This window comes from Paenibacillus sp. GCM10027630 (genome assembly GCF_042676305.1).
Classification (GTDB): Bacteria; Bacillota; Bacilli; order Paenibacillales; family NBRC-103111; genus Paenibacillus_S.
The window spans coordinates 285839-338978 of sequence record NZ_JBHTGY010000001.1; the positions used below are offsets into that span (position 1 = coordinate 285839).

General features: G+C 44.6%; 47 protein-coding genes (1 of these 47 only partly in view). 23 read left to right on the plus strand and 24 right to left on the minus strand.

Features of this window, described 5'->3' with window-relative positions; genetic code table 11:
• On the minus strand, positions 1-1200 hold the 5' portion of the coding sequence (locus tag ACFQ0C_RS01240; RefSeq protein WP_379363171.1) for an S-layer homology domain-containing protein. 2013 nt of this gene lie to the left of the window's left edge; 1200 of the gene's 3213 nt are visible here — the first part of the coding sequence; its start codon is at positions 1198-1200; its stop codon lies off the left edge, out of view.
• A 724-nt stretch (positions 1201-1924) separates the two neighbouring features.
• On the opposite strand from ACFQ0C_RS01240, the gene ACFQ0C_RS01245 reads away from it, so the two are divergent.
• A complete protein-coding gene (locus ACFQ0C_RS01245; protein WP_379363173.1) occupies positions 1925-3679 on the plus strand; it encodes an ABC transporter ATP-binding protein in 1755 nt (584 codons plus the stop codon).
• The gene (locus ACFQ0C_RS01250) at positions 3663-5486 is read left to right on the plus strand and encodes an ABC transporter ATP-binding protein (RefSeq protein ID WP_379363175.1); all 1824 of its coding nucleotides are present in this window, start codon (positions 3663-3665) and stop codon (positions 5484-5486) included. The genes ACFQ0C_RS01245 and ACFQ0C_RS01250 overlap by 17 nt, the downstream gene beginning before the upstream one ends.
• A gap of 132 nt (positions 5487-5618) precedes the next feature.
• Here ACFQ0C_RS01250 and ACFQ0C_RS01255 read toward each other — a convergent pair whose 3' ends face one another.
• Together ACFQ0C_RS01255 and ACFQ0C_RS01260 are read right to left on the minus strand one after the other, a co-directional pair.
• The gene (locus ACFQ0C_RS01255) at positions 5619-6368 is read right to left on the minus strand and encodes an MBL fold metallo-hydrolase (RefSeq protein WP_379363177.1); all 750 of its coding nucleotides are present in this window, start codon (positions 6366-6368) and stop codon (positions 5619-5621) included.
• A 307-nt stretch (positions 6369-6675) separates the two neighbouring features.
• Positions 6676-7260 (minus strand): biotin transporter BioY, encoded by a 585-nt coding sequence (locus tag ACFQ0C_RS01260; protein WP_379363179.1) that lies wholly within the window; start codon positions 7258-7260, stop codon positions 6676-6678.
• Between the two features lie 98 nt (positions 7261-7358).
• Between ACFQ0C_RS01260 and ACFQ0C_RS01265 the strand changes: the two genes are divergently transcribed.
• The 5 genes from ACFQ0C_RS01265 to ACFQ0C_RS01285 all read left to right on the plus strand — a co-directional run bounded on the left by ACFQ0C_RS01265 (position 7359) and on the right by ACFQ0C_RS01285 (position 12821).
• Positions 7359-8186: an ATP-binding cassette domain-containing protein gene (locus ACFQ0C_RS01265; RefSeq protein ID WP_379363181.1), complete on the plus strand. Its 828-nt coding sequence runs from the start codon at positions 7359-7361 to the stop codon at positions 8184-8186.
• A complete protein-coding gene (locus tag ACFQ0C_RS01270) occupies positions 8183-9997 on the plus strand; it encodes an ATP-binding cassette domain-containing protein (RefSeq protein WP_379363183.1) in 1815 nt (604 codons plus the stop codon). Before ACFQ0C_RS01265 ends, ACFQ0C_RS01270 begins: the two co-directional genes overlap by 4 nt.
• 110 nt (positions 9998-10107) lie before the next feature.
• Positions 10108-11205 carry a citrate synthase gene (locus ACFQ0C_RS01275; RefSeq protein ID WP_379363185.1) on the plus strand — a complete coding sequence of 366 codons (1098 nt, stop codon included), beginning with the start codon at positions 10108-10110 and terminating at the stop codon, positions 11203-11205.
• Between the two features lie 418 nt (positions 11206-11623).
• Positions 11624-12172, plus strand: coding sequence for an RNA polymerase sigma factor (locus ACFQ0C_RS01280; RefSeq protein WP_379363187.1), 549 nt, complete (start codon positions 11624-11626; stop codon positions 12170-12172).
• A gap of 4 nt (positions 12173-12176) precedes the next feature.
• Positions 12177-12821 carry a hypothetical protein gene (locus ACFQ0C_RS01285; protein ID WP_379363189.1) on the plus strand — a complete coding sequence of 215 codons (645 nt, stop codon included), beginning with the start codon at positions 12177-12179 and terminating at the stop codon, positions 12819-12821.
• 60 nt (positions 12822-12881) lie between these two features.
• Here the strand turns inward: ACFQ0C_RS01285 and ACFQ0C_RS01290 are convergent, their stop codons facing one another.
• Positions 12882-14627: a sensor histidine kinase gene (locus ACFQ0C_RS01290; RefSeq protein WP_379363191.1), complete on the minus strand. Its 1746-nt coding sequence runs from the start codon at positions 14625-14627 to the stop codon at positions 12882-12884.
• Positions 14624-15421, minus strand: a complete 798-nt coding sequence (locus tag ACFQ0C_RS01295) for a response regulator transcription factor (protein WP_258216609.1) — start codon at positions 15419-15421, stop codon at positions 14624-14626. Before ACFQ0C_RS01295 ends, ACFQ0C_RS01290 begins: the two co-directional genes overlap by 4 nt.
• Before the next feature lie 453 nt (positions 15422-15874).
• Between ACFQ0C_RS01295 and ACFQ0C_RS01300 the strand changes: the two genes are divergently transcribed.
• From ACFQ0C_RS01300 to ACFQ0C_RS01310, 3 genes are all read left to right on the plus strand, one after another.
• Positions 15875-17215, plus strand: a complete 1341-nt coding sequence (locus ACFQ0C_RS01300) for an ABC transporter substrate-binding protein (protein WP_379363193.1) — start codon at positions 15875-15877, stop codon at positions 17213-17215.
• An 89-nt stretch (positions 17216-17304) separates the two neighbouring features.
• On the plus strand, positions 17305-18222 hold the full coding sequence (locus ACFQ0C_RS01305; RefSeq protein ID WP_379363195.1) for a carbohydrate ABC transporter permease: 918 nt from the start codon (positions 17305-17307) through the stop codon (positions 18220-18222).
• Positions 18219-19058 carry a carbohydrate ABC transporter permease gene (locus tag ACFQ0C_RS01310; protein WP_379363197.1) on the plus strand — a complete coding sequence of 280 codons (840 nt, stop codon included), beginning with the start codon at positions 18219-18221 and terminating at the stop codon, positions 19056-19058. Before ACFQ0C_RS01305 ends, ACFQ0C_RS01310 begins: the two co-directional genes overlap by 4 nt.
• Positions 19059-19201: 143 nt before the next feature.
• On the opposite strand, the gene ACFQ0C_RS01315 is transcribed toward ACFQ0C_RS01310, so the two are convergent.
• The 8 genes from ACFQ0C_RS01315 to ACFQ0C_RS01350 form a co-directional block, all read right to left on the minus strand.
• A complete protein-coding gene (locus ACFQ0C_RS01315; RefSeq protein WP_379363199.1) occupies positions 19202-19765 on the minus strand; it encodes a peroxiredoxin in 564 nt (187 codons plus the stop codon).
• A gap of 21 nt (positions 19766-19786) precedes the next feature.
• On the minus strand, positions 19787-20026 hold the full coding sequence (locus ACFQ0C_RS01320) for a glutaredoxin family protein (RefSeq protein ID WP_379363202.1): 240 nt from the start codon (positions 20024-20026) through the stop codon (positions 19787-19789).
• Between the two features lie 135 nt (positions 20027-20161).
• Positions 20162-20941, minus strand: coding sequence for a winged helix-turn-helix domain-containing protein (locus tag ACFQ0C_RS01325; RefSeq protein WP_379363205.1), 780 nt, complete (start codon positions 20939-20941; stop codon positions 20162-20164).
• Positions 20914-21315, minus strand: coding sequence for a Fur family transcriptional regulator (locus tag ACFQ0C_RS01330; protein ID WP_379363207.1), 402 nt, complete (start codon positions 21313-21315; stop codon positions 20914-20916). The genes ACFQ0C_RS01325 and ACFQ0C_RS01330 overlap by 28 nt, the downstream gene beginning before the upstream one ends.
• 996 nt (positions 21316-22311) lie before the next feature.
• Complete coding sequence (locus tag ACFQ0C_RS01335; protein WP_379363209.1) at positions 22312-24741, minus strand: S9 family peptidase; 2430 nt, start codon at positions 24739-24741, stop codon at positions 22312-22314.
• Between the two features lie 60 nt (positions 24742-24801).
• Positions 24802-26061, minus strand: a complete 1260-nt coding sequence (locus ACFQ0C_RS01340) for an MFS transporter (RefSeq protein ID WP_379363211.1) — start codon at positions 26059-26061, stop codon at positions 24802-24804.
• Positions 26062-26141: 80 nt separating this feature from the next.
• Positions 26142-27269, minus strand: coding sequence for an amidohydrolase family protein (locus ACFQ0C_RS01345; protein ID WP_379363213.1), 1128 nt, complete (start codon positions 27267-27269; stop codon positions 26142-26144).
• 69 nt (positions 27270-27338) lie between these two features.
• A complete protein-coding gene (locus ACFQ0C_RS01350; RefSeq protein ID WP_379363215.1) occupies positions 27339-28388 on the minus strand; it encodes a YeiH family protein in 1050 nt (349 codons plus the stop codon).
• A 198-nt stretch (positions 28389-28586) separates the two neighbouring features.
• Between ACFQ0C_RS01350 and ACFQ0C_RS01355 the strand changes: the two genes are divergently transcribed.
• The 4 genes from ACFQ0C_RS01355 to ACFQ0C_RS01370 all read left to right on the plus strand — a co-directional run bounded on the left by ACFQ0C_RS01355 (position 28587) and on the right by ACFQ0C_RS01370 (position 31132).
• Positions 28587-29474, plus strand: a complete 888-nt coding sequence (locus ACFQ0C_RS01355) for a LysR family transcriptional regulator (RefSeq protein WP_379363217.1) — start codon at positions 28587-28589, stop codon at positions 29472-29474.
• A 125-nt stretch (positions 29475-29599) separates the two neighbouring features.
• Positions 29600-30376, plus strand: a complete 777-nt coding sequence (locus ACFQ0C_RS01360) for a COG4280 domain-containing protein (RefSeq protein WP_379363219.1) — start codon at positions 29600-29602, stop codon at positions 30374-30376.
• Positions 30336-30539, plus strand: a complete 204-nt coding sequence (locus ACFQ0C_RS01365; protein ID WP_379363221.1) for a hypothetical protein — start codon at positions 30336-30338, stop codon at positions 30537-30539. The genes ACFQ0C_RS01360 and ACFQ0C_RS01365 overlap by 41 nt, the downstream gene beginning before the upstream one ends.
• Before the next feature lie 98 nt (positions 30540-30637).
• Positions 30638-31132 (plus strand): Chromate resistance protein ChrB, encoded by a 495-nt coding sequence (locus ACFQ0C_RS01370; protein WP_379363223.1) that lies wholly within the window; start codon positions 30638-30640, stop codon positions 31130-31132.
• Positions 31133-31136: 4 nt separating this feature from the next.
• Here the strand turns inward: ACFQ0C_RS01370 and ACFQ0C_RS01375 are convergent, their stop codons facing one another.
• Both ACFQ0C_RS01375 and ACFQ0C_RS01380 read right to left on the minus strand, forming a co-directional pair.
• Complete coding sequence (locus ACFQ0C_RS01375) at positions 31137-31574, minus strand: chromate resistance protein ChrB domain-containing protein (protein WP_258216594.1); 438 nt, start codon at positions 31572-31574, stop codon at positions 31137-31139.
• A gap of 150 nt (positions 31575-31724) precedes the next feature.
• Positions 31725-32183: an SRPBCC family protein gene (locus ACFQ0C_RS01380; RefSeq protein ID WP_379363225.1), complete on the minus strand. Its 459-nt coding sequence runs from the start codon at positions 32181-32183 to the stop codon at positions 31725-31727.
• A gap of 177 nt (positions 32184-32360) precedes the next feature.
• Here ACFQ0C_RS01380 and ACFQ0C_RS01385 point away from each other — a divergent pair, with 177 nt between their 5' ends.
• From ACFQ0C_RS01385 to ACFQ0C_RS01405, 5 genes are all read left to right on the plus strand, one after another.
• On the plus strand, positions 32361-33161 hold the full coding sequence (locus tag ACFQ0C_RS01385) for a DUF6597 domain-containing transcriptional factor (protein WP_379363227.1): 801 nt from the start codon (positions 32361-32363) through the stop codon (positions 33159-33161).
• A 233-nt stretch (positions 33162-33394) separates the two neighbouring features.
• A complete protein-coding gene (locus ACFQ0C_RS01390; protein WP_379363268.1) occupies positions 33395-34936 on the plus strand; it encodes a spore germination protein in 1542 nt (513 codons plus the stop codon).
• Positions 34937-34957: 21 nt separating this feature from the next.
• Entirely contained in the window at positions 34958-36064 is a 1107-nt protein-coding gene (locus tag ACFQ0C_RS01395; protein ID WP_379363229.1) for a GerAB/ArcD/ProY family transporter, read from the plus strand.
• On the plus strand, positions 36061-37257 hold the full coding sequence (locus ACFQ0C_RS01400) for a Ger(x)C family spore germination protein (protein WP_379363231.1): 1197 nt from the start codon (positions 36061-36063) through the stop codon (positions 37255-37257). Before ACFQ0C_RS01395 ends, ACFQ0C_RS01400 begins: the two co-directional genes overlap by 4 nt.
• Positions 37254-37475, plus strand: a complete 222-nt coding sequence (locus ACFQ0C_RS01405) for a hypothetical protein (protein ID WP_379363233.1) — start codon at positions 37254-37256, stop codon at positions 37473-37475. The genes ACFQ0C_RS01400 and ACFQ0C_RS01405 overlap by 4 nt, the downstream gene beginning before the upstream one ends.
• 3 nt (positions 37476-37478) lie before the next feature.
• Here ACFQ0C_RS01405 and ACFQ0C_RS01410 read toward each other — a convergent pair whose 3' ends face one another.
• From ACFQ0C_RS01410 to ACFQ0C_RS01445, 8 genes are all read right to left on the minus strand, one after another.
• The gene (locus tag ACFQ0C_RS01410) at positions 37479-38150 is read right to left on the minus strand and encodes an LbetaH domain-containing protein (RefSeq protein ID WP_379363235.1); all 672 of its coding nucleotides are present in this window, start codon (positions 38148-38150) and stop codon (positions 37479-37481) included.
• 1 nt (position 38151) lies between these two features.
• Positions 38152-39009 carry an NAD-dependent epimerase/dehydratase family protein gene (locus ACFQ0C_RS01415; RefSeq protein ID WP_379363237.1) on the minus strand — a complete coding sequence of 286 codons (858 nt, stop codon included), beginning with the start codon at positions 39007-39009 and terminating at the stop codon, positions 38152-38154.
• Positions 39006-39494: an acyltransferase gene (locus ACFQ0C_RS01420; protein WP_379363239.1), complete on the minus strand. Its 489-nt coding sequence runs from the start codon at positions 39492-39494 to the stop codon at positions 39006-39008. Before ACFQ0C_RS01420 ends, ACFQ0C_RS01415 begins: the two co-directional genes overlap by 4 nt.
• Entirely contained in the window at positions 39494-40036 is a 543-nt protein-coding gene (gene rfbC, locus ACFQ0C_RS01425; RefSeq protein ID WP_379363241.1) for a dTDP-4-dehydrorhamnose 3,5-epimerase, read from the minus strand. Before rfbC ends, ACFQ0C_RS01420 begins: the two co-directional genes overlap by 1 nt.
• Positions 40037-40038: 2 nt before the next feature.
• Positions 40039-41313, minus strand: a complete 1275-nt coding sequence (locus tag ACFQ0C_RS01430; RefSeq protein ID WP_379363270.1) for a class I SAM-dependent methyltransferase — start codon at positions 41311-41313, stop codon at positions 40039-40041.
• A gap of 78 nt (positions 41314-41391) precedes the next feature.
• A complete protein-coding gene (gene rfbG / locus ACFQ0C_RS01435) occupies positions 41392-42513 on the minus strand; it encodes a CDP-glucose 4,6-dehydratase (protein ID WP_379363243.1) in 1122 nt (373 codons plus the stop codon).
• Positions 42507-43274 carry a glucose-1-phosphate cytidylyltransferase gene (gene rfbF, locus ACFQ0C_RS01440; RefSeq protein ID WP_379363245.1) on the minus strand — a complete coding sequence of 256 codons (768 nt, stop codon included), beginning with the start codon at positions 43272-43274 and terminating at the stop codon, positions 42507-42509. Before rfbF ends, rfbG begins: the two co-directional genes overlap by 7 nt.
• Positions 43275-43320: 46 nt before the next feature.
• Positions 43321-45126 (minus strand): glycosyltransferase, encoded by a 1806-nt coding sequence (locus ACFQ0C_RS01445; protein ID WP_379363247.1) that lies wholly within the window; start codon positions 45124-45126, stop codon positions 43321-43323.
• 272 nt (positions 45127-45398) lie between these two features.
• Between ACFQ0C_RS01445 and ACFQ0C_RS01450 the strand changes: the two genes are divergently transcribed.
• The 4 genes from ACFQ0C_RS01450 (at position 45399) to ACFQ0C_RS01465 (ending at position 52167) form a co-directional block, all read left to right on the plus strand.
• Positions 45399-46688: a DUF6385 domain-containing protein gene (locus tag ACFQ0C_RS01450; RefSeq protein WP_379363249.1), complete on the plus strand. Its 1290-nt coding sequence runs from the start codon at positions 45399-45401 to the stop codon at positions 46686-46688.
• 109 nt (positions 46689-46797) lie between these two features.
• On the plus strand, positions 46798-48381 hold the full coding sequence (locus ACFQ0C_RS01455) for a tetratricopeptide repeat protein (protein WP_379363251.1): 1584 nt from the start codon (positions 46798-46800) through the stop codon (positions 48379-48381).
• Entirely contained in the window at positions 48374-50272 is a 1899-nt protein-coding gene (locus ACFQ0C_RS01460; RefSeq protein WP_379363253.1) for a glycosyltransferase, read from the plus strand. The genes ACFQ0C_RS01455 and ACFQ0C_RS01460 overlap by 8 nt, the downstream gene beginning before the upstream one ends.
• 2 nt (positions 50273-50274) lie before the next feature.
• Complete coding sequence (locus ACFQ0C_RS01465; RefSeq protein WP_379363255.1) at positions 50275-52167, plus strand: glycosyltransferase; 1893 nt, start codon at positions 50275-50277, stop codon at positions 52165-52167.
• 24 nt (positions 52168-52191) lie between these two features.
• Here the strand turns inward: ACFQ0C_RS01465 and ACFQ0C_RS01470 are convergent, their stop codons facing one another.
• Complete coding sequence (locus ACFQ0C_RS01470; protein WP_379363257.1) at positions 52192-52719, minus strand: DUF6385 domain-containing protein; 528 nt, start codon at positions 52717-52719, stop codon at positions 52192-52194.
• Positions 52720-53140: the final 421 nt, after the last annotated feature.

Sequence of the window (53140 nt, forward strand, 5' to 3'; positions counted from 1 at the left end):
TTGCTTGTTGCTGTCTTTGTGTAAAACAGTAACGGATACATGGTCATCACGTTTCATATCATTTGGCAAAGTCACATAGAAAGCTTGCTCGCCACCGATAGGCGTTTGAGTACCTTTGCTTGTATAGATGTCAAAATCACTTGCTGCCATCGAAAACTGTTTGCCGTATTGATTTGTTGCTTTGAAATTTATACGGATTTTTTCACCTGGATTATTCGGCAGAGTATCGCTGGTAGTCAGCAAATCGATTTTTTCCATTGTTTCTTTCTTGGTTTCAACTTCGGCTGTAGAGTTCTTTTCGTCCAGGTTTTTCAATCCGCCAAGTGCAACGCTCCATTTTTCATCGTCAAACTTAGCATCCAAAGTCAATACGACTGTTGTTTTATCGTCACTCCAAGTTGTTTTATAACCAGTTACAGCAGAACCGTTTCTTTTCAAATCCAATTTCAATTCAGACGGATCGTTAACTCCACCATTTAATTGAAGTGTGAACTCATTAGCATTCGTAGCTTTGAAAGAATTAATAGCATATAACCCGTTCTCAGGAGCTTTAACATACTGCTGTTTAGCTGCATAAGAAGAAGTTACAAGCAGCTCACGTGAAGCAGAAGTCATTCCGCCAAACATACCGTCAGCACCAACGGCCAGCAATTTTTTCTCAATAGCTAGAGCCACATAACCTTTAGCCCAAGTCGAAACTGTTTTATCTTCCTTACCTGTTGTTGTTTTGGCTTGTGCATCCATTCCAAGACCACGTACCAGGAAGGCCGCCAATTGTTCCTTGGTCACTTCGCCAGCAGGATTATATTGTCCAGGAGCAAATCCGTCTGTAATGCCTGCTTTTACAATAGCTTCAATATAAGGCAATGCGTAACCATTAGCAGGATCTGTTGCCAATACATCGGTGAAGCTCGAAGTTTTTAATGTTGAATCTACATTTAAGCCGAACACCAACGCCGCTACTTTAGCAAATTGAGCTCGGTTCATTTTATCGGTTAAGCCAAAAGTGTTATCAGCAACACCATCAAAGATACCAGCCGAAATCATGGCGTCGAATTGCGCTCTAGTCGCTGCATCCAAATCTTTAAGATCGGTAAAATCTTTGGAAGTTTTGTCAGCTGCATTGGCAGCAAGTGCAACGGATGAGAACATCGAGAATGCCACGGCAAGGGACAATATCATAGATAGGCTTTTTTTCATATAGTTGTATTCCTCCATGTAGTTAGTTTTTTTGTTGTTTCAGCTTGTTTCTGATCAAAATGGACAACACAAAATGCCTCATTCTCCTAATTGTTCGTCAAACGGACAATCAACAAATGCGGCTGCGGCTTTTCTTTTCTTTAATTCATGTGGCTTGCTTGCTACCTAAGTGAGTATACTATGAATCTATCAACCAGTCATCGATAACAATTTCCCAACGCTGCCTTACAGTGGAATTTCAGTAGCAGCCATAGCAAAGCACCTCATTATTCTAATTGTTCATCCTGCAACAATCATTCAAATGCGGCGTCTATTTTGCTTCGTCGGATATTGTGTTCGGCAACTCGTCTTGTTCAGCTTGTGTTGCTCGCTTGCTACGAGAATGAGTATACTATGAATCTATCAGCAAAGTCATCACTAACAAATTTCCAATGCTTCCAACACTGATAATAGCATTAAAAGTTAAGTTACACGGAATCGCCCTGCTCATTTATCACTTCTATATATAGAAGATACGCAAAGTCCAATTTAAGAATCCTTGAAGAATGGGCCTTAAGCGTGAGCATTCGGAAGATAAACACCTATTACACAGCAATACCGGGGATATCAAACGATATCAAAGGGAATACAACTGCTACACCATGCTTAATGCGGGTGAAATAAACAGGCAAGCGAAGTATAATTAGTTTTTGGAAACGATTAAATTTACAGGATGTGGATGCCATTGAAAGCTCAAACACTGCTCAAAGATTACATGAAAGCTCATTGGTTAATGTACATTACGGCAATATCGTTCATGGCGTCAGCCAACATTATTCAATCTTATTACCCCAAAGTACTTGGAAATTTCACCGATCATCTGCAGGCAGCAGGAATTACTCAAGCCATTATAAAGGAGTACAGTCTCATCTTGCTGGCAATCGGACTTGCGTACGGAATATTGTTCGGGGTAGGACAGTATACGGTAATGCGATTAGGCCGCAGGTTTGAATTTCACACAAGAAGAAAGTTATTCAATCACTTCACAACATTGAGCGAGAGCTATTATTCGAAGAATGGCGTCGGCAGGCTGCTGAGCTTTGTAATGAATGATGTAACAGCTGTGCGTGAAGCTATGTCGATGGGCTTAAACCAAACCGTTAACTCCGTCATTCTACTTATCTCAGTCATCATAATGATGGTTATCAGCAATATCCCCCTCTATTTAATTGCAGTCTGCGTTCTTCCTCTTCTGATCATCCCTTTTGCCGTTATCTACTTCGGCCCATCGATTCGAAAACGATCTACCAAGGTTCAAGAATCATTAGCAAAAATGACGGAATCGGCTGAGGAACAGTTCGGTGGAGTCAGGGTGACGAAGAAATTCGCAGTTGAACCGATTATGAGAAGCCGTTTTGGAAAAACAGTCGACCAAATTCTCGAAAATCAGCTTCGTTTAGTAAGAATAACATCGATATTTCAAGCTTTGCTGCCTTTCTTAGGTGCCTTATCTCTCATTATTTCTATTGTATTTGGCGGATACCTGACTATTCATAATGAAATCACACTAGGCAATTTTGTTTCATTAACGCTCTACTTAAGGATGATGGTGAACCCATTGCAGCAAATTGGCAACGTTATCAATGCTATGCAGCGTGCCCGCGCCTCTCTCGATCGTTTGAACAATCTGTTATCTGTACAGCCGGATATTGTCGAGTCCCCGACAGCTAAAGCGTTGAATCTGCAAAATACAGACGTACATATGAAAGGTTTAACGTTTGCATACCCTAATTCAACCCAAGATGCGCTGCACAACATTAATTTGACCATTCAGCATGGCAAAACTTTGGGCATCATCGGAAAAACCGGCAGCGGGAAAACGACACTCGTCAAGCTTCTGCTTAGGATCTATGATCCGCCGCAAGGAACTCTTCAATTTGGAAATGAGGACATTCATAACGCTACATTAGAAAGTTTGCGTAATCAAATTGCTTATGTACCACAGGACGGTTTTCTATTCAGTACAACGATTCGCGACAACATTGCCTTTTACAAACGCGACTCTTCACTTGAGGCTGTTGAATTGGCTGCCAAGCAATCACAGATTTATGATAATATTCTGGAGTTTCCCGATCAGTTCGAAACCAAGCTCGGAGAAAGAGGCTTCACTTTATCAGGCGGACAAAGGCAAAGAAGCAGTCTGGCTCGGGGATTTATAAAAAATGCACCTATTCTCATTATGGATGACAGCGTAAGCGCCGTAGATGCGGTCACAGAAACTAAAATTATTGAAAATCTGCGATTAAGCCGCAAAAATAAAACGACTATTATCATCGCTCATCGAATTAGTGCTATCAAGCATGCAGATATGATTGTCGTGCTGGATGAAGGCAAGATAGTACAGCAAGGGACACACCAGCAGCTGCTGGCAGAGGACGGCATCTATGCTTCCCTATATGCTATTCAAGAGGAGGGGACCCGATATGCCGAAGGACAGTAACAAGACTAAGCAAGAGGAAGAAATCAGCAGCGGCTATCATGTCAGTAAGGAGAATCGGCGGGCTGCCTTTCGTTTTACGCTGGGATATGCCAAACCTCATCGTTCCAAGTTTATTGCGATCTTCTTCTGTACGCTGCTCGCCATTGCCGCGGATCTGCTGCAGCCCTACCTGGTGAAGATTGCCATCGATAACAATCTACTGACGGGCAATAACGACTTCAGCTTCTTGCTGATCTTAGGCGGCATTTATTTAGTATTAGCGATAACCAGCTTCGGCTTCACCTATTTGCAAAATAATTTGCTGCAGTTCACCGGTCAAAGCATCGTCGCGCGTATCCGCAAAGATTTGTTCGGGCATATTACGAAGCTGAATATGTCTTTCTTCGACCGGTTTCATAGCGGCAGCTTAGTCACCCACGTATCCAGCGATACAGAAACATTGAATCAATTTTTCAATCAAGTGTTCCTAAGTCTGATTCGCGACGGTATGACCTTAATCTTTATCGTTATTCTAATGTTTCACCTGGATCCGGTACTGGCGGGCTACAGTATGATAATACTCCCGATTATTGCCTGTATAGCGATAGGCTTTCGCTCCTATATGCGTAAGACGTATCAAATCACCCGCACACGGCTGTCCCGATTGGTTGCATTTGTAGCTGAGAATTTGGCCGGCATGAACTTAACCCAAGCGTTCCACCAGGAAAAGGAACAGGAAAATCAATTTATGGATCGCAATCGAAGCTACTTCAAAGCTAATTTGCGGGAAGTGCGTACCAACGTGTTTTTCAACCGCTCCTTCGATGTTTTGAGCAATCTGTCTGTAGCATTCTTGACGTATATCGGCGGTATGGCGGTGTTTAACCATTCGATTGAATTTGGTGTGCTGTATGCATTTATCACCTATATCCGGCAGTTTTTTCAACCGATTAACAACATCTCCCAGCAATGGAGCACCCTGCAGTCTACTACCGTATCTATGGATCGGCTGTATAAGCTTTTTACAATCGAGCCAGAAATTAAAGATGACAAATCACCTGCACAAATTGATCTATCAGCTGTGAAAGGCCGCATTGATTATAACCATATTCAGTTTGGTTACTCCGATGATAACACCGTCATCTCTGATCTCGACCTTCATATTGAACCCGGTGAAATGATTGGAATTGTCGGAACGACCGGTGCAGGAAAAAGCTCGCTGATGAGCCTGCTCTGCCGGTTCTATGATGTGAGGGAAGGCAGCATCCAGATCGATGGCTCCGATATCCGCAGCATCCCGCAAAGCACTTTGCACCGTATGATCGGTCTTGTCCAGCAGGAGCCGTTTCTGTACTCCGGCACTATTATCGATAATGTCCGGCTTTTCGATGAAAGCATTACAACCGAACAGGTTATCGATGCCTGTACCTTTGTCGGCGCAGATGTGCTCATTTCCAGGCTGAAGGACGGCTATAACACCATGCTGTCGGAACGCGGGAGCGGCTTGTCCGCCGGAGAACGACAGCTAATCTCCTTCGCAAGAATCGTCGTGTTCCAGCCCAAAATTCTTGTTCTGGATGAAGCGACCGCTAACCTGGATTCACAAACCGAGCAGCTCGTGCAATCTGCATTGCAGGTCGTATCAGAAGGCAGAACCACTCTCGTTATCGCCCACCGTCTGTCGACCATCATGCAATCCGACCGCATCATAGTTATGAAGCAGGGACAAATCGTCGAAGCCGGCAGCCACCAGCATCTGTTGGATCTGCATGGCTATTACGAGCAGCTGTACCGCTACTCTCAAGGAAAGCATATACAGGGCGCTTAATCCGGTAAATCGCATCAGTAAGAACCTGGAGGTAACCTCACCGCCAGGTTCTTTACTATGCGCCCCCAGATCACTTGTACATGAAGTGGGAGATAGCCGTTGTAATCACGAACATATACTCTTCACTCGCCCTCACAGATTGGCTAATTCTGCGATACGTCGGTTAGCATTTCCTTTGTAAAGACCGCCATGATAGCAAATTACCGATTCAATATCGTAATCGGTGAGCTTCTTGATCGACAAAGCGGCTAAGTTCAAATCATACGTATTCTGGGGCAGCGATCCATGCAGCTCCCCATCAACTATGACCAAAGCATCCGCTGCGATTAAAGTTTTACTGCTTTTATGATATAGGGAGATATGCCCGGGAGTATGACCAGGTGTGTTAATGACGATTATCCCCCCGTTGTATGGCAATTCCTCTCCATCTTCAATTGTTCTGTCCACGCTCGCCTTTGGCGGATTTTCCAGCACGGCTTTAAAGGCAGTACGCCACTCCTCAGGCACATTAGGAGGTAATGATTGCAACGCCTGAGTAATAGCCTCCGGTGTTATTTTCACCTGCCGTTTATCGCCCTGTATATAAGGCTTCTCCACTTCATTCGCCAGAACCTCAATTTTTTGCGATGACTCTTGCAGAATAGCTGGCAGGCTTCCGATATGATCCAGATCTTGATGGGACATAATGATTTTGTTAAGCTTCTTGAAGGGTACCCCGGCCTTCTCCATCGCCTCTATAATTAATGGCATTTGGCCAGGAAAACCGGTGTCCACCAAAACAGCCGTATCCTCGTCCCAGATCAATGTTGGATGAATAACATCCATCTTCCCCATCACAGTTGCTGAAATCTCTAACATCTCTACTCCGTTGGCGATTTGCATCCTATACCTCCATAATGGTTGAGTTATGTTTATAAACCTTATCATAACTACAAGGGGATTGAATGTCAAAAAATACTTTATTATATCATATTTTTATCTTTTTGTCAATATAAATATTTAAAACTAGCCATTTAATGGCATTCTGACGATATTTCATACTTTTCATAAATTTTATATATGAAAAAAAGTTCACCCCCATTTACATAGGAGTGAACTGGTTTTTACGTCTTTGGGCTGCCAAAGAGTATGTACTTTCGAATTCTTGTTTCACATGCTATATTCGTTATACATACAGACCCAACAACTATTAAGCCGCCTTCGTATCGTTTAATCCTGTAATTCGTGCAATCGGGAACACTTTACGCACCGGGATAACAATCAACGCAGCAACAACCGCTTTAACTGCATCGCCCGGTAAATAAGGATAACATCCTTGAGCCAGAGCCTTTTGCAAGGAATAGTTTGCAACATGGGCAAGCCACGGTACCCCGGAAACATACAGCAGCAAAGAACCAAACAATTCTAAAACAATAAATAAAGATACAAATGCCAAGGGGCCTTGACCTTTAATACGTTTGGCCGCCCACCCGATCAGCAAAGCCGCAAAGGGATAAGCCCAAATAAATCCGCCGGTCGGTCCCAGAATCAAAGCCAGCCCGCCGCTTCCATGCAGCAATGGAATACCTATAGCGGTTAATACAACAACTAATGCCATGCTGAAAAATCCATACAGCGGTCCCAATACAGCGCCGGCCAGCATTACAGCCAGATTTTGCATACTGATAGGAACAGGCGTAAATCCCAAATGGATGTTCAAAAAGCTCGATACGACTAGTAAAGCTGCAAACAAGGCGCTGAACACCATACCACGCAAACTCAATTTCATTTTCATTGCATAATCTCCTTTTATTTGTTAACCTAATTTGTGAGTCCTTAGTTGACAATTGATATTCTAGCATAAACCAATCATATAGAAAAGAGTAAAATTCAATGAATTTTGGAGAACATTTAATTAAGCTTGAACATGTTTCTTTTACCTATGCATCGGCCGAGAAAGCGCCAGCTATATTGCAAGATGTTAACCTGACTATACGCCGAGGAGAATGGGTCGCCATTGCCGGGACCAACGGAAGCGGTAAAAGCACATTGGCTAAGCTGATTGCCAAGCTGACTCCCGCAACATCCGGTGAAGTCAACTTTAACATACCCGAACAGCCTCCAATTCAGCTTGTATTTCAGAATCCCGATACCCAAGTCATTGGTGAGACGGTTTATGAGGATGTATGCTTCGGGATGGAAAATTACGGTATAGCTGAACCTGAGATGCATTTGAGAGCTCAGACAGCGCTCCAAAAAGTTGGCCTTGAGGCTCTGGCCGACAGACCGGTTGCCGAGCTCTCGGGAGGACAGAAGCAGCTGCTTGCTATTGCCTCCTGCCTCTGTATGAATCCCGCTGCCCTCCTGTTCGACGAAGCTACTTCCATGCTGGATCCTCGGTCCCGTCAAAACATAATACAGGTAGCACAGGAGCTTCACCGTGAAGGGAAAACCATTATCTGGATTACTCAATGGATGGATGAGCTCGCTTGGGCTGAACGAGTGGTAGCCTTGGACCAAGGTAAAGTCGCATACAACGGGTCCACTCTGGATTTCTTCTACCAAACAGACGAACATAACCAAAGCTTCTGTGATCGGTTGGGGTTCGCCCCTCCCTATACGGTTCAGGTAGCTCTGTCCTTAGTAAATAAAGGCTTTAAGCTTGACTCTTTGCCGGTAACTCCAGCCGAGCTAGGGAAGATAGTGAGTGTTCACTTATGATAAACGTTGAGCAACTAACTGTGGGCAAGCCGAATAGCAGCAATAAAAATAATCGTTCTGAACCCGGGCCTATTCTTACAAATATCAACTGCCGCTTGCAAAAAGGTACCGTTACACTCATAGCCGGCCAAACCGGCTCCGGAAAGTCAACCTTCTTGAACGCAATCGCTGGATTGATCACGCTTCAAGCAGGCACTATTTCCTATGACGGTAAATCCTTATGGAACGGCCAACGGATGAACAACGCTATTAAATTCAAGATGAGCGTCCTGTTCCAATATCCGGAGCGGCAGCTGTTTGCCGAGAGCATCCTCAAAGAATTCTTATATTCCCTGCGCCCTCTGCGTTTGTCTAAGCAGGAGACTGCCGCAAGAATAAACGAAGCAATGAATCGAATGAAGCTTCCAGAGGAGCTTCTAAGCGAATCCTTCTTTACCTTATCTGATGGGCAGAAACGTAAGGTAGCTATCGCTACAAGCCTAGCAACGAAGCCGGAATGGCTGCTGTTGGATGAACCAACGGCAGGCATCGATCCTTTAAGCATTCCTCATCTGCTGGATGCTATTGATATCCATAAAAGGGTTGACAAGGGTGGTATCGTCCTCGTCAGCCATGACCTTGACACCTTTCTTCCTGTTGCGGATCGTGTGCTCGTGATGCACAAGGGCACCCTGGTCGCTGATGTGACTCCAAAGAAGCTATGCGACAATCCGGGCATCCTGGTTAAAGCGCAGATAGGTCTGCCTACATCAGTTGAGATTGCTAACATTATGCTGGAGCAAGGAATACCATTACCCGGAACGCCAATAACCCCGGATGAGACCGCTGACGCCATCATCCGGCAAATCCGTCAGCGCTCCACAACTTGTGAATCACTGGAGCACAGCTCGACTACAGGCTTGCCTTCAGCCGACCCAGCATACATGGTTTCGAGAGAATCTTCGATAACGGATCCAACAGCTGATACTATTTCAACGCCCGCAGCAAATGTATCACTAAATCCTGAATCGACAGCACCGTCGGCAAAAAGTATTTCATTTACATCCATCCTTTCAACAGCCGTGCAGCAGCTGCATCCTATCACCAAATGGCTATTTTATTTACTACTATCCAGCGGAATCTTAATTCAAGATCAATGGTATGGTATTGGTGCCGCTGCAATTATCACCTGTATTTGTATGTACTTTTCAGGCGCGCCAATCGGTGCTTTACTAAAACCTGTGAAGCCATTCCTGTTTTTTATCCTTATTTCAGCCCTTATTTCCGGGCTTACTCTAACCTTTTATCCGGACTCGATAAAGCTTGCCGCAGTTGACTTTTCAATAATTTCAGCAGCTCAAACTACTAAGCAATTATCCATATTTCTGTTGATCATGGTGCTCGGCATTTTATTCGCTCTTACAACAACCGGATCAAAGATGCAGCGCGGGCTCGAACAGGCTTTTTCTTTTCTGGAGTATTTTCGCATCCCGGTTGCTGCCTTTACCTTCTCCGCCTCTTTGCTCTTGAGATTCGTTCCCATACTATTTGCAGAAATAGAACGAATTTCGCTAATCACTAGAGCCAGAGGCAAAGCGGATGTAAAGCAAGGCTCCATAAGAGTACGTGATGCTCACGTATTCATGATTCCATTGATTCTATCGATGATGAAGCATGCCGAAGATTTGGCTTTTGCCTTGGAAGCGAGAGGGTATCGTGTGAAACGCATCTCGCGTTTATCCTACAATAAAATCCCCTTTCACCTCAGGGATCTGTACACCCTGACAGCAGGCTTCCTATTACTAGCTGTTCTGATCTTTTGTGATTGGTAGAATCTCTAAAATTAGATAATAAATATTTATATAGTATATAAAAACATATAAATTTACTTTATCATAAAATTGGAGTATGCTTAGATCACTAAGATTAAGAGGTGACTACAGTGGCAAAGGTAACAGGTTTGGATGGAATTGTAGCAGCAGAAACGGATATAAGCCTCGTTGACGGGGAAAAAGGACATTTGGTGTACCGGGGATATTGGGCCAAGGAGCTGGCTATCAGTAAGGAGTATGAAGAAGCCGCTTATTTATTGTGGTTCGGTTCTCTACCGAATCAAGAGCAGTTGGAAGCTTTCACTTCGAATCTACAGATGAATCGTGTGCTCCCGGACTTTATCAGAAATTTATTAGACGCACTTCCTGCTTCAATGCCCGTCATGAATGTTTTGCAGACGGCAGTAGCAGCCATGTCAGACGATTCTCCCAGCTGGCCTCCACAGGTTGAGCAGGCTGTCACTTTGACTGCAATGCTCCCTACCTTGATTGCTTACTGGCATAGGAAACAATCTGGGCTTCCCTGTATAGAGCCTGATACGAGCTTAGGGCATACGGCCAACTTTCTATACATGCTGTCAGGAACGCTGCCTAACCCCGCTCATGTTAAGGCATTGAATGCTTATCTCATCTTGGGCATGGAGCATGGGATGAATGCATCCACGTTCGCCTCACGCGTCGTTCTATCGACGCAATCGGACATGGCTTCCGCTGTCAGCGCCGCAATCGGCGCGATGAAAGGCCCGCTTCACGGCGGCGCTCCGTCCGAGGTCATCGCCATGCTCGATGCCATCGGAACGAAGGACAACGCGGAAGCGTGGATACGTCAAGTGCTTGAGCGCGGCGAGAAGCTCATGGGCTTCGGCCATCGCGTATACAAAACCAGGGACCCGCGAGCTGAAGCGCTTCGTCAGGTGACGGAGGCATTGTCCGGCAATGACCCGTGGTTCGATCTAGCGGTTCATACAGAGAAAATCGCTATTAAGCTGCTTGAGGAATATAAACCAGGCCGTAGGCTTTATACGAATGTTGAGTTTTTTGCGGCGTCCATCATGCGGGCTATTGCGCTGCCAACCAGCTTGTTCACGCCTGCCTTTACAGCAGCTCGCATCGTCGGCTGGACTGCGCACATTCTGGAGCAAGCAGAAATCAACCGCATTTTCCGTCCTCAATCCATCTACACAGGACCGATGCCCGAGCAGCTCTAACATCTCATTTAACAAGAAAAACGCCTTGTTGCGTCCAGTAATAAGTCCACGGAAGTGAAGGGGCAATGCGGAAGTAATTGTTCCTCTATCATCTATAAAGCCCAAAAAACAGAGGGATAACGGAAGCGCTAGTTCCGTTACCCCTCTGTTTTTTTGCATAAACGTCCAATTCGGCCAACATAACGGAATTCCCACTTCCGCTATCTCCTTAAATTAGAGCCTGCTGATGGAATAGCGGAACTTTTAGTTCCGTACCAATCCCTCCAGGTGCTCTTCGCAGCGCCCCTTCATCCAAAACCTATTTTTTGATCGTCCTGATACCATCTCTGTTGATGAGGTTTATGTTCTCGAAAAAATTATTGTCTGGATTGGGAACTTTATCGCAAGTGAATGGTCTTATTTTATAGAGGTGATAAAATTGGAGCCGCATTACTTAAATTATTTGGCATCCGGCTACGACAGAAACCAGGTATTGCGCGACCTGATGGTTACTTTCGGGGAGGATGTATGGAATTTCGCCTATTTCCTGACCCAACGTGCCGATGCCGCGGACGATATTTCGCAGGAGGTTTTTTTGTCAGCCTATAACCGGCTCTATTCATTCCGCGGCGAATGCAGTGTGAAAAGCTGGCTTTTGACCATCACAAGAAATAAATCGCTGAATTATTTGAAAAGCTCCTTTATTAGAAAAGTGACTCTTATAGACACTCTTTTTTCATACAAAGATGCCTCTCCTTCAGCTGAAAAAGTAATATTTGACCGATTAGAGTCCCAAGAGCTCTGGATCGCAGTTATGAAATTACCGCGCAAATTCCGCGAAGTCCTAATTCTAGATTATCATTATGGACTGGCAATCAAAGAAATCGCTGAGCTGCTTCAAATTACAGAAGGTACTGTCAAATCCCGTTCATTTCGGGCCAAGAAAAAAGTATCCGTTCTGCTCGAAAATAACAGCAAGGAGGTGTGAACCTATGGATCCAAATAAACCGGATTGGGCGAAGCATATGACTCCCTCTCCTTTTTCGCAATCTCATTTTACTAAAGAACTAACGAATCAGGTCTTAAGAAATGTACAGAATTCGAAGCGTACAAGGCGCTTCCCCATAGCAACAGCCATTATCTCATTGACTTTGGCCGTGCTATTCTTTTTTGGAATATCCCATTTAAACAACTGGCCTCAAACCCAAGCAGCTTCTTTTTTCAAAAAAATGACCAAAGCTCCAATCGATCGAACTGAATATTACGAGCATGGGAAGCTGTTGTTCGCCGTTTACCCTGAACCTGAACTAACCGCGGGCAGCCTGGCTGGGTATATTTTTCATTTTACGGCTCCTTTCGAAGAACTGTATGGAAAGACACTCACCATCCATGCCATTCATATAAAATCAGGACTGAAAGTCACAGTGGTAGCCCCTTTCGAAATTACTAAGCCGAGCAGTGGTTATAAAGGTTTAGAACGGTTTGGGACCAATTTCGCGCTTCCCATAGGCGGTGTATGGCGTTATGTCGTTGAGCTTGATGGAAAGCAGTACGGGGATGTAGTGTTAACCTTGAAAGAACCTTTGCCTTACATCGATAATCGTTTGCTTGAAACCATTGTTGTGGAAGTAAAATGAGATGCCAAAAACCAAGAATCTCGCTTCGAACTAAAGCCGATTCTTGGTTTTTCTAAAGGTCTAACTCATTGGAATCTTCATATATACCGCGGTCCCATACCCTTCCTTGCTTCGAATAACGACACCGTAATCCTCACCGTATGCCAGCTTTAACCGCTTATTCGTATTCCTCATGCCAATATGCTCTGAATATTCCTTTTCGTTGTCAAAGTCGTTCCGTAGCATCTGTAGAGTATCCTTATTCATGCCTAGCCCATTATCAATAATGCCTATATGAAGCTCAGTTCCTACGGCCTTAATTCTTATTTTAATATAGCAGTTCTCTTCCTTCTCCTTAATTCCATGGTAGATGCTGTTCTCTATAAAAGGTTGAAATAACAGCTTCATCACCCGGTAACCGATGATCTTCGGATCATAGTCCCATATAATATCAAACTTATCCTCATACCTGTATTTCTGGATCTCGATATAGCTTTTAAGGTTTTTAATTTCTGTGTTTAATGAAACCAATTCCTCTGGATTGGTCAGCGAATATCTCAGAATCTCCGATAAATTATCAATAATTTTCGTCACCTGGTTCGGCCTGCCAGTCAGTGCGATGGTTTCCCAATTAAGCGTCTCCAGAGTGTTGAATAAGAAGTGGGGATTTATTTGAGCTTGCAAAGCCGTTAGTTGGGCGACTTGTAATTTATAACGCCTTTCGGAAAGCTGTATTTTCAAAAAGCTCTGTTCAATAAAAGTTTTCAGGATGTTCTGAATAATATACCCATACTCATCCTTAACCCGGTCGGGAAGCGCTGGAAGCGGACTTCCGTTTTCGGCTGAATCGATGATATGAATAATATTCGATATTTGTTTGTACCTGATTTTAGTGAAATAAAAGGCAAGCACAAATCCAAGCACAAAAGAGATAAGCAGCAGCAGCACCGTTATTTGGATAATAGTGAAGGGCACCTGATACAATGCCCGTTGCGGTACAATGGAAATATATTTCCAACCATATCTGGCTGAACTAAGCTGTGTAACAATATAAGCCTCGTTTGCAGCATTGACCGTATAAAAGGCTTGCTCGGACTTGTTGATACTCTCCAGCTTTAAATCCTTCAAGTAGTCCGGCTGCTTGTCGCTGAAAATTATTTGATTATTTTCATTCACTACAAGAATGCTTTGTTCGGGAAACGTAGATAACGACTTCAAAATATTTTCAATATAAGCCGGTAAAATATTAAGCACAATCACTCCATCAATAGAGTTAATTCTTTGGTAAATCGTAACGATTTTAGTCGGGGTCTGCTCAAAAGCAAATGGTTTAACCGTCCTGGGTTCAATCCAAAGCTTTACATTCTCATCTTGCTTAATAAATCGATCGAACCATTCTTTATCATAATAGTTATTGAGCTCAGAAAGCCCTTCCTTGGAAGAAATGAACCGTCCCGTATCGTTAGGCAAATAAATGTAAAAGGAATCGATATACGGTCTGGCGTTGGCGGGGGCACTCAGGAAGCTTTTCAGAATTCCGTAAGAGATCAGCTCCTCATGGGATAATGCATTGTTTTTCATAATGGAGCTTAGGGCTTCTATAATCTTAAAATCGTTGCCATACACAAGGCTCATCGGATCCGTTTCACTTAGAATCAGCTCAATATTTTCCTTCGTCTGCTTGAGTAAATTAACCGAGCTTTTATTGATATCCTCCTTAATATAATTCTGGGTGATGAGGATAGAGAGCGTTCCAAGTATAATAAGCGGAATAAGCAGCGGAAGAAAAAACATGGAAAGATGCTTAATAAAAAACTTCGTTTTCATTCGCTTACCGGTGGTGAATCACGAAATTCCCTGGGGCTTTTGCCGTAGTAGAGCTTAAATGCCCTGGAAAAATTTTTGGCGTTATCATAACCGATGAAGCTTCCAATTTCGTATGTTTTATAGGTAATATCTTTTAGCATCTCGGCTGCTTTCTCCATCTTTACGGATATGACATAGTCCGAAAAGTTTTGGCCCGACCACTTTTTGAAATACTTACTCAAATAATACAAGTTCATATGAAACAACCCTGCCACTTCCTCCAGGGTCACATCCTTATAATGCTCCAGAACGTAGGATTTGATCGCGGCAATCTTCTTCTCGTGATAACCCAGTTCCTCCGTGTTTTCCTCCGCCACTTCTTCTACCAAAGGCGCAGCCGTCACAGCCTGGCCTTGTAGCAGCGCTTCTCTCGACTGCTCGTCATCCAACTCATCCTTGATCCTTGAGAAAATTTCCAGCAGCTCCTCATATTTGGTGGGCTTGATAATATAGCTTTTCACACCGTAGACCAAAGCCTTTTGCGCATAATCAAATTCCTTATAGCCGGTTAAAAACACAATCTTCGTTTTACTTTTTCTGCTGTGCAGCTCTTGGGCAAGCTCGACTCCGGTCATGACCGGCATTTTAATATCGCTAAGAACTACATCCACATCATGCTTTAAAATATAATCTAGAGCTTGCCGCCCATTCTTGGCCTCTGCAACTATCTCGAATCCTATCTCATTCCATGGAAAGTAATTGCATATACCGTTTCTTATTTTAGTCTCATCGTCAACTACTATCAGTTTGTACATCGTTACCCTCCCTCTTGCGGTATAACAAAATCATTTTATTCGAAGCCTATTCGATGTAGATACATTCGTGTTTTTATGGTGGATTTTGTTGCAATAGCAGAAAGCTGAAACTTCGTTTCAGACTTTTCTTTCTGATATTATAACAAAATCATTTTATTCGAAGTCTATTCGTGTAGATACATTCGTGTTATTATGGTCGATTTTGTTGCAATAGCAGGAAGCTGTCAGCTTTCTGCTATTATAGAGTATCGCGAAATCGCATACAACCTAATGACAAATAATGAAATCAAATGACAAATTAGACCCCCTTCACACTTTGAACAAGCGGTTTATTTCAGACAAATAATCAAACCTTTTATCAAATCAGATGGATTTTATGGTCCAAGTTTCATTGATATAATAAACCTGCAAATGCTTACAACTTGTAAATTCGAACAAAAAGGGGATACGAATATGAATCATATGAATAAGCAGAAGAAGCTATGGAGCTCGGCCATTGTCATATCTTTACTGTCAGCAAGCATGGTCGGATGCAGCAGCGGCTCAACGCCAGCTCAAGGCGACAGCGCTAAAAATTCCGATCCTGCCAAACCAGTTACCCTGAGATTCGCATGGTGGGGAAGCGATTCACGTCACAAAGCTACTCTTGATGTCATCAATCTATACAAGCAAAAAAATCCTAACGTAACTATCGAAGCTGAATATAGCGGATTCGATGGCTACGAACAGAAAATAAAAACGCAGCTTGCTGGTGGTACAGCACCCGATATCCTCCAATTGGATCAACCATGGCTTGCAGAATTAACTAACGGAAACGAGCTTTTACTTGATTTAGGCACTCAGAAGAACTTGGATTTGAGCAAATTTGATGCTACTTACTTAAAAAACTTCTCCACCTATAATAACAAAATCGTCGGCTTGCCAATGGGAACCAACGGACGCACCATAGTATTCAACAAAACTTTGGCAGAAAAGCTGGGCATTCCCTATAATCAGGCTTGGACTTGGGACAACCTGCTGGAGGAAGGAACGAAGCTTCATGCAAAGGACAGTAAAATGTTCCTGATGAACTCAGACTTGGGCGTCATTCAGATTATGCTCGCATCCATGCTGAGACAAAAAACCAATGCACCTATGGTCAAGGATGATAATACCCTTACTTTTACAAAAGAGCAGGCCACTGAAGCTTTTGACTGGATTCAGAAAGCGTTCAAGGCTGGCGTTTTCCAGCCACTGGGTGAAAGCCAATTATTTGCCGGCAAAACCGATCAAAACCCAAAATGGATTAATCAAGAGCTTGTCGCTATAGAAGGCTGGAGCAGTGAAGTAATTAAATTCAAGGACACGCTGCCAAAAGGTACTGAGATCGAGTCGGTATTGCCTGCAGCCTATAAGGATTCCAAAACCGGCGCTGCTGTTATCCGTCCTTCTATGGTTGTCTCTGTTAATAAAAGATCAGAGAATCAAGATGCTGCAACTAAGTTTGTAAACTGGTTATTGACGGATATCGAAGCAGCCAAAATACTGGGCGATGTAAGAGCTGTACCTGCATTGGAAACTACGAAAAACGCAGTTGTAGAAGCTAATAAATTGGATAAAAATGTGGCAAAAGCCGTTGATTTGGCTTCCAAGAGCCAAGCGATTCCAGATAACGCTATATCCCTAAACTCACAGCTCATAGATATCGGCAAGGATATCGTTCAAAAGGTTGCTTTTGGTAAAACCTCTCCATCCGATGCTGCTGACGAACTAATCAAACGATATACAGATAAATTAAAAGAATTGAAAAAGTAATCTGTACCGTGTTATCCGGAAACTGTTACAAGTGCCGCTGAGCCTCAGCGGCACTTCTACTTCAACAATGCATAAGTAAGGGTGATAAAATGGAAACACTTCGATCCGCTGTGAAAGTGAAAAAGAAGTATCAATATATCGGTTTGCTCTATATCAGTCCATGGCTTTTCGGATTTCTGTTGTTGGAATTGTATCCTTTTCTTACTTCCTTCTATTATTCATTTACTTCATTCGATCTGATCAATCCGCCAAAATTTATTGGCTTTAAAAACTATATCGATATGTTTACCAAAGATGATATGTTCTATCAATCCTTAAAAGTCACATTAATTTATGCTATTATCGCCGTCCCCGCCAAGCTCGCCTTTGCATTATTCGTAGCTGTAGTTCTGACTGCGAAGCTCAAAAGCGTCAATATTTTCCGGACCGTCTATTACTTACCCTCCATATTAGGAGGCAGCGTCGCCGTTGCCGTGCTGTGGAGATTCCTGTTTATGAAGGATGGAATTATTAATAACCTTACGGCTACCATTCATATTCCAGCGATCGACTGGCTTGGGAATCCCAGTATTGCGCTGTACACCATCTCTATGTTGAACGTATGGCAGTTCGGTTCCTCCATGGTTCTTTTCCTAGCCGGCTTAAAACAAATACCTGGTGAGCTGTATGAGGTCGGGCGAGTCGAAGGAGCCTCCAAAGTACGGATGTTCTTTTCCGTTACGCTTCCTTTATTAACGCCGATTCTTTTGTTCAATTTAGTTATGCAGATCGTTAATGCCTTTCAAGAATTCACCGGTGCCTTTGTTATACTGCCTGATGGGGGACCGCTCAAATCCACTTATTTATTCGGGATGAAATTGTATGATGAAGGATTCAAGTTTTTGAAAATGGGCTATGCGTCCTCACTTTCCTGGGTGCTGTTTGCAATTATCCTGGTTTTTACAGCACTCGTTTTCAAATCTTCCTCTTACTGGGCCCATTATGAAGACGGAGGTGATAAGCATTGAGTTCAGAAAAAGTTAGAAATACCGTTTCATTCGTGTTTATGTGTGTATTCGGGCTCATTATGATTTATCCCTTGCTATGGCTGTTTACCGCTTCATTCAAAACGAATGAGGAAATATTCGGATCACTCAGTCTGCTGCCAAGTCATTTCAATTGGGACGGCTACATCAAGGGTTGGAAAGGCTCCGGGCAATATTCATTCGGTCTGTACTTCCTGAACACCTTCAAGCTGGTCATTCCAACCGTGTTTTTTACCGTTGTATCAAGTACTATAGTAGCTTACGGCTTTGCCAGATTTACATTTCCATTCAAGAATGTATTGTTCTCACTCATGATCTCCACCTTAATGCTTCCAAATGCAGTAGTTATAATTCCTAAATATATAATGTTCAAAAACTTTGATTGGCTGAACAGCTACTTGCCATTTATCGTCCCGGCTGCACTCGCCACTCACGCATTCTTCATATTTATGCTTGTTCAATTTTTCCGTGGACTCCCAAGAGAGCTTGACGAATCTGCGAAGATGGACGGCTGCAATTCGTTTATGATTCTGGTCCGCATTCTGCTCCCGCTGTCCAAGCCGGCACTAATATCTGCAGGGATTTTCCAGTTTATATGGACATGGAATGACTTCTTTAATTCATTGATCTACATTACCAGTGTCAAGAAATTTACCGTTGCGTTGGGTCTTCGAATGGCGCTCGATAACTCGACCAGTGTGGCCTGGAATCAGGTGCTTGCTATGTCGGTTATCGCTATCATCCCTTGTATATTAGTTTTCTTCTTCTGCCAAAAATACTTCGTGGAGGGCATCGCCACCACAGGTATTAAAGGGTAATCAACACTCGTTCACGATGATTAAATGCCAAAAACCCAAGAATCTGCTTCTACACGAAGCGAGAATCTTGGGTTTTCGTATTTAATAGGTTTACTTCTGCTTCCGCCTTGCTCTCAATGCTTGTCCAGCAAAAGAGGGATTGCTTATCCCAGTGTCTTCTCACCGGGCTTCCAGTTAACCGGACATAGTCCGCCCGCTTGAAGAGCTTGTAGAATGCGTAGCGTCTCTTCCACGCTGCGGCCTACGTTCATATCCGTTACGACCTGATAGCGAACTACGCCTTCAGGATCGATAATAAACAAACCGCGATGTGCAGCGCCTGAGGCTTCATCCAGTACACCGTAGGCTCTTGCCGTTTCCTTTTTGAAATCGGATGCCAATGGATAATTGATAGTACCAATTCCCTGCTGATCACGTGGCGTTTGAGTCCATGCGCGGTGTGTATAGACACTGTCTACCGAAACACCTACTATTTCGCAATCCAGATCTCTGAAGCTGTCGGCATGATCACTGAAAGCGATGATTTCTGTAGGGCATACATAAGTAAAATCATAGGGCCAGAAAAACAGCATCAGCCATTTGCCGCGGTAGCTTTCCAAAGTAACATTTTCCTCTAATGTTTCCATGTTCAGAGTGGATGGAAGGTTGAAGGATGGAGCCTGCAGTCCGATTTTTACGATTTCTGTTGTTTGCGCTTGTTGAGTCATTAGTGTAGTCTCCTTCCGCTCTTATTGAGCCAATGCTTTTTGGATGCGAGTGGTGTTCATGCCAAGAATTCGGGTGTCACCGATTACTGTTACGGGCAGCGAGCTAACCCCCATTGCTTGAAGCTCATCAATAAATGCGTCGTTGGTGTCAATATTTCTTTCTTCAAAGGCAATGCTCTGTTCATTTAAGTACTGCTTAAGCTGCTTGCAATATGTGCAGGTGTTGCTGGAATATACAATGACTTGGGTTGTTGTTGACATGGCTTATATCCTCCTAGAGTGTTTTTTTAAACTTAAACTAAATCTAATTATCTTCTAAAGAGATAGTAACATCTTGAGACGCTATTCATCATGAAGGTTTGATGAAGTTATCATGAAGATTGCATGAAACCCTTTTTAATCAGAAATTCGGTAACCAACGCCTCGAATGGTAGCGATATATTTCGGAGTTTTGGGGTCGTCCTTCAGCTTTTGCCTCAAGCTTTTTACATGAACATCAACCGTATTGCTGCCGCCAAAATATTGCTCTCCCCATACACGATCCATCAGCTCCTGCCGACTAAGCACCGAACCTCCGGCCTCCAGCAGCGCCTTTAACAAATCAAATTCAGTTTTCGTAACATCAATTCGTTCAGAGCCTACATAAACTGCGACTCTTTTGTAATCAACAGTCAGATCTTTTACTTGAGCTTGATCGGACCTCTGTCCAGGCTGCCTGTTGCCCTGAGCAAGCATGGAATGAACCCGCTCAAGCACCTGCTCGATCGTACTGCTCTCCCAGCTCATGACCGCCTCTGAAAAAGAGGATTTATCCGCTTCATCTGACGAGAAATTCTCTTTATTTACAAGCCGCAGCGTTGGAACTCCATGGCTTCTCATAAGCTGCGGAGCTGCTGAAGCTCCATGTTTGGTTTCTTTGGATAAATCCACAATCATCAGATCGATAGGAAGGACAGCCAACGCTTCTTCGTCCCAATAGCGAAAAACAAGCACATCGTAGCATTTGATCGTCAATTCCCGCACAAGCTCATGCAATGAATAAGGAAATGGACTAATGATTACAATACGATGTGTAGTCTCGCAATAATCCCCAATTGCCGGGTCTGGTAGAGTTGGTCGAAATAATATAGAATCATTCAGCGGTGAGCTCAGTTCCCTTTCTCTTTCTCTTTGCATACCGGGCACACTCCTTTCACCAAAACATGCTGCTGCTCAATCGTATAGCCCGTTTCAGCGGCCACTGTGTTCAGCCATTCCTGCGGAACCTCAGTAAACACCTCGTCTACTCTGCCGCATACTTTGCAAACAATATGCTGGTGATCCTCGGTACAGGCATCGTATCGGCTGGCATCCCCGTCCAGCTTCAGCTCACGGATCATGCCTTCTTCCGTCAAATAACGTAAGGAGTTGTACACGGTAGCGTAGGCTAAGTGCTGTTCCTTCTGCTTCAGCCGGTCAATAACCTCAGCGGCCGTTGGATGATCTTTGCTCTCAGCCAAAATATCGTATATCGCTTTGCGCTGTATGGTAAGCTGCCCTTTTCTGCTCATAAAAAGCCCTCCGAACTTCAATGTATTTAGATTAAGTTTAAACTTATATTCAGTCTAAGTCAATAGCAGGTAAACAAAGAAGGTACTGCTCCAAAAGTCATTTTGAGCCAGCCTATTCTTAGATGTTCTCAGCGAAATACTGAGATGAGGTCGCTTTTCAACACGTGCTACTTGTTAGGTTCTCTGTTCGGGGTTCGCGGTTCGCGGTTCGCGGTTCGGTTACGGCATTTCATGGCAGTCTGGAGCTCTCCATCCATTTACCGGGAAAATGTCACGTTAATTTCTCCGAATATAGCGTTTCTAGTACTTTAACTGGAATTTCTCATGCTAATTCTACGTATTTTGGTGGATATCAGCCATATCACCCATATTAGAGTTAGTTTTTCCAGTTAAATTGATTTCAAGCGATATTCAAGCTGAATTAACGTGAGGATTTCCATCTATTTCCTTCCTTTCGGCAGCCGTTCGAAGATCCTGGTTTCCTCTAGATTGAAAGCAACCTTTGAACATCGGTTCTCGCCCCATCACTTAAGCAATATCCAAAAAGAGGCTATCCTAATAGTCATTTTGGATTTTTGGATGTTCGCCCCCACTCTGATCGGATTTGGATTTTTATATGCTCGTCCCCCACTCTGATCGGAATTTCCCTACAAAAAAGACGCGTCCATCCCCACTTACAAGTGGTTTTGGAGGCGTCTGATTCATTCGCTGACACCCTTTTGAGACAGCCTCCTTAGGAGTGGCAGTCTCAATAGTCATTTTGGATTTTTGGATGTTCGCCCCCCACTCTGATCGGATTTGGATTTTTATATGCTCGCCCCCCGCTCTGATGGGATTTCCCTACAAAAAAAAGACGCTTCCATCCCCACTTACAAGTGGTTTTGGAGGCGTCTGATTCATTCACTGACACCCTTTTGGGACAGTCTCCTTAGGAGTGGCAGTCCAATGATGCCAGGTGTCAGCTCATCATTATGAGAGCAAATGAATGCTGTATACTTACTTCTTCAAATGTGTGTCGAGAAATTTGAGCATAATCGTATAAAAGTCCAACTGATTTTCATAGCCGCGGAAGCCGTGACCTTCATCCTCTTTAATCATATAAGGGGCATCGATTCCACGTTGGCGAATCGCCATAACCATCTGATCGGATTCTTTCTTCTTTACCCTCGGATCGTTGACACCTTGTGCGAACATAACCGGAGACTTGATACGGTCCACATGCAAAAGTGGGGAATATTCCTCCATCATTTGTTTGTCCACCCCTGGATCCCCGACTTGCATATATAACTTCTTTTTGTCCCAATAAGGAGGCATGGTTTCAAGAAAAGTAAGCAAGCTGGAGGGGCCCATAAAATCAATCCCCGCGGCATACAAATCCGGTGTAAACGTCATCCCGGCAAGAGCGGCATATCCACCATAGGATGATCCATAAATAGCTATGTGCTTAGGATCTGCAGTCCCTTGCTTAATGAGCCAATTAACACCGTCCGTAATGTCATTCTGCATGGCTTGACCCCATTGCTTATTGCCTGCGTTGAACAGAGCTTTTCCAAACCCGGTTGAACCGCGGAAATTCATCTGCAGAACTCCATAACCCCGGTTAGCCAAAATTTGCACCTCTTTGTCATATCCCCATGAATCGCGAGCCCACGGTCCACCATGCGGAAGAATAACAAAAGGAAGGTTTTTGTCCCCGGCATTTTTGGGCAAGGTCAAGTATCCCCTTATAGTCATACCGTCACGTGCCGTATAAGAAACCGACTTCATTTCAGCCAGTTGATCCACTTGAATCCAAGGCATCGTATCCTTAACTTTTTTTATCGTGTCGTCCTTACGGTTATATTGATAATAAACACCTGGAGACCTGTCACTGTAAACGAACAAATTCACCTTGGATTCCGGAAGCGGATTACCTGTTATAATAAATTGCTCTCCGGGAAGCTTTTTGGCAATAGCTTGATTCAATTGTTCGAATTCCTTATCCAGGTAATGGTAGTGCACTTTGTCGGTTTCATATTTCACTGCCAGAATAGCCTGTTTTTTGTAGGAGATTACGATATCAGTCACGTCAGCTTCCGGATTTTCATAAACCGTTTCACCTATTGATTTGGTGTTCAAATTATATTTAACCAACGCTAAAGTATTTCTTCCAATATCGCTTAGTGCAAAAATCTGAGTTTCATCGAAAGAGAACATAATAGGTTTGAAGCTGTCCCCGAATTTAACATCCAATATCGACTCAAATTTACCTTGAGCGGAGCTGCGATACAATATTTTCGTATTAATGCCATCCTTTGCAACCGCTAACCTGGCCTCGCCATATATATCCGTTAGCCATTCGGTAATGTTTCCGGGATTTTCTGCTACCAGTTCCATCTTACCCGTCTTCACATTCAAACGCTGAACATCAAAAACCGTACGGTCCCGATTATTAATACTGATTAGCATATCATTCTCATGACCAGGCAGATAAGACAAGGATTCCATAATATCCGCACGTATATTGTCATAAGGCGTTAAATCCTTATCCTCTTTACCGTTAGGATTTACAGAATGCACGTGATTATCCTCCAAACCATGTGCGCTCGTGGTATAGACGATTCTCTCATTATTGAACCAAAAAAAGTTCTCAATATCCCGATCCTTCATATTCGTAATGCGATAATCCTGCTCTACGCCTTCTTGATCCACATAGATTTGCAGGTGACCTTCGAATTCCTCTACATAAGCGGTCATCTTACCATCCGGTGATGATTGAATTCCTCTTGTTTTGGATTTACGCAGGAAGTCGCTTAACGGTATTTCATCCTTGCCCGTCTCTCCCTGTGAGATAGCACGGTTTAAGAACAACACAAGCTGAGCACGGGTTACTCGGCTCTTCGGTAAATATTCCAGCTGATCGGTAATTAAATGCTGCTTTAAGCGAACAACATCCTTGTAATGGCTCTCCCCAATTGATGATTCATCCTTAAACCACACATTGACTCCGTTTTCCTTCAGCTTAAAGGCTCTCACAAGCAAGCTGGCCATTTGTTCACGTGTCAGAGGGGCTTCCGGGTTAAAGCGTCCTTCATCACCTTCAACAATCCCTTTTTCCTTGAGCGAATTCACCGCATACGAATAGACACTGTTCTCGGGGATATCGGTGAATCCCTTTAATGACACTGGCTCCTTTAGCTTCAATGCTTTGCTTAACCACAAGGCTGTCACCCCGCGCGTAATTTCACTGTCCGGATGAAAAAGTCCGTCAGAGCCGCCTTCGATGATCCCCATTTGAGCTAGCTTGGATATTTCTTTACTTGCATAATGTTTTTCCGTCACATCCGCAAAGCTCTTGGCAGCTGTTTCTGCATGGGCGCTAATGGGTACCGTCAAAATCGTAACTAAAAATAGCATGGATATAAATAATGATAACTTCTGCTTCACTTATAACACCCCTAATCATAGTATCCATAGCCATTTCAAGAGCAAGCATCCAAAGTAGGGTTACGCTTCGAGCTCCCCTCTTTTACTCGCTTTGTTAATTTTTTTATATTGGAAGGCAAGCATTGCAAAATGAAGAAAAAATACACCTGCAATAATATAGAACACAATGGAAATACCAAAGCTGCTCGCAACCAAACCTCCGAACATCGCACCTGACACGTTCCCCAGAGAGTTAGCGCTTGCATTATACGCAAAAACGCTGCCCTGAAGTCCCATAGGAGTCAAGCTTCGCAGCAAGGATGAAATCGACGGCACCAAACCTCCTACACATAAGCCGGAAATAAAGCGGATACCCATCAAGCTCCACGGACTTGTAACACTTGCTTGAGGAATGTACAAGATGGCAATCAGAATCACGGAACAGAGCAGAATAGGAAGATGACCGAATCTGTCCCCCAATTTTCCCAGAAATGGCGCTGCGATGATTGTCCCCAATGCGCTTGATGCAAATATCAAACCTGCCATAATTTCAATGTGGTTCTCAATATGCATGCTTTTGACATACAAAGTAATCATCGGACTGATGCTCTGAAAGCTCGCAGCTATTAAATAAGTGGACACGAATAAAGTCAATATTATAGGAGATTGCTTAATCACTTCGCCCAGCTGCTTTTTCTTGGGAGCATCACGCTTTTCAATCCGGACTGGCTCAGCCGATTTCTGGAACCATCGGAATTTGAACTTCGGATACACTTTTGCTTCTTTAACACCGACAATCGCCAATACCGTTGCAATCAAAATAAATAAGCCTGTGAAAAAAAATGAATTACGCATTCCGAGCCACTCCGCAAGTATTCCGCCAATCAAAGGTCCAAGCAGTTGCCCAGCTACTTGTCCTGTTTGCAGCATACCCAACGCTTTGCCGACCTCTTGTTTAGGGGCTTCAATAGCAATCAATGCGACAGCACATGTGCTGAATCCTCCCATCGTCCCAAACAAAGCTCTGAGGAGCAGCAATTGGATCGGCGTATGAACCAATCCCATAGCAGCAATGATGATCGCAAGGCCGAAGCCTGAACGGACCATCGTCAATTTCTGCCCATACCTGTCCGAAAATTTCCCCCAGAACGGAGACACAAGTGCAATCATTAGATGATTGACCCCGAAGATCATGGCTGACCATAGTGCTGCCTGCTTAACGTCATGAATGCCAAGCTCCTGAACATACAGCGGCAAGAAAGGAATAATCATTCCAATACCAGCCGAGCAAAAAAAGCATCCGAACCATAAGATGTAAAGATTGCGCTTCCAAGTTTCCATTCGAACTTTCCTTCTTTACTGGTAAATTGTGTACTTGTCCACTGTATGCACAAAATAAAGAAGCGTCAAGGGGAAAAAGTTTATTGGGACGCGTTTTTAACAAGAAGCCTTGCTGCCTCAACCTTCGTTAAGCCAGATGCAGCATAGGTTTGACCGTCAGCCTGTTTCATATTCCGTATAGCCTCAAGCTGTGTAGCTGTTGCGGGTTGAAATTTGATTAATGCATCCAAATTGTCATAGGCTATCTTTCTTGCCAATGCCTTATCTCCCAATTCGTCTATCAAACGGTACATCCCCTCAATCGCTAACTCCTCGCTCTTCAAGCCATAGCCAGAGTCCGTACTAAGCATAAACCTGTCCGGGAACTCTTTCATCACAGGTATAAAGTGCTCCAGCTTGTTAGAGCTCTCAGGATTGAAAGCTGTAAAACCCGCAAAAAAATCCGCATATAGATTAGGATGCTTCTGCAGCAGCCGCCGTATATTATCAGGTGAATTATAGGCATTGGCATGTGCGAATATAAAATTCGTATGAGGGTAAGCTTCTAATGCTTCCTCCAGCTGATATATGGGCCCGCCAGATGGAGGATCAATGTGTAAAAGCAAAGGAGCCTTGTACTGCGCGGCCAACTCGTATATTTGCGGTAAGAAGCCATCCATCGGATGGTCCGTTTTCCAAGGAACATTCCTAAGAGCAGGAGAATTAACAGAAGCGGCTGCAATTTCACCAATACCGAAATAGCCCTTTTCCAAATTTTTCTTGACGAACTCGAGACTCGAAGCATCCTTCAGGTTAATACCGGAGAAGAAGGGGATTACAAGTTCAGGATACTCTTCGTAGGCTTTCCAGGCTGTTGCATCGGTGTCTATAGCACTTGGATCGGAAACATTACCGAACAGAACAATTCGGTCGATGCTCGTTCGTTTCCACGTTTCCACCATTCGCATATAGGCGTAACCGCCAGCGTCATGATTATGGGCGTCAGCCAGAGGCAGCTCGCCATATTCTTTTACCAGATCTGCCAGGCTCTTGCTCGGTTTCGTAGACTGGGGCTTCGCAGGCACAGGATTTGCCTCTTGGAAGGAAGTATCGCCCGAATCCGGCTGCTCTTTCCCGGAATTGACAATAAACAGCTCTCTTCCTACTACTATTCCTCCAGCCAGCACAACAACAGCGGTTAGACCCAGCACAGCCTTCTTAACTAACAAAGCCACCACCCTCTGTTTTTTACATATTATTACATAATAATCCAGGTAGAGCCATACTGTAAACAATATTTATACAAGACCGAATAAAACAACAAGCAGATAGCCTAAGCCTGATAAAAGCACAGATCCTATAAGCCCTGCGACAAATGGTCTCAACCCCAATCTGCGGAAAGAAAGTAGGTCCACATTCAGTCCTAAGCCTGCCATTGCCATAGCAATTAGTAAATAAGCTGCCGTTATGACGTGATTCGTTACCTCTGTTGAGATGATTCCTAATGTATTGATGCCACTCATTACGAGAAACCCGATAATAAACCATGGAATCGGAATCGCTCTCCAGCTTGTTTGGCTTGCAGCACCAGATTGTTTATTCTCCAAACGTTTGGCCCACATACCAATGAGAATGGCTACTGGAACAAGACAGGCTACACGGGTTAGCTTCACAATCACTGCCATATCTACAGCGTCCTTCCCGCCAGGGGCAGCTGCTGCAATTACATGAGCAATCTCATGCAGAGTAGCTCCTGAGAAGACGCCATATCCAGAAGCCGAAAGTCCGAGAAACGGATAAAGCAGCGTATAAAGCAATGTAAAAATTGTACCCAGAATCGCCACAGTTGCTGCACTTATAGCTGTTTCTTCATCATTCGCCTTGATCTGCGGCGCAATAGCTACGACCGCCGCTGCTCCGCAGATGGCCGTCCCACATGCAGTGAGCATACTGAGCCTCTGCTCTACTTTTATGAAACGGGCAATGCCGTAAACTACAAAAACCGTAAATACGATGTTAATCACGCCAACAGCCAGCACCTTAGGACCAGCATGAACTATATCAGCCAGGTTAAGCCGCATTCCGAGAAGAATAATGCCAAACCGCAGAAGATTTTTATTTGAATAGGAAATACCAGGCATGAATTGTACCGGTACCCCGATCGACGCACGCCACACAATACCGAGCAGAATTGCAATGACCAGTTGACCCATGATACTTAAATAAGGAAAACCGGACAAATACTTGGCGGTAACTGCAAGGAGCAGCGTGAGACCTAAGCCTTGAGCGAAGCCAAGTCCTTTTTTTATTGGGTTAAATGGATAGGTTTGTGCTTGTGTCTGTCCCATAGTGAATTCACTCCTTTAATGTATGGCTCCACTATAGAACAGCTAAATAAGGAAGTGAAATACTTATCTGCTATTGGTATCATCAGAAATACTAATGATTATTCATTGTTCAGAATAAGGTTTAAAGCTACAATGTGAATACTGTATAACCGGGACTCAACAAGGAATAAAACCGAAGATTAAAGCGGAGGAATAAGTATGATTGTAGAAACACTGAAAGTATTTGTAACGGTAACCGAGCAAAGCAATTTCTCCCGGGCCGCGGAGCTGCTTAATCTTTCCCAGCCTGGAGTTAGCTTGCATATTCGAAATCTGGAGCAGGAGATGGGTGCCAAGCTGATGCATCGTTCCCCCAAGCAAGTAAAATTGACGGAAGCAGGAACCCTATTATATAAAAATGCCAAACAAATTTTATCTCTGTACGAAAATGCGAAGCAAGAAATCCATCTGCTGCAAAATGCCGTAACCGGCTCACTCAAAATCGGCGCAAGCTTTACCATAGGAGAATATGTTATGCCGCGGCTGTTAGCCGAATTTACAAGTTTATATCCTCAGGTCGACATTCAGGTGAACATTGGCAATACGGAAGAAATTATCCAAGCCGTTCGCACCAATGAACTGGACCTCGGTCTTGTGGAAGGCCATGTAACCCAGTTCGATATCGAGGCCATCCCCTATATGAAGGACGAAATGATATTAGTCGCTCCACCCGGGCATCCATTATCTTCCCTTCGCATAGCAGAGCCATCGATGCTGCAGAATCAAGTGTGGGTTCTAAGAGAAAGCGGCTCAGGGACCCGCGCGTTCAGTGATACATTCATACATGATGCCGGTCTCTCCGTCAGGCGATCCTATATTTTTAACAGCAGCCAAGGTGTGAAGGAATCCGTTGCTGCCGGGCTTGGGATCGCTATTTTATCACGATTGGTCGTGCGCAAAGAGCTCGAAGCCGGCGAGATTATCGATGTCCCAATTAAAGAAACAAGCTTCACACGGGACTTCCTGATGATTCATGGCAAAAAAATGCCAATGACCATGGCAATGAAAATGTTTGTACAAAAGCTGATCCCCTCTTCCTCTGCGTAAGTATCCTTAAAGTTTATCTCTCAGATTCTCTACTTTACAAAATCGAATAACTCGTATAAATTAAAAGTAACAGTTGTTATATTCTAACGACTGTTACTTTTTAAATTCGGAAAGGAGCGGCTCGAATGAATCTTTATGTAATCACTGCAAGCTTTCTAGGTACAGCAGTCGAGTTTGTGGAAGCCCTTACAATCGTATTGGCTGTAGGTGTAACGAAAGGCTGGCGAAGCTCACTTTCCGGCATGGCTCTTGCCATCCTGCTGCTGACAGCACTGGTCGTGCTATTCGGAGTCCCATTAATGAACTACGTGCATGTCAGCGCCTTTCAGCTTGTCATCGGGATATTAATGATGATGTTCGGGATGAGGTGGCTTCGCAAAGCCATATTGCGGTATTCCGGCCTTAAAGCATTACACCTGGAAAATGAAGCGTACGAGGAAGAATTAACCCGCCAGAAAAAAGAAGGAACGGCTACCAAGCGGATGGACTGGTTCGGCTTTACAACTACATTCAATATTGTTTTGTTAGAAGGAATCGAGGCTATATTTATTGTTCTTACCTTAGGATTAGCCGCTAACGAACTTAGTTCAGCAGTTCTTGGCAGTGTCATCGGGATAATTGTCGTCATAATTGCCGGAATACTGCTTAGGAAACCTCTCGCAATGATACCGGAAAACACAATGAAATTTGTAGTTGGATTAATGCTTAGCAGCTTCGGTATTTTTTGGGTGGGTGAAGGTGTCGGAGTCGAATGGTGGCACGAGGATGTGTCCATATTAGTTTTGATGGCCGCCTTACTGCTCGTATCCATTCTAAGTGTGGGTGTTCTGCAGAATCTGCAAAAACGGAGGGTGAGGAACCGTGAAAACAGTACTTCAAACCATTTTGGGTCTTATAATTGATGATTGGTGGCTGGCTATAGGCATCCTTCTATCCATCACGGTTACAAGCATATTCATTTATAATAATTTCAGCTCCGCGGCTGGCGCATGGCTGCTAGCTATACTTACCCTACTAACACTTCCGCTTAGTCTAGTTATGGAGTATCGAAAAAAAATGCGTTGACAGCTATTCAAAAAAGAGCAGCACCTGCCGCAAAGGTTGGATGCTGCTTTTTTGGATATATGGTATCATTAGGGTTAAAACAGAATGGAGCATCTTCTATGAAGTGGATTATTTTTATTTACAAAGTCCCCCCGCAGCCTACTAAATATCGTGCCTACTTGTGGAGAGAGCTCAAAAAATTCGGATCGATTTATCTTCAAGACGGGGTCTGCCTGCTTCCTGATTCCGATGATGTCCACTTGTTTATAGGAGCATTAGCTGAGAAGGTTCGTGAATTCGGAGGTCAAGAATCAACCTTTTTGTCCAATACCTTCTCCACCGAAAAAGACCAGGAAATGATCGAGCAGTTTAACTCGGCCCGTACCGAAGAATATAACGAGTTGATTCCGGGGATCAAACGACTGCAAGGCTATTTCGAAGAAGAAGAAGCCTGGGAGTTCGATGATGAGCAACTCCAACGAGTACGGGAAGAATTTCAAAAAACGATTCGTCAATTTCAAATAATTGAAGCTCGAGATTATTTTGAAGCTGAGGCGGGACGAAAAGTCAGGCTGCTGCTTGATCAATGTAGAAAACAATTGCTCCGATTTTAATCCCTTATTGTTTGCCAGTCCCTGTCTTTCGTTCACACCATGCATATAGTGCATCGTACATAGGTATTTGCAAATTAATTTTTTCGTGGTCATCGATCCCTAAGTAATGAAAACCAAAGGCAATGGCACGCAAGCCTGCTGACTCCGGGGTAATATCAATGTCTATGGGAATATCAGCTCCATGGATAATTGATCCCATCATCACCAATGCCAGATTGTTGGTTAGCTCATACTTGATTAGCATAGTTTCAAAGCTGCAGCTCCCAGAGTGATGCCCCAGTTCCACCCCCTTCATATCAAAAGGAATTCCGTCCGTAATGGCTGCAGGATCCGTATCATTGGGAACGAATTCAAAAATCGCTTCCGGATCAATAAATTTCAATATTAGCCATGGACATGCCACACGTTCAACATTCGCATTCTCTCTCGTTACCCATTTCACTCCGAGTCACTCCCTGCCCAATTGAATTCTTTATACGTCTGTCTTAGATTATAGCCTGTTAACTGAATTAACACATTAGTTTTTAATAGCAGCAATACGAATAGGAGCTTGCCGAAGCAAGCCCCTCAACGATCTTATTCATTTTAAACATTACCAGCCGAAATCCAGCGTCTTCCCAGTTTCAGCATAGGTCTTAACATTGCTTAGTATCATTGGCCAGCTCTGCGAGGCATTGCTGTAAGATGGATAGTTAGCTGGCCATTGGTCATTAACGAGCTTCAACTTGGTACAATTTCCAACCGTCTCCAAAGTAAAGGTTACTCTAGTCTCAAGCTGCGCATGATTCTCCCTATAAGATGGCCCCGGATGCTCCGTACAACTCATTTCCTTATGGATCTCATACTTCAGAATGCTGCCATATACATGAACCGTCTCATCACCATCATTACCCGGACCTACATATTCGTAAGGAGCTCCCTCTTCAAAAGTAGATCGGATCACACACCCGAAAAAGGTTTTGCGTGTTCCTTCCGGCGACACTAAAGCATCCCATACCTTTTCTATTGTCGCATCAATGTAAAATTCATATTTCAGTTCTGCATTTTCCATATTATTTCCTCCTTGGAGTTTGTTTCTAGCGAAACTAGCAACATTGATTGTTTGCGAGATTTTCTATATGTTGCTAATATGAATTATAGTTATTCATTCCATTCAAGTATTGTAAAAACGCGACAAGCTGCTAGTAACGATTAGTATAGCTCACAGGAAAAGAAGGAGTAACCAAATATGAACTCAAATGCTCTGAAGCCTAGTATGGGTGTATTGAATTTGGTAGAAGGCGAAAAGAAATTCACTCTCTCACGTTACACTCCCACAGAGGATGTTGGTTTTTTCGTCAAGCACTTCTGGGTTGTAAGCTGGGATTTAACCGGCCATGATCCCTATAACCAAGAAATTGTTCCTAATCCGTGTGTAAATCTAATCATTGAACCTGACATGACAGCTATATATGGCGTTGCGAAAAACAAATACAGCGTTATCATTCAGGAAAAGGGACGCGTTCTAGGTGTGAAATTTAAGCCGGGAGGCTTCTATCCATTCATTAAACAGTCAGTCTCTCAGTTAAACGGCAATCCTATGGGAGTCGAAGGCGTATTTGATGTGGAGGCTCGAACTATAGAGCATACAATTCTTAGCCAACAAGATGACTTCAGGATGGTTGAGCATATGGAACATATAATTCGGCAAAAGCTTCCAGCGAAGGATGAAAACATCACTTTAATAAATAGAATCATAGATCAGGTTGTCGAAGACCGGGAGATTACTAAAGTCGACCAAGTTAGTCAGCTGTTCAACATTAATATAAGGAAGCTGCAGCGATTGTTTGAACAATACGTCGGAGTAAGCCCAAAGTGGGTCATCAAGCTGTATCGACTGCAAAATGCTGCTGAAACAATAGATCTCGACCAAAATTATAATTTGGTAAAGCTGTCGACAGATCTCGGTTATTACGATCAATCGCATTTCATCAAAGATTTTAAAAGTATTATTGGTAAAACTCCTGAGGAATACACCCGTAAATACTAATAAATTACTTGTCTATGAAAATGAAACCCGCTTTTGAGCCAATCAGCTCAAGCGGGTATTTTGTTTGCTGTTTTTTCTGTGTAAAAAATTGAGCAGTCATTCATCAAATAATATTCATCTTTAATTTGTATGAAAAGGTAGCATTTGGTTTACTATAATTAACAACTTTATCAAGGGTTTTCAGCCCAATGGGGGATCATCATTTGTTCAAAAAACTATATAAATGGCTGAGCATGAACCCTGCTCAGGGTCGTGAACAGAAGAAGCCCGCCAATAATGACCAGCAGCAGCAACAACTTTATTCAAGTTTGCAGCCTAATGAAAAGATGCTCCGTTCGATTTATACCAAAAGCTCGGATGTAGTCTTTCGCTCCTTTTTAATCGGTGGAAAGGTTAAAGCTATTCTGATATATATCGATGGCATGTCTAACTCCGAAGGCATTGAAGAGTATGTTATTGCGCCATTAATGAAGGAAGAGTCAGGAGCAAACACCAATCTCAAAGAGCTTATCGAACAAAAAATATCGGTATCTCAAGCCAATGAATTCAACACATTCTCATCTTGTATTGACTATCTTTCTAACGGGAATCCAATTCTGCTATGTGATAATGAGCCATCCGGTCTTGCACTAGGATTAACCAAATGGGAAAAACGCGGAATAGAGGAACCTCCGGCTGAGGTGGGGATCAGGGGGCCTCGTGAAGGCTTTACAGAAACACTGCGTGTCAACACCTCCCAATTGCGTCGTATCATCAAGAGCCCAAGCCTTAAGATGGAATCGATGAAAATCGGCGATTACACTCAAACGAATATCGTTATCGCTTATATAGAGGGTCTTGCGGATCCAACGCTGGTGGAAGAAGTGAAAAATCGGCTTCAACGCATCCGGATCGACGGTATACTGGAGAGCGGCTATATTGAAGAACTGATTGAAGATACCCCTTTCTCTCCTTTTCCTCAGCTGCTGAGTACCGAACGCCCGGATGTGACCAGCGGCAGCCTGCTCGAAGGAAGGGTAGCCATTCTGGTAGATGGCACTCCGTTTGTATTAATTGCTCCTGCAACCTTCTTTTCCCTCATACAAGCCGCGGAGGATTACTACCAGCGTTTCATGATTTCCACAGTCACACGCTGGCTACGTTATTGTTTTCTATTAATCTCTATCCTGCTTCCATCCGTATATGTAGCCATTCTTACTTTTCATCAAGAGATGGTGCCCGGAGCTTTGTTAATCAGCATGGCAAGTTCACGGGAATCGGTTCCCTTTCCGGCGTTGGTCGAGGCTTTGATCATGGAAATTATATTTGAAGCACTCCGGGAAGCAGGCGTTCGATTACCCAAGCAGGTAGGCTCCGCCGTCAGCATAGTCGGAGCGCTCGTCATCGGTCAAGCATCCGTACAAGCCGGTCTTGTCTCAGCGCCTATGGTTATGGTAGTTGCCATTACCGGCATCTCTTCCTTCATGGTTCCACGTTATATCGCCGGGATAGCGCTGCGAATGCTTCGCTTTCCATTGATTCTTCTCGCAGGTACACTTGGGCTTCTTGGGATTATGTTAGGTGTTATCGCTATTGTACTTCATATGTGCAGCTTGCGGTCTTTCGGTATCCCCTATTTATCCGCGGTTTCGACTCCAAAGCTGGCTGAATTCAAAGACGTCCTTATTAGAGCTCCTTGGTGGATGATGAATACACGTCCGCGTTTAACGGGGGAGTACAACAAGTATCGGCAGGCATCCGGTCAAAAACCGGGTCCTGAAAATGGGGAGACTTAATCCATAGAGGGGGAGATGTAGATGCTGGAGAAAGGGAAAATTTCAGCCTTCCAAATGGGTTTGCTCATGTATCCCGTCATTTTGGCCACTGGCTTTCTTTCTCTTCCCGCCATTACAGCCCATTACACCCAAAATGACATATGGCTGACGCCCCTCATCGCATCTGCGACCGGTTTTGTAAGCATCTATACAGCAACCCGGTTACACGAGCTGTTTCCTAAACAAACCATCATCCAGTATAGCGGACAGCTGATTGGAAAAATACCTGGAAAAATCGTTTCCATGATCTACTTTCTTTTTCTGACACATACAGCAGGAACAATCACCAGACAGTACGCAGATTTTGTCACGGGCACTTTTTTATTTAGAACTCCACTGTTGTTGGTCATCCTCTCGATTCTTCTGCTCGCAGCCTTTGCAGTTCGCGGCGGGATCGAACTAGTGGCAAGGAGCGCAGTGATTCTCGCACCTATCTTTATTTTGCCGATTTTTATCCTGCTACTTCTTTTCCCGGATCTGGACGCCAAAAACATTTTCCCTATTCTAAGCGGCGGGTTACTCCCTGTAATTAAAGGCGCAGCAGCTCCGCAGGCATGGTTTAGCGAATATTTTCTGATCTCCTTTTTCCTGCCCAACCTGACAGATCCAAAGAAGGGAAGGAAATGGGGGATCATTTCTTTGAGTGCCGTCGTATTGAGTTTGACTTATATCAACCTGATTATCTTATTTTTACTTGGTCCGGACGTTGCGAATAAAATCTACCCCCTTTTGGTTGCATTCCGTTCTATAGGCGTTGCTAGTTTTCTAGAAAATTTAGAATCGCTGCTGCTGGTGATGTGGGTGGTCGGTAATTTCATTAAACTTAGCGTTTTTTTCTATATGGCTGCTCTTGCATTTGGCCAATGCTTTGAATTGTCAGACTGTCGTCCTATCATCTTTCCACTTGGACTTCTGATTGCTGTCACGAGCCTGTGGGATTTGCCAAGCTTACCTGTAATGGAAGAATTGATCCGCTACGTAGCTCCATTCGAGCTGCCGACAATGCTAACCCTCATTCCGCTGCTATTGCTTATATTGGCTGTATTACGCAAAAGAAAAGCGACTGCTGGAGGAGATTCCACCCCATGAGAGCGTTGATGAAATTAGCGATGTTAATCCTGCCTTTCCTACTGCTTGGAGGCTGCTGGGATCGAACGGAGCTTAACGATTTATCGCTTATAACTGCATTAGCCTTCGACAAAGTGGAGAACAACATGATTCAGGCGACAGCGCAACTTATCATCCCACAGAATCAAAGCGGGAGTGGAATGATGGGAGCTGGGGGGTCCGGTGGCGGCACAGCCAAAAAAACAACCATAAGTTTTGAAAAAGGGTTTAATATTGCAGACGCACTATCCAAGCTGCAACGTAAAACTACCCGTAAGCTGTTCTGGGGGCAATGCAAAATATTTATTATAAGCGATACATTGGCAAAGAAAGGGATTCACGAGCAATTCGACTTTCTAGTACGGCATCCTCAACCCAGAGAAAGAGCTTATATGTTTGTCAGCAAAGGAAAAGCAGCGGATGCTCTGGAAGTGTTTCCAAGCGTTGAGCGATCTTCTTCGGATGCGCTCCGGAAGCTATCCGACCTGCAGACCGGATTCAAGATAACGTTAGAGCAGTTGAGCCAAATGTTAAGAGGAGACTCCCAGGCAGCCGCCCTTCCGATCGTTAAGATTTTGCCGCCGAAAAAGTCGGCAACTGATCCTCTGCAAACCATTCCGTATATAATGGGAATCGCCATTTTTAATAAAGATGCAATGATAGGGGAGCTTTCAGCTAAAGTAACGCGGGGGGTGATGTGGGTAAGAAATGAAATTCAGGAATACACGGTTACCTATAAAACCGATGAGACCGAAGGACTCGTGTCTTTAAACCCTGTCAAAGCCTCTGTTAAACTGATCCCGGAAATTGTTGGAGACCAATGGATGATGACTATAAAGGTGAATACAGAAGGTGATATTGTTCAAAACAGCACCCTATTGAATCCGTTAAGCCCAGACCTGTTAATACTGCTGGACAAGGCATTCGCCAAAGATGTCAAAGAACGCATCCTGCAGGCTACCAACGAGGTTCAGCATAAATGGAAAGTGGATATTTTTGATTTTGCCAAGGAATTCCACAGAAAATACCCCAAGCAATGGGAAAAAGAAAAAAATAATTGGAATGAGTTATTTCCAAAGGTTGTCGTGAAGGTTGACATTCAAGCTCATATACTCCGACCCGGGCTAATCAACTCACCGGCAGGAGTCCCTATGGAAGAGGTGAAGGGGCGATGAGATGGGGATTTTTCTGGATGGTCACAATAGCTGTGATGCTTATTATATGGCTGGAATGGTCCCAGCTTAAATCCAAGCCCACAAAGGATAAGCTCGTATTTATATCGCTGCTGCTTCTCGTTTGGCTGCTGTCTATGCTGGATTTGCCAAATACGCAGGGACCAACAACTATATTACGTTTCATTTTCAAACCATTCCGGCCACTGCTTGAAACATAAGCTCTATTTATAACCATGATGAAACACTCGACTTGCCCAATCTGAGGAAGAATGTCTGATCTTTAGTTGACCTGAGCTTTCCTTATACACAACCGATTTCTCTGGTACATCTTGCCGGTAAAGCGTGGCACCAATTCCAAAGGATACCCGATCGCCAATGCGGCATTCGCCAATGATGGAAGATCCCGGCAGCATAGCAACTCTCTGCCCTAGTACAGGATAATGCCCTTGATGGCTCCCAACCGTGCAACCTTGAGCCGCGACAAAAAAATCGCTATAGGCAGCTTTTCCAAGCACCGTCCCCGTAGTGTGCAGCAGCAAGAAGATATCCGGCAGCAACGTGTCGTACATGCAGCTGAAGCCATGCAATGCTTTGTTCAAGTAAAATAATTTGTTGGCAGCCGCTTCATTCTGTGTTAAATACCAAACCGCATTAGACAGAAACCACAGGTATACGGCATACTGGTCCGAGTGCAGATGGTTCAGATTGGGCTCCCCCTCCTTGCTGTAGCCCGTTAATGTGACATGCCAAAAGCAGTGAGCGGTTCGTTCAATCGCCTGCTCGAATGCGGGCTGCAGCTCTTTAAGCTTGAGGACGCGGCGATCAGGGAACATATAGTTCAACTGCCGCAAGGTGTAGGCTGTAAATTCGTTGTACGGCAACGACAAGTTCACGTTAACCTCCTGCCTTTCCTAAACCTTGTCGTTTTAACTCTTCAGTACACTCTGCGATCAATCCCCGAATAAGTGCTTCACAGTCTGGATTTTCGTAACCCAATTCATTATGAATTCGTGTGACGTCTATTAGTGGAAAGCAAACGGTCCGTGCAGCATCTGCTACTGAGACCTGGCAGCCAGTAAGCTCTCGAATCCACTGGGAGATGCTCCGGTTCGACGTGTTTATGCCACTCGCCACATTGTATACCCCCGATCCATCCGCTTGCGCGATGCTAATAAGCAGCCTCACTACATCATCGATACCGATGTAATCCTTAGCTGTATCAAGGGTCGTGTGCAAAGTAATTTGCTTCTTGTCTACCGCGTCATGGATGAGCGAATATAGAAAATTACCAGAATTGTAGTCATCACCGCATACATTCGATACTCGGGCGATTTTAACGTTCTCCCGTCCTGAATTCAAGCAAAGTGATTCACCCGCGAGCTTGGAGAGATGGAACAAATGATCTCGATGATGGGGATTGATCGATAAGGACACCTGTTCATTGGAGGTAAGATTATCCATATAAATGCGGGTCGATGATATATAAACAAAAGAATCGAAGGCTGCTTTTTCAAGAAACTCCCCAGCCAAAGAAACATGCGCTTTCATTGTGTCAAAAGGCCTTTGCCGGAAATCTGAAGTTACTCCAGCGCAGTAAATGACATGTCCGAGTGATTGCTGAAACACTGTTGGGTCATCTCTCTCTGGAGCGAAGCATTCCTTCCCTTGGCTGCGTAAAGCGCTAACTAGATGCCGACCCATAAAGCCTTGTGCACCAATGACTGTAAATAACCCCGATGAATTAGTATTCATTGGCGGTACCCTATCCTTCTTGAAGGTACACCCACATTGATCGAGTAGGGCTCAAGCTCTCCCTTAACCAGCGATTGTGCTCCCACGACACAGCCTTTCCTCAGAAATGCGCCGTCAAGAATAACCGTTCCTGCACCAATCCATACATCATCCTCGATAACGATTCCTCCTTTACTCGGCATAAATCGCTGCTCTATAATCGGCAGACTGCGTGAACGATATTCATGATTCACTGGTGCAAGCGTGCAGTTTGCGGCAATCAGCACTCCACTACCGATCCATACTCCATTGCCGCTATAAATAACCGTACCTGAGTTAATATAGCTGTTACTGCCGATATGCACATCCCCCATGCCGCCGGCAGGCTTTATTTTTACAAACGAGTCTATCATCGCTCCGTCATCAATGAATATGCGCGTCCCTCTCACTGATTCTTCAATATCAGCCAAAGCCGATACATGTGCTTTATCAGATATAATCAGCACTACTCTGCTCCCTCCGTCCATAGCTCGAACTGCTGATCCCTGTCGCTTATGATGAGAGCATCCATAGGCAGCCATTGAATACAAAACGCTGGATCATTCCATCTAACACCACGAGCACTTGCAGGCTCATATCGTTGAGACAGCAAATAAGTCAGCTCCGTATCGTCTTCGAGTGTTTGAAAACCATGGGCAACCCCCTCCGGTACATACAGCATACTGCGATTTGCTGCGGTTAGCCGAATGCCGAGCCACTGCTTATAAGTTGCTGATTGGGGTCTAATGTCCAGTATGACATCATAAACCGCGCCTTTTGTACAGCGTATCGTTTTCGCTTCAGCGAATGGAGCCTCCTGATAGTGCAGCCCCCGGATCGTACCTTTATACCAATTATAAGATATCCCGCACTGGACCACGTTCGTATTTAGACCATACTGAGCGTATTCATCCACACACCAGGAACGAGCAAAAAATCCGCGTTCATCGTTTGAAGGTTCGATATCAATCACATAAGCGCCTGCAATGGCGGTTTCAGTAAATTTCATCTTTACCACATCTCAATCTGTGGAATCCATACGGCACATTGACCGCCCCAATCTCGAATATAGGATAACTGTCCGGCAATTTCTTGTTTAAGATTCCACGGCATAATAATGACAATATCCGGTTTGGTCTCACGAATATATTCAGGAGGAAATATCGGTATGAGCGAACCAGGCAGTAGCAGCCCCTGCTTGTAGGGATTCCGGTCAACAACATAATCCATCATCTCCTTGCCAATACCGCAATAATTAAGCAATGTGTTGCCTTTGGCCGGCGCTCCATATGCCGCGATTTTGCGACCAGCATTTTTGTGCTCAATAAGAAATTGCCATATATTCCGCTTGGTATGAGCCACATTTTCAGAAAATGCAAGATACGTTTCGATCTTCCGGAGACCTGCCGCCACCTCTTGCTGAAGCAAGGTATGGACGCTCTGTCCAATTATTTTAGACGTATCTCCTGCATGCCCTGCATATATGCGCAAGGATCCGCCGTGAGTATCCAATACATCCACATCGAATATGGTCAAACCATATCTGGCAAACAACTGCTGCACTGTGTGCAAGGAGAAATAGGAGAAATGCTCGTGATAAATAGTATCAAACTGATTATGTTCCATGAGCTGCAGCAGATGCGGGAATTCCATTGTCAGGACGCCTGTATCCTTGAGCAGCGTCTTCAAGCCGGCTACAAAATCATGAAGATCCGGCACATGAGCGAGAACGTTGTTACCGATCAGGACATCAGCCTGCTTATGCTCACAAGCAAGTTGGTGGGCGAGCTCCATTCCGAAAAACTCCATAACTACAGGAATTCCTTTGTCCAATGCTGCGGCGGCTACGTTGCGAGCGGGTTCAATGCCTAGCGTTCGGATACCGGATTGCTGGAAAAATTGCAGTAAATAACCGTCATTGCAAGCAATTTCAACAACTAAGGGACTTTCGTCGGAAGAATCGGTTGTTGGATCAGTACAGCTAGTAAAGCTTTGTAGAGCGAACCTGTCGATCATCATTTCCGTGTAATTCCGCGCATGCTTAAGCCAGCTGTCCGAGAACGAGCTAAAATAAGCATATTCTCCGAAAATGCTCTCCGGCGGCTCAAATTGTGCAAGCTGAACAAGGAAGCAAGCTCCGCATACATAGGCGTGCAGTGGATAAACCGAACAAGGAAGCTCGGATTCTTCCGGCTTCAAATAATGATTGGAGAACGGAGACATTCCGAGATCTACGAATGTATGGATCAACGGTTCCCCGCATAAGCGGCATGGTCGCTGCTTTATTGGAGCACTCATCGTGCAAACTCATCTCCTTCTCTTGACACAAGAATGGAATTCAGAGATATTTAACAAATTTCTATTTCAGGCTTGTAAGTCCTTATAAGCTTCTATTTGCTTAAGAGTCATTACCCGAACGCTCTTGCCGTGAGCATAAGCCTGATACCAATCGGCAGTCCAGCGAATGGCCTCCTTAGTGTCAAGCAGGGGTCTCCAGCCAAGCCTGGTTCTAGCCTTAGAGCAATCCAATACCAGCCGCTGCGCTTCATGCGGCTTTGAATCGTTTAAATCCACCATATTATCTCTAAAAGGCGCTGCTGCATCCTTTATTGCATCTTCAATCTGCGAGCTTGGGAGCTCCAACTCATCCCAACATGCAAGCAATTCGCGTGCAATTTCTCCTACGGTTAACGGCTGAGCGTTATCCGGTCCGAAATTCCATGCTTGCCCAAGCTGTTCTCCTGCGGCATACATCCTCTCCGCTAGCAGCAAATATCCTTGCAGCGGGTCGAGCACATGCTGCCATGGTCTGACAGCTAACGGCTCCCGTACCTTCGGAGTTTTTCCGCTAAGCAAGCTGCGGATCAGATCCGGTACTAAGCGATCCTGCGCCCAGTCTCCGCCCCCAATAACATTACCGGAACGGACAGTGGAGAGTGCAGTAGGCGTCCCTGCGAAAAACGATCGGCGGAATGCGTCCGTTACCAACTCCGCGCATGCTTTACTGGCGCTATAGGGATCATATCCGCCCAGCCGGTCGGTTTCGCGGTAAGGCCATATCCATTCGCGGTTTTCGTAGCATTTGTCGCTCGTCACAATGATCACTGCCCTTACTGTAGCACCACTGGAACGGACTGCCTCGAGAACGTTTGCTGTCCCGACAACATTCACATCGAATGTTTCGACCGGCAAGCGGTATGAGGCTCGAACCAAGGACTGAGCTGCCAGATGAAAGACGATGTCGGGACGGCAGCGCTTCATGGCTGCGTTCAGTCGCCGCGAGTTACGTATATCGCCCTTAACGGATACGATTCCATCTGCTGCGTTTGCCAGTGAAAATAAATTGGGATCTGATTCTGGCGATAAGGAAAATCCTGTTACATGAGCGCCCAAACTTTGCAGCCACAGCAACAGCCAGCTTCCCTTGAACCCTGTATGTCCGGTTATAAACACCTTTTTCCCCTGCCAAAAGGACATCTTTACCACACCTTCCAAGGGGCTTTGGAGGATGACCACCATTCTTCCAGCAGCAGCTTATCCCTCAACGTATCCATTGGATGCCAAAACCCATGATGCCGGAAACCCGCCAATTGGCTGCTAGCCGCAAGTCGCTCCAACGGTTCTAACTCCCAGATAGTCGCATCCCCCTCAATCAGATCAAACACATCTGGCTCCAATACAAAAAAACCGCCATTAATCCAGCTATCTTCCCCCTGGGGTTTTTCCTTGAATCGGGTAACCAAATCGTTAGTAAATTCCAACGCTCCGAACCTGCCCGGTGGATTAACCGCTATTAAAGTGGCCAGCTTGCCATGATCCCGATGGAATTGAATCAATTCGTTAATATTTACATCACTGACACCATCACCATAGGTAAAACAAAATGTTTCATGGCCTACAAACGTTTTGACACGTCTGAGCCTTCCCCCTGTCATCGATTCCGATCCTGTATCTACTAAGGTTACCTTCCACGGTTCGCTCTGGTTATTATGGATTTGCATTTGATTAGCTGCGATGTCTATCGTGACATCCGACCTATGGAGAAAATAATTGGCGAAATATTCCTTGATAACATATCCCTTATATCCGAGACAAATTATGAATTCGTTGATTCCATAATGCGAATATATTTTCATAATATGCCAAAGTATCGGATTGCCCCCGATCTCCGCCATCGGCTTAGGTCGCATAGTTGTTTCTTCACTCAGTCTTGTGCCAATTCCCCCAGCCAATATCACCGCTTTCACCTGACAATCGCCTCCTTTATACAGGGGACAGCTAGCGTTAAACTGCTTATACTGCTTCCGTTACAATAACCATCTCGGATACGGATAAAAGTGCATGGTTAAACATTTCATGAATTTTGGGTATTTCTTCCATTTTGTTGAAGAGATCCGTTAGTTGAGGTTGTACAGGATCTTGAACAAACAGTATTTTTCTTACAGGCAGCTTGTTGCTTTCCAATAGTAAGAGAAGCGGTTGAAGATGGAAAAAAGTATTAGACAGCTGCGTCTGAAGAAACGGTGTTCTGTCGCTCAACCAACGTGCGATTTGAAGGTAATGCGCCCCATTCTGCATCTTGAACAATAATGAGCCCCCTCTGCACAGCTTGGAACGTATGCCATTGATTATGCTGTCAATCTGGTGCTGAGGATAGGGCTCTAATCCGCCTTCTAATAGAATCACATCGTATAAGGCTGAATCCTCAAAATCCTTCAATTCAGTAAGCAATACATGCTTAGCTGTTTCTGATACCGACAGCAAATCCACCATGTATTTGCTTTGATCTGTATAATTGACAATCGTCGTTTGCTCAAATCCGTTTTCCCGCAATTTATTGCGCAGCTGCAGCGGCGTGGAGCCGCATTTGGCATTAATGCCAAGTATGCGGACAGCTTGAGGAGCCGTCCCAGAACTCTGCCTTTGTTGCTGTATGCATTCCATCGCCGTATCCACCAGATGGATATCAAAACCTGTATCCTCCCAGGCATCTATTCCATATTTATCACGGAAAATTTCGCGGCTTACTTCAAGAGACTGATGCTGCCGCTGTTCCTCCCCCACTGTGACAGAGCCGAAATGATGAGTGAAGGTGTCTTTTGCAAATATCAGCTTGTATCCAGCCCTGCGAATGCGAAAACTTATATCGTCATCAGCGAATTCCCCATAAATGAACCTTGGATCAAAATAACCTACCTGCTTAAGTAGCTCCGTTCTTACCATCAACACACAGGGCAGGAGTCGAACTCTTTCCTCCCACATGCTTGGATTCGAAATATTATAGCTCTCAGCAAACCGCTGCATCTCTTCAAGATCAGCTGCATTGGGGCAAATGATCCGTTGATTGTTCGATACTGAATCGGCTCCCGGGGAAACAAAACCAATCGTTGGGTCGGATTCCATACAGATTAGCAAATTATCGAGCCACCCTGTGGTAACAATGAAGTCATTGGAAATGCAAGCCGTGTACCTTCCTTCCGCCACCATCATTCCTGCATTAAAGCCGTTAACAGGGCCAACATTTGCAGCGAGAGTTACCTTCTTGTGATTAGGCAATTCGTTGAAATAAGCTGCTGTCCCATCCGAAGAACCATTGTTAACGGTAATCAGTTCAATTGGAAGATGCATTGTATAACGGTAGATGCTCTCCAAACATTGCTTGGTGTATTCCAAATGATTGTAGGCGAGCACGACGATGCTGACTAGCGGTTCGGATGCCCTATTAATCGATTCATTCGTGCTGAACAACTTTTTATTTATATCATCTATACACTGTTGGATTTCAGTTCTCTTATTCTCGTCTTCCGTCAATTCCATTGACCGTCTATACAAGCTTACAGCTAATACGAATTCCTTCTTTTGGAAATATACATTGGCGAGTTTATAGAAGAGATCGAATCGCTGATACTCAAAGCCGATGGCTTCAACCAGAGCACGCTGTGCTTCATCAAGCTTGTTTTCGAGCAAATGGATCTCTGCTTTCCATAAGTAAATGTCAGCATCGCGAGGGTGGAGTCCTTGAAATTCGCGTATTAACAGCTTGGCAATATCCACTTGACCTGCATCGAGCATTTCCTTGATTTTTTTCTTTACTTCCAAGTGAAGTCATCCCCAATCATCTGTTCCTTTTTTCCTGTGAGTCTTCAAAAAGCAGCGTTATAAAAGGGAACTTTTTGAACGACCTCTATAAAATTACCCGCTTTCGTATACAGTAATTCCAATATATGCATGGAAAGATGAGAAGTGAGTCTATGCGGGGTTCCAAAAAGTGAAAAACGGGCGATGAAAAACCACGGCAATAGTGGTTTCTATCCATGCAAGGGTCTACACGTAAACGTAAGATGAAGAAAAAAGAAAGGAGTGGACTTCATATGCCAAACTTTGCCGTTTATAATACAGATCCCAATCAGCTGCAAACCTTGATATTTGGGAGCGACGGAACGAACACTCTTGCGCTTAATACCGACTCCACAGGCAGACTTAATATTGGAGATGTCAATACAGTAACAGCTGTCATGGGGGCAACAATTACTGGTGGTACTGTTTCGGCTACCATTGTCGGTGGTACGTTGAATGCCGTGCAAGCGGCAACTATTGTTGGCGGTACGTTGAATGCGGTACAGGCTGCTACCATTGTCGGCGGTACTCTTAATGCTGTCGAAGCCGTCACCATTGTCGGTGGTACTGTTTCCGCCACTATTGTTGGCGGGACGTTGAATGCGGTGCAAGCCGCAACTATTGTCGGCGGTACGCTCAATGCTGTGCAAGCGGCTACCATCGTTGGCGGTACTCTCAACGCTGTCGAAGCTGTCACCATCGTCGGCGGTACTGTTTCGGCCACTATTCTTGGTGGTACGCTCAACGCTGTTGAAGCTGTCACCATCGTCGGCGGTACTGTTTCGGCTACTATTCTTGGCGGTACTCTCAACGCTGTCGAAGCCGTCACCATTGTCGGTGGTACTGTTTCGGCCACTATTCTCGGTGGTACCGTGTCGGCTACCATTCTTGGCGGCACACTTAACGCCGTGCAGGCTGCTACTATTGTCGGCGGTACGCTCAACGCATTGCTCGCTGGCACTGTTTCCGCCACCATTCTTGGCGGTACCCTCAACGCCGTGCAAGCTGCTACTATCGTTGGCGGCACACTGAATGCTTTGCTCGGCGGCACTGTTTCTGCCACTATTCTCGGCGGTACCCTCAACGCCGTGCAGGCTGCTACCATTGTCGGTGGCACGCTCAACGCATTGCTCGCTGGCACTGTTTCCGCTACTATTCTCGGTGGCACCGTGTCCGCTACCATTCTTGGCGGTACAATTACAACGATATCCCAAAACAATTTCAACCAATTCAGTGCACTTGGCGTTACAGTAAGCAGTACAACTTATACGCCAATAGCTTCAGCATCACTCAATCAAAGCTTATATCCTTACAAGGTATACTCCTATCTCATCTATAACAATAGCGGCGCCGCTACCGTCAATGCACGATCAGAAATTAGCTCTGACGGTGTACGTTGGATTGTCGATTCTACTGTAACCGGCTTGTTAACAGGCGGTATCGTTCTGACACCGATTAGATTTGCTAAATACACTCGTGTATCACTAGCAATGGCATTAGTTGGGACGGCTACTGTAGACGTTTATCTCGATGCACAAGTATAAACATAATTCATAAAATAGAGGATGACACCCGTTATCCTCTTTTTTGTATTCAATTGAATGGGTCTCATTAAGCAATAATATAAAAAGTAAAAAAATGGAGATGTTGCCTGTGTCTGAGCTTGCTGTTCTTTCATTCATCGTTGACAGTAAGAAGCAAACTCCCGATCCAGATAGCCCCTATCCTGTGATTGCCTTTGATCCCGAAAGTGGTGCAACCTGGAATGATGTTAAAAAGCAAATTATGCAATCGGGGGCACAAAAGGTTTTGCTACAATTTTCTAACGAGACGATCGATATACCGACTCATAACTGGAATCACATCGATTATCAGTTCTGTCGTTTCCATCGGCTGTACGATTCTGTTGACATCACCACATCTGTTTCTCCTTTAGTATTCATCGATCTCATTGCCCCCCTTCCCTTACCTGGCCTCAGCATCGTTTCGAGGGAAATTAACTTTGATGAATATGGCTGGAAAACTACCCGACTGCTATACTTTTTCGATACACATAATTGGGATCAACCTGAAATCATGCTTAGCAAAAATAACTTGCACATAGATGATTTATTTGCCCTCTCACACCTGTATGAGCAAACGAACCGTTTTGAAGAAGCCTATGCGGCTAGCCTAAAAGCTCTAACTTTGGAAGAATCAGCTCAACCTAATGATCCCAAGAGGAATGGAACACCTCTCTCAGAGCTTCCTATCCCCGTGACACAGGGCCCTCCAATGTTTGATCCAGCGAGGTTATGGTTAGCTCATGGTCTACATGCAGCGAGGTGCAACCGTCAAGAGGAAGCCGCTACTGCCTTCCGGATGTCCTATGCAGAGAATCCGCACATGGACCCGTTATACTATTGGGCAGATGAGCTTATGCGGCAAGGCTTCTCACAAGAAGAAGCAATCATACCTATATTGAAATGGTTGGAGCCTGATCCAGATAAAGAAGAACGGCATATTCGCCTTTTACACCGTATTGGCTTATTTTCAGAGACGCTTAAATCTCTCGAACAAATAACAACGACGGCATCGCATCATCAGATTACCCGCATCTACTTTGATTGTTTGATCCAGGTTGGCAGAATTGCTGAAGCTGCTCTGTTGTTCCATGAACAGGATGAGGCATACAAAAAAAAGTATCCGACCGATGCACTTTTATACAAAATACTGTTAGCGGATGATAACCTATCTGCTCTGATTTCGCCGCTTGAACAATATGAGCTTGTAGCATTACAGGATCGGGCTGTCGCGATTCGTCTATTTAGCTATGCGGAAGTACTGCAAGGCTATATTAGTGAGCCATTATCGCTCGCCTTCACCTTGTTTCGGAATGGTTATGTCATGCGTTCCGCTACCCATTTTTTACAAGCACTGAAAAATAATACGATGGATCAGGACGGTTACCGATGTTTAGGAGAAATACTGTATTATCGTGGCGCCTATCAGCAAGCATCCGAGATGTTCGAATATTTGCTCTCGCAAGCACCAGATAACGCTGCTCTGCGCACTGCCCTGGCACTCGCCTGCCTACGTCAAAGCGAGGTGCTACTGAAGGAATCCATGTATATTTTTCCTTCTTCTGTTTTCTTGCGCGAGGAGTCGGAGAAGGTAGGAAGCGGAATCAAGAGGATGGAGCAAAGCGCAGCTATTACTCGCTGGAATTGGGCAGAGAGGACAAATTTCCATGGATAAACCACTCATTTCCCTCTGTATGATCGTCAAGAATGAAGAAGATTGCATCGCCCAATGCCTACTAAGTGCAAGGACAGCCGCCGACGAGCTCATAGTGATGGATACTGGATCAACGGACCAGACAGTTGAGATAGCCAAACGAACCGGAGCTGCAGTCCATATTCGTGAATGGAAAAACGACTTTGCTGCTGCTCGCAATGAATCCATTAATCTCGCCTCTGGCGAGTGGATACTCGTGTTGGATGCCGATGAAATACTGGAGGAAGGCCATGGAGCACTGCTGCGCGAGGTAGTCGCTAATTCACCCGATGCGGATGGATTTTTCGTGCGAATTGTTAACTTCATAGGTACGGAAGCCCAGCACGCAGGATCATCCATATCAGCTTCACTGCGTCTATTTCGCAATAAACAGGCTTATCGTTATGAAGGAAGAATCCATGAGCAGATTGTTCAACCTATTCTATCAGCGAATCCGGCAGCCCGGCTGCTTTATTCTAACATTCAATTAAATCATGGCGGCTACCTGCCCGAGGTTGTACAGAAGAAAAATAAAGTACAGCGCAACATGGATCTGCTGCTTCAAGAGCTGGAGAACACTGATAGTGAGAGCTTTCACCGTTACAACCTTGGTGTGGAATATATGCGGGCAGGCGACTATACATTAGCGCAAGAACAGTTTTGTCTTTCCAGAACCGTAACAGACTGGAGAAAAACGAGCTTCGGTCATGTTGTTGTGCTTCGCGAGGTGAACTGTCTGCAAGCCCTTGGCCGTTGGGAGGAAGCTGCCGATTTATGCCGGGTTGCCGCTAGTGATCTAAGCAATTATCCCGACTTATTTTTCACACTCGGAAGAATTCATTATCACCTGCGACAATGGGAACAAGCTGAAGAAGCCTTCCATAAAGCACTGGAAATCGGTGAATCACCGCCTCAATATACGTCCGTCAGTGGTGTCGGAACTTATAGTGCCAGCTTTCATCTCGGCAAAACCCGTGAACAGCTGGGCGATTACGATGGAGCAGTGCAGTTGTATGCGAATGCACTTACGTTCAATGCAGGCTTGCTTTCACCCTTTTTACGACTGATAAGTCTGCTTGCTCGTCTTCATAACGCCAATGGCATCACTAATACGATGGAGCGGCTGTTTCATTTGGAATCGCCTAAAACCTGGTGGAGTATTGCGCTTTCTTACTATCAGCTAGGACTGTATGAACAAGCGACGGATATTTTGAAAAACAAACCTATGCCCGTAGAAAAGCGAGAGGAACGGCAGCTGCTGCTCTTGCGCTGCTACCTTCTACTGCCAGGAAATCGTGCCCCAGGCTATACGGGTGTAGCAGCCAGGCACAAACGAACAGCGAGGAAGCTGTTTTACATGGCTCTTGTTCGCAATGATGACAAGGCTGCAGAACGATGGCTGCGGCGTTTGGAACAGGAAAGAGCACAACGATTGAAACAGAAGCAAGGAATTACGGATAAACATACTAACGAACCCTTTGATAGCTCAGATTCTGCAAGCGAGCTTGTTTTGAACCTGCATGCATACTTGCTAAAGGAAAAAGAGCAGCATGTTATCCCTCTCCATCTTCCTGCTTCGGCGTATTCCGCACTGTGGAGCGAATTGTACTTTTTGTATATACTAGCCTCCAATGAGCATTTATTCGCTTTGCAAACTCAAATTCAAACCTATTGGCTCCAACTCCTGACGCTGCTGCCCGATCCTCTTCAACGCTTGAAGGGACGTTACGAGCTTATTAAATGCGTTCATGTAAGAATCTATCAGCTGCTGCAAAATAAAGATGGCGATCTTGAGTACGCTGCTCTGTGGAATGACGTGAGACCCCGATTGATGACATTAATCGATGATTTGCTCATGGAGGAGGTTAACTGATAATGCCTAATGTATCTTTGTGCATGATCGTTCGTAACGAAGAAGAGCATATCAGGCAATGTTTGATTTCAGCAAAGCCTTATGTAGATGAAATCATTGTCGTAGACACCGGATCCCAAGATCAGACCCCAAACATAGTTGAGCAGTTCGGAGCGCAATTGTACAGAATGAAATGGAACGATCATTTTGCAGAAGCACGCAATTATGCAACCAAACGCGCAACTGGAGACTGGATTTTGGTGCTTGATGCTGATGAACAGCTGCTGCCAATAGATTTCGATCTCTTCAAAAGCTTCCTTGCTGATGAGACGGTGTCAGGCTACTATGTACTGATACGAAATCATCGCTCCGAAATGCCTGATGATTATGAAACGGATTTTGTATGCCGTTTGTTCCGCAATCTCCCGAACATTTCTTACCAAGGGCGAGTTCATGAGGATATCGGCGTGTCGCTTTCCACAACTTATCCCAGGCTCGCCATCAGGCGTTCAGGGTTGATTGTAACCCACTACGGCTATGTGCGTATGGCGGAACACGCGAACAAGAAAGCTGAACGCAATGTTAAGCTGCTGGAACGCGCGGTTCGTGAGGAAAGCGATCCTTTTTTTTACCGATACGCAATAGGTGTTGAATCATTTCTACAGGAGCACTACCAGAGGGCTGCTGAAGACCTCGCCCCGCTTCTTCCGAAGGTGCCTCCGACAGCAGGATATGCCGCTGATCTGGCCTATAAATTAGCTTATTCCTATTGGCGCTCAGGCAGGAACACTGAGGCACTTCAGGCTGTGGAAACAGGACTTATCCGCGAGCCTCTGTATGCTGATTTACAGGAGCTTCATGCCGTATTGCTGCTCGAAGAAGGTCGTCCTGAGGAAGCCCTTCACCGACTTACCCAATATGCCAAGACAGCCACCTTCTCCGAGGAACAGCAGGCAGAGCGAGCGGATTATTGGTTGGGGCTTGCCCATCAGCAGCTTGGGAATTGGCAGCAAGCTTTGCTGTATCTTGAGAAATGTCTGCATACTACAGCTTATCGTGAACAAACGAAACCTCGCTGGCTCGATCTGGCTCTGCTCATTTATCCGCTTACAGAGGTGGAATCCAGACTTACAGCAGCACTGCATAGCTTGGAAGAGCTTGCAATTTCTATCTATTTAGGCAGCTTCGTAACGAAATGGGGATACAGCAGCCGAATGCTTCCATTGTTGGAAGGGCTGAATCTGGATGGAACAAGCGAGGATTTACAATTGCAAGAATTAGCTTTTTTCTACGCGATCATGTTAGCGCAGACAGGTGGGACGGAGAAGTCTTCGGAGATTCTGCATCAGCTCGTCCATAAAAAACCAGAAAAACATCTGCTTATTTACTTGTGGGCACTGCAGAATGCGGGAGGCGAATCACTGGTTCAACTCAACCTTCTATATGCCTTTCGTGATACTGAGCCTGAGCTTGCCTCACTTGCTGATAGGCTGCTTCACGGAAATCCATCGCTCTCCCCTGCGCCAAATGTACAGCTTTTGGAACAGGCAGCATATGCCATGCTGATGATGAGAGCATGGTCCGGCTTTCAATTAGTTTGGCAGTACTTGCACGGAATTACTACTGAAGGCAGGCAATCCGAGCTGCCAAAGGCTTGGCGTCCCGCCATCTACCAATCCCCGGCACATATACGCGAGATTATCCTGCAGGGTCACTCTCCTGAAACAAGCAGATACGGTGAACGGCTCTTTGGGGCTCAACTCGCGTACTCTCTAGGAAAGAAGGAGGAAAGCATCCGTCTGTTTACTCAATTAAAACAAGATTTTCCTCAACGACTCGAACCCCGATTAGGTTTGTATGGTGTTGGGATTGGATCAGATGAATGCGCATCTTATCTCTTTCTAATCGACCTCTAAGAGGTCGTTTTTTCATTTATGCGGTTATCCCTGAGTTTGCGCCTGAAAATAAATATCGAGCATGGTCGGTTGATCCAGTTGCTGTGATTTGACACTGAATCTTGTAAATTTCAAGTATCGCATAGGAACGATGGCTTGAGTTGTTCCAGCTGCGACAACCATCTTGGAGTCCTGCATGAAATCCTTTCCATTAGGGCTGATTTCCACCTTTACCTCACTCGCATGATTTCCTCGATTGACGATGGAGTATGTGTATAGTTTTAACAAGGACGAGTTGACCAAAAGTGATGGTTTCCATTCATTCTCAGTTGTTACCCCCAAGCGTTCCTGCTCGATAAATCTCGTCCGCTGTACGTTCACACGCAGCCTCTTGATGATCGGACGGATTGGCTTGCAGCATTTTTTAATAATGATGTATTTATGCTTTCTGTATGTTTTCTTTTTGGGAAACAGCTTTTTCTGACTCATGCAGCGATGCGAATATTTCTTCTTACGATGACAGCAGCAAGAGGTAAGTGTCTTTCTAAAGGCGGTATATTTCAGTGCAGGCACCCAAACTCACCTCCGGTTTTGTAAGATAATTACCAATATATTCGGCTATCCTACATTTCGCGACGGCAGTTATCACGTCCCCTCAGCTTCGTTTCCTCCTAGCAAGCCGCACTCCCTACCTTCAGAGCATAAAGCTCCTTAATTATTCGGATAACGCCTTCCCACTCAGCTTTATTCGAATCCATCGCCCACCCAAAACCTGCAATAATACAGCCTTTTGACCATTTTTTCGGGATTTTCTTGAATTCCTGCAAATGTGCATCTTTTTTATCATTGTTAGCTGTAACCAGACCTTTTTATATGAAATAACTGTAATATTCAGGCTGTCGAATTAAGCGCTTTCAATATCTCTCAAATTTTAATCCATACACCCTATTTCTCAATAGTGTTCTCGCAAAGCTCAATCTAGGTGTTAAAAGCC

Coding starts and splice junctions, on each gene's coding strand:
- ACFQ0C_RS01320 (WP_379363202.1), bottom strand. CDS start 20,026: ATGTCAACAACAACCCAAGTCATTGTATATTCCAGCAACACCTGCACA.
- ACFQ0C_RS01360 (WP_379363219.1), top strand. CDS start 29,600: ATGAATCTTTATGTAATCACTGCAAGCTTTCTAGGTACAGCAGTCGAG.
- ACFQ0C_RS01300 (WP_379363193.1), top strand. CDS start 15,875: ATGAATCATATGAATAAGCAGAAGAAGCTATGGAGCTCGGCCATTGTC.
- ACFQ0C_RS01250 (WP_379363175.1), top strand. CDS start 3,663: ATGCCGAAGGACAGTAACAAGACTAAGCAAGAGGAAGAAATCAGCAGC.
- ACFQ0C_RS01355 (WP_379363217.1), top strand. CDS start 28,587: ATGATTGTAGAAACACTGAAAGTATTTGTAACGGTAACCGAGCAAAGC.
- ACFQ0C_RS01260 (WP_379363179.1), bottom strand. CDS start 7,260: ATGAAAATGAAATTGAGTTTGCGTGGTATGGTGTTCAGCGCCTTGTTT.
- ACFQ0C_RS01315 (WP_379363199.1), bottom strand. CDS start 19,765: ATGACTCAACAAGCGCAAACAACAGAAATCGTAAAAATCGGACTGCAG.
- ACFQ0C_RS01385 (WP_379363227.1), top strand. CDS start 32,361: ATGAACTCAAATGCTCTGAAGCCTAGTATGGGTGTATTGAATTTGGTA.
- ACFQ0C_RS01370 (WP_379363223.1), top strand. CDS start 30,638: ATGAAGTGGATTATTTTTATTTACAAAGTCCCCCCGCAGCCTACTAAA.
- rfbC (WP_379363241.1), bottom strand. CDS start 40,036: ATGAAATTTACTGAAACCGCCATTGCAGGCGCTTATGTGATTGATATC.
- ACFQ0C_RS01270 (WP_379363183.1), top strand. CDS start 8,183: ATGATAAACGTTGAGCAACTAACTGTGGGCAAGCCGAATAGCAGCAAT.
- ACFQ0C_RS01405 (WP_379363233.1), top strand. CDS start 37,254: ATGAGATGGGGATTTTTCTGGATGGTCACAATAGCTGTGATGCTTATT.
- ACFQ0C_RS01265 (WP_379363181.1), top strand. CDS start 7,359: ATGAATTTTGGAGAACATTTAATTAAGCTTGAACATGTTTCTTTTACC.
- ACFQ0C_RS01450 (WP_379363249.1), top strand. CDS start 45,399: ATGCCAAACTTTGCCGTTTATAATACAGATCCCAATCAGCTGCAAACC.
- ACFQ0C_RS01350 (WP_379363215.1), bottom strand. CDS start 28,388: ATGGGACAGACACAAGCACAAACCTATCCATTTAACCCAATAAAAAAA.
- ACFQ0C_RS01465 (WP_379363255.1), top strand. CDS start 50,275: ATGCCTAATGTATCTTTGTGCATGATCGTTCGTAACGAAGAAGAGCAT.
- ACFQ0C_RS01400 (WP_379363231.1), top strand. CDS start 36,061: ATGAGAGCGTTGATGAAATTAGCGATGTTAATCCTGCCTTTCCTACTG.
- ACFQ0C_RS01330 (WP_379363207.1), bottom strand. CDS start 21,315: ATGAGCAGAAAAGGGCAGCTTACCATACAGCGCAAAGCGATATACGAT.
- ACFQ0C_RS01415 (WP_379363237.1), bottom strand. CDS start 39,009: ATGAATACTAATTCATCGGGGTTATTTACAGTCATTGGTGCACAAGGC.
- ACFQ0C_RS01290 (WP_379363191.1), bottom strand. CDS start 14,627: ATGAAAACGAAGTTTTTTATTAAGCATCTTTCCATGTTTTTTCTTCCG.
- ACFQ0C_RS01340 (WP_379363211.1), bottom strand. CDS start 26,061: ATGGAAACTTGGAAGCGCAATCTTTACATCTTATGGTTCGGATGCTTT.
- ACFQ0C_RS01460 (WP_379363253.1), top strand. CDS start 48,374: ATGGATAAACCACTCATTTCCCTCTGTATGATCGTCAAGAATGAAGAA.
- ACFQ0C_RS01395 (WP_379363229.1), top strand. CDS start 34,958: ATGCTGGAGAAAGGGAAAATTTCAGCCTTCCAAATGGGTTTGCTCATG.
- ACFQ0C_RS01295 (WP_258216609.1), bottom strand. CDS start 15,421: ATGTACAAACTGATAGTAGTTGACGATGAGACTAAAATAAGAAACGGT.
- ACFQ0C_RS01305 (WP_379363195.1), top strand. CDS start 17,305: ATGGAAACACTTCGATCCGCTGTGAAAGTGAAAAAGAAGTATCAATAT.
- ACFQ0C_RS01255 (WP_379363177.1), bottom strand. CDS start 6,368: ATGCAAATCGCCAACGGAGTAGAGATGTTAGAGATTTCAGCAACTGTG.
- ACFQ0C_RS01285 (WP_379363189.1), top strand. CDS start 12,177: ATGGATCCAAATAAACCGGATTGGGCGAAGCATATGACTCCCTCTCCT.
- ACFQ0C_RS01325 (WP_379363205.1), bottom strand. CDS start 20,941: ATGCAAAGAGAAAGAGAAAGGGAACTGAGCTCACCGCTGAATGATTCT.
- ACFQ0C_RS01390 (WP_379363268.1), top strand. CDS start 33,395: ATGAACCCTGCTCAGGGTCGTGAACAGAAGAAGCCCGCCAATAATGAC.
- ACFQ0C_RS01380 (WP_379363225.1), bottom strand. CDS start 32,183: ATGGAAAATGCAGAACTGAAATATGAATTTTACATTGATGCGACAATA.